Here is a 57,671-nt window from a genome sequence, read left to right on the forward strand (position 1 = left end):
ACACCCACCCACCGGGGGATGGTGCGATTGGATGAGGCGCGCCTTGGGGTATGCAGAGCACATGGTGTGGGTGTGATGTGTTTAAACAGCAAGCGGGTCCTCCGAGAGCCGTGCTGATCGTAGCTGGCCGCTAGACTGTCTGGTGCGCCCACAGCGCAAGTTTCTGTTCGTCAAACCTCTCGTGAGGACTGGTTGATGCATTCGCTGCTGGTATCCCTGCCTGATCTGGATCAGGGTCTTGCTGGTTTCCTCTCCGAACGCCTTGACCGTGTGGAAGAACGGCTGCGTCAGTCGGTTCACACCTCAGATTCTTTGACCCGTTGGACTTCCACCTATCTGATGGAAGCAGGCGGCAAGCGGGTCAGGCCGGTTTTGACTCTTCTGGCCGCTGCATTTGGCGATGGCATGAGGGCGGAAGTTCTCGATGCGGCCGTGGCTGTGGAGCTCACGCACCTCGCTTCTCTCTATCACGACGACGTGATGGATTCAGCCCCAACCAGGCGCGGGCGAACCAGTGCTCACGAGGTTTGGGGAAATTCGGTTGCGATCTTAACGGGCGATTTTTTGTTCGCGAGGGCTTCGCGAATCTCCGCTGGTTTAGGCCCGGAAGCTGTTCGTATTCAGGCAGAAACCTTTGAGCGTCTGTGCATCGGCCAATTACATGAAACTGTGGGCCCCGCGGACGATGACGATCCCTACGCGCATTATTTGCGGGTCCTGTCCGATAAAACGGCGTCGCTGATTGCAACCGCAGGCCGCTTTGGAGCCATGTTTTCCGGCTGTGATGCCACCGTCGTCAACGCCTTGGAGGAATACGGTGAAAAAGCCGGTGTGGCGTTCCAGCTCGTCGACGATGTGATTGATCTTCGCTCCGATGGTGCACGCACCGGGAAGACTCCTGGCACTGACTTGCGTGAAGGTATTCCAACCATGCCATCCTTATTAGTCAGGGCGCGCTATGCCGCCGGAGATCGCAATCCTGAAACGGTTGCCGTGGTCGAAGCGTTGGATTCCGATCTCAGCGACGATGAGCACCTCGCTCAGGCTGTAGCCCTGCTGCGCGAAGACCCGGCGACCGACGAGACCGAAAAATTGGCGACCAGCTGGGCGAACGATGCGTTAAAGGCGCTGCGGAACGTACCGGATCGTCCCGCCCGCGCTGGGCTCGAAGCGTTCACCGAGCAGCTAGTGAACCGCAGCGCCTGATTGTGCGCCGGTTCGTTCCTTTATGTCGGCTCGGCTCCACTGGTGATTGACATTCGCGCGTCGAGGCACCTCGGTCATCCCTGGTTGAGAACTGCTTCACTTTGAGTATCCGGTTTTACAGCGATAAGTAGCTGTGTGTAGTTCGCGTCCACAGTGTAGGTATAAACCTGCTTCACCATGAGTTATCCACACACCTCCTGAAAACCTCTGCTGGGAACTAACCTGTCATCAGGAGTTCTACTAGGGGCGGAGGTGTGATGCCGGTGTGCCAGGCGCGATACTGCGGATATTGCAGTTCCTTGCTCGCTCCGTCCACGCGATGGTGCGCAGAATGTGGCCGGCCATGCGTTCCTTTGTCCGATCATAGGGTCAAGCGTTCCTCTCGACCGTCAGCGTGGCAATCTGTCTTGCCGCCTGAGCAGGTTATTCCGGGATGTAGCGAGAGCCGACGGATTGCGCTCGTTGATTTCGGCAGCGGTTTGGATATTTCTCGAACGCGCCGGCTGGTGGCGTTTTTTCTTGATGTGGTGGCCTCGTTTGCTGGTTTTGCACCGCTGATCACTGGGATCACTCTGTTGTGTTCTGCTTGGCCGTCGCCCTGGACAGGATTACCGGTCGCTGTCACGGCTTTAGGCGCTGCAATAGCGGTGACGTGTATAGCCGGAGCGATCTGGCTGCACAGGGTCAAAAACACCAGTGTCGGAAAAGCTTGTATGGGCCTTCGTGCTGGGGCAGAGCATGTGAAGTCGAAACCCGACCAAATCCTGTCGCATCAACCGGTTCATGCGGCAACCGCCCTGCGGGTGCCCGCTGGACAGCCATGGCAGGGTGCATTACTGGACCAGGTAGCTCTAACGGACGGGCGTAGAAGTCGGGTTACTGAACGAGCCGAGCCTGGTTTGAATCCGTATCTGACGGCAGGTGAGGTGTTACCAGGGACGCACCGAGAATCCCCTAATCCCGATTCGGGAGTGGCAAGCTCCGATAGTGTAGTCAACGAAAAGTTTATGGCGGGTAACCGTGTAGGCCCTCCCGTGCGGCGTATTGTGCTGACCATGGACGATGGGGCGCGATACGAGTGTCCAGCGGGAACTCTGATCGGAAGATCTCCAGCGGTCGTTCAGGGAACGGGTTCGCTGCTTGCCATTGAGGATTCGACGCGTTCAGTGTCGAAGAGTCACCTGACGTTAAATGTGCGAGGCCAGGAGGTTTTCGTGACCGACCAGGGTTCTGTGAACGGCTCTGCGCTGGTGTCTAAGAGCGGCCTCGAACATGTGTTGATCCCAGGTGTATCCGAGGTGCTTCCTCCTGACTGCACCCTACGCCTGGGAGAGCGCACCCTAACCGTGGAGGTTTGCCCATGACTGACTCACCTGCATCTAGCGCTCCCATTGCGCCGGATATGCCCGCACCCGGTAGCATCCTCACCCGCTGCGCTGCGGCCACTCACGTAGGTAAAGTGCGCACAACAAACGAGGACAGCTTGCTGGCCCAACACCCCATTTTTCTTATCGCTGACGGTGTTGGTGGCCACAACGCTGGAGAAGTTGCCAGTGCATTTGTTGTAGAAGAGTTCCGCCGGTTGGTCGGGCAACCGAATGTCGAGGTCGAACAACTTGCAGGCACGCTACGGGCAGCAGCCGACCGCGTGAATGCCATTGAGCCGGATGATTCCGAAGGCCCAGCGGCGGGAACCACGGTGGCTCTGGTTGCGACCACTGTCGTCGATGGAAACGGGTACTGGGTTGTGCTCAACCTCGGTGATTCCCGGGTGTATCGCTTGACCTCTGGGGGCCTAGAACAGGTCAGTGTGGATCATTCAGTCGTTCAAGAACTGTTGGATCAAGGGCTCATCAGCAGCGAACGCGCACGGCATCACCCGTACCGCCACATGATCACCAGGGCGCTCGGGGCAGGACACGATGCCGAGCCAGACTGTTGGTTGATTCCAGCCCAGGTCGGCGACCGCCTGCTCATCTGTTCGGATGGGCTGACCGATGAGGTGAGGGACGAGGCCTTGGAGGACGTCCTCCAAACCCAGCCTGACCTCGACTCGGCAGCACAAACCTGCGTAGACCTTGCGTTGCAAGCGGGTGGCCACGACAACGTCTCGGTTGTAATCGTCCAAGCCGTCGATATCGTGGGCGCGCAGCATCACAGCGAGGACGGTGAAAGCCAACCCTAGAAAGATAGGCAATCGCATGACCGGGCACCCTGGCGTCATAGGGGGACGCAGCACACTGCCTGGGTACAACGTAAGGGGGAACAATGGCAGGGGAGAACCGAGCCCACGCAGCGCCGCTCAATGATCGAGGCCTGTTTTATGAACCGGGGCCGTGCACGCTCATCCATCGAAACAGACAATTCGCACTACTAGTTCCGGGTATCCGGGCTCAGGTCATTGCAGGGGTATGGGAAGCTCTCGACAAGGTACCTGATCCGGACGATGTCTTGGAGCACATCGTTGCCCATACCGACTACGAGTCAGTGAAAACCTTGGGCCCCATCCTGTATGGGCGATACATCGGGGAATGTAGCGTCATGATTGTGCATGCAGATACTGCCGTTGCGGTGTACTCGCGTGCATCCCACGCACTGCTGTGCGGCTCAGCAACGGCAAAAGCTGAGCCTGTGCGCACAGAGGATACCGTCCGTATCGCATGGGGAGATCTTCCTGAGGAAGGTAACGCAGGCGTTTTGCGTTTGGTGGAAGGAATGGCCCGGGTGCGAGGTTTTGTGCTCACCTGCTGCGACCTTCAATCGCTATCCGGACAGGAACGCACCCGGCTGGTCGCTGCGGTGCATGACCATGGGCGCTCTATATCCGCCCCGCAATCGCCTGAGGTGAGCGCTCCGGAACCTTCGAGCGGCGCCCCACCGGACGACCTCGCTTCCGAGGCGTCCTTAGCTTTGATAACGAATCAGGATTCGTCTTTAGCCGCGAGCCATAATGTGCATTTAACATCCACGCCTACGTCATCGGTGCCACAGAGCGGAGTGCTAGACCAGCTTTTGAACCCGGGGTCGGTGCGGTCAGAGTTTAAGTTGAGATCGGTCGTGGAGCCGGCGCGGCCAGAACTGGGGTTGCTGCCGCTGGAAGGACCTCCGCGCCTGAACCTCCGGCAAGGTCATGCGAGCGGGCATCGCGGCCGCCATGCCCAAAGATCGATGCCAGTCGGTGAGCTCGACGAAATGGATATTTCTGCTGCGTCCACGAGCAATCCAGTATCCGGACACTCCCCAGAACGACTTCCCACTCAGCATGCGGTAGAGGAGATTGGGCCCGACCGGGGTGATACTCCTGCGAACACCTCGATTGACTGCACTGCGTCCTACCACGATGCTTCCCATCGCGCGAGTCCTTCACATCGAGCCACGGTCTGCACGATGAGTGGATCATCGCCCCTGCGCGCACCGGAAAAGGACGGGCACACAGTGCTTGGCCTGGCCTGTTCAGGACAACACATAAACCCGCCGGATATTCGCCGATGTCGAGTGTGTGGTGAGCACCTGAATACAACTGCCTCCAAGATGCCGCGACCAAGGCTTGGAACAGTTGAAATATCGGACGGTACCGTCGTTGAGCTCGACCGCACCGTAATCATTGGACGCAAACCCCGCGCCCCGAGCGACGCTGCGGGTGAGGTGCCACGTATCGTCACCGTGCCCAGTCCATCCCACGATATTTCCCGTAACCACCTCGAAATTCGCCTCGAGGGATGGAACGTGATCGGCCGAGATATGGGGAGCATGAACGGAACCGTGATCACCAGGCCGGGCCAGCCCCCGATGCGCCTGCGAGCTCATGACGGTGTCCTCTTACGAAGCGGTGATGTCATAGAAATTGGCGATGGGCTCACACTGAGGTTAAAAGATGTTCCGTGACCTTGCACCCCGTGCACAACCATCTCTGTCGGATAAAGATATGGATGAAGACGCCGCAGCTGGCGCCGTTGTTAGTGGCTTATCAATAGAGTTTTGCGGAGAGTATGTCAGCGTGCATCCGGGCTGCGAGTTCGTCATCGGGAGAGCGGGTGATCTCATCCTCGACGACGACAACCAGTTTCTACATCGTCGCTTCCTAGTGCTCACTTACGCGGCGTCCCTATGGTGGATTGAGAATATCGGGTCACGTTTATCGGCCACACTCACTGATGCCACCGGGTCGTTGCACTCGTGGCTTGCGCCCGGTGCGAGAACCCCGCTCGTATCTGCGAGGACCAACGTAGTGTTCACCGCCGGTCCCACAACCTACGAGCTGTCCATTCATGTCGATCCACCGGCAACGACCCAGCCTCCGATCAGCATCCCAGAGTCAGGGGAGCATACAGTTGGGGAGGTCCTGCTGACCCCGTCTCAAAAACTATTGATCCTTGCTTTAGCTGAGCCGCTACTCGTAAAGGATGGAGCCGGCCTCAGCTCGGTTCCCTCATCACGGCACGCAGCGCGCAGACTCGGATGGACCCAAACCAGGTTTAACCGCAAGCTGGACAATGTCTGCGACAAGCTTGACCGGCTAGGAATTCGAGGATTGCGGGGTGCTCCCGGTCGTTTAGCGTCGAACCGGAGGGCGCACCTGGTTGAATATGCTGTCTTTTCTCGATTGGTGACCTCTGCGGACCTCCCGCTACTCAATGCTACCGCCGATATCGACAAATAATGGGAGGTGCTCATGCCGGGTGTAGATAGCAAATAATGCATTATTGTCGTTGCTGACTTGGGGGAATGCTTAAAGCGGGGATACAGTTAAAGTGGGGATACGGTTAAAGCAGAGGAATAGTTAAAGTGGGGGATACCTAAAACAGGAGAATAGTTAAAGTGGAGGGATAGTTAGAACAGGAGAATGGCGAAAACGGAGCAATGACCAAAACGGGGGAATGGTTAAAATATTTATGCGGACAGACAGCTTTACGGAAACTACCGCACTATAAAAAGGGGGATACCTATGCGGATATCGCTGACGCTGAGAAGGCCAGACGGCAGCCTCACCGACCTTGAAGTCACGGCCGACGCGACTGTTACGGTGGCCGATTTAGCCACCAGCTTGTTCTTGGCTGATCCGATGCGGAAGTCTGCACGGTTGCCGGACGGTCTTACTATTCAGGTCCAAGACGCAGGGGCTCATCACAGCATGCAGCTCAGAACGCTAAACCCTGAGGATGACCTCATGGCTGCGCAGCTTCGCTCGGGAGCGGTGATTGCCACAACTCATTCCGGGCATGGCATGCTGCCTGGACCTCAGAAAAAAGCTGAGACGTGCGCGCTGTTGCGGGTGATAGACGGCCCAGACAAGGGTCGAGAATTCTATCTACCAGCGGGCGTCAGTATTGTGGGTCAGGGATCTGACTGCGATATCAAACTCAACGACCCGATGCTTGCGATGCAGCATTTTAGAGTCGATATTGCTCACGCTATTGAAATTAGCGACTTACAATCAGAATATGGTATAAGCATTGGCGGGCGCGCCACGCGACACGCGACTTTAAGTCCGTCAGATATTGTGGTCGTTGCTGATACATCATTGTCCGTGACCGCGCTGAAAAAGCCCATCAGAGGCACCTCGGAATCTTTGACGGTGGAGTTTAATCGTGCCCCGAGGATCGTGCCGCGATGCCCCGACACATCAATTAAAGCCCCATCACCTCCAACGCGCCCCACTCCTCAGGCTTTTCCTTATCTGATCATGATTGCCCCCTTACTCCTTGGAGTCGCAATGTTTGCTGTGACCAGGAGTGTGTACTCCATCATGTTTATCGCCATGATGCCGTTGATGGCTGTGGCCACCTATGTGCAGGGCAAAATGCAAGCGGCCAAAATTTTTAAAGAACAGACCCGCCAGTTTCGCGAGGGGATGCAGTCGGTGCGCTGCAAGCTTAACGACGCACACGATATTGAACGAGCGGTGCGACTGGCCGAGGCGCCGAGCGCGGCTGACGCTGTAGATGCGATATATCGTCGTGGGTCCCTGCTGTGGACCCATCGCCCTGAGCATCGGGCCTTTGGGACCGTCCGCTTAGGGATTGGAACAGATAGCTCCCGCGTGCGTCTCGAGCTTCCGGCAGAGCACGACACCATGCCGCAGTTTCGCGACGAATTGGAAAGCCTAGCCGAGGAATATGCGGTGATTACAGGGGTCCCCGTTATCGCTGATCTGCGTTGGTGTGGCGGGGTGGGCCTGGCCGGGGCGGGCGAGGATGCGGATGGCATTGCGCGTGGCATCGTCAGTCAGCTGATCGGCTTGCATTCTCCGGCGGAGCTCGCGCTCGCCGTCATGGCATCCTTTCGCACCAAGGAGCAGTGGGAATGGCTGAAATGGGTGCCGCACACCTGTAGCCCGCATTCCCCTCTCGCGGGTGACCATCTCGCACAAAATGCTGGTGAAGCCGCATCACTGCTAGCCCAACTCGAGGACCTGATACAGCGCCGACACGGAGAGCACCCAGCGACTGGTCACGTTGCGCGTACAGCTGATATGGAGTCGGGCTCAACACCGAATGACAGCTGGTCCTCTCAGCACGCTTCATCCTCCGCCTGCGTTCCCGTTATTCCGGCTGTTGTTCTTATCGTCGACGATGATGCTCCCGCCCAGAGGGCTCACCTGGTGTGGATCGCTGAGCATGGCCCCAAGGTCGGGGTCTATGTCCTTTGGCGAGCAGGGGGAGTCGCAGCACTTCCCGCAGCGTGTCGCACCTATTTAGACATCGACGGTTCCGGGAGTGCGACAGCTGGGCACGTTCAAGGCGGTGAACGCTTTTCCCCCGTCACCTGTGACACCGTGGATCAGCAAGTCGCGCACGGCATTGGGCGATATCTGGCACCCGTTACAGACGCCGGGGTGCCCGTCCGCGATGAATCAGATCTTCCCACGGTCCTGAGCTTTTTAGCGCTCACGGACCATGATCTTCTCCGCAACCCGCAAACCATCATGAAGACCTGGGCTCGGCAGGAGAGTTCCATGTCCCCGGATCCAAGGGCAGTATCGAGTCCATCAGGCGCGCTGGGCTTAGAGGCTCTTGTGGGGCACAGCGGGCTAGAACCATTGTCGTTGGATCTTCGACGCGACGGTCCGCATGCCCTCGTGGGCGGTACCACGGGTTCAGGTAAGTCAGAGTTTTTGCAGACCTGGGTTCTGGCAATGGCTGCTGGCCATAGCCCTGACCGGGTCTGTTTCCTATTTGTGGATTATAAGGGAGGTGCAGCCTTTGCCGACTGCGTCAACCTGCCCCATGCCGTAGGGCTTGTCACCGACCTGTCTGCGCATCTAGTGCACAGGGTGCTGGATTCATTGCGCGCCGAACTGAGACTACGAGAACGTTTGTTCCACCGGAAAAAGGTGAAAGATCTGGCGTCACTTGAACGACGCGGTGATTCAGAATGCCCTCCGAGTTTGGTCATCGTGGTGGATGAGTTCGCGACCCTCGTTCACGACATTCCGGAGTTCATCGACGGGGTGGTCGATATCGCTGCGCGCGGTCGGTCGCTCGGTGTGCATTTGATCTTGGCTACGCAACGCCCTGCCGGGGTCATTAAAGAAAATCTGCGTGCTAACACCAATTTGAGAATTGCCCTGCGCATGGCTGATGAGGACGACTCGAAAGACATTGTGGGAGAGCCAATCGCCGCACATTTTGACCCGACGATCCCTGGTCGAGCTGTCGTTAAAAAGGGGCCTGGGCATCTGGTCATGTTTCAAAGCGGATACGTCGGTGGGTGGACGGCGGATCAACCCGGTCCCGCCCAGATCCAGATTGTCGAGAAGAACTTTGCAACCGGACCCGCCTGGCAGCTACCCAAACCCTGCGAGAGCGCACAGAATCAGGGTCCTGAAGACGTGATCCGGATCGTTCACGCCCTTCGGCAAGCAGCTGGCATCGCGGGTGTATCACCGCCTCGCCGACCGTGGCTTGCGGAACTGGCTGAACACTATGACCTCGCTAAACTGGCCCATACGGGCGGTGATGATGACCTGGTGCTGGGGATCAGCGACGTTCCTGACCAGCAGCGGCAACCGATTCTCGGCTATAAGCCGGATCGGGACGGAAACCTGGCTATTTACGGAGCTAGTGGGGCGGGTAAATCCACGACACTGCGCAGCATTGCGCTTTCTGCCGCGATAGCACTGCGTCAGGGGCCCGTGCAGATCTACGGGCTCGACTTCGCTGGTTCCAGCCTCACCATGCTCGAGGCGCTCCCGCAGGTTGGCTCGGTGATCTCTGGCGAGGACGAGGAGCGAGTCATTCGCTTACTGAGGAGAATGCATGCTCTGGTCGATGAGCGAACCAAAGAGTTTGCGAGCGTCCACGCCGGAACCATAGCCGAGTACCGACAGATAACCTCACGGTCTAAAACTCCACGTATGTTCCTTCTCGTGGATGGGATCGGGAATTTCCGCGAGACCTATGACTGCGGTGAGCTGAGCAACTGGTTTTCGACGTTCATGCACATTGCGGCGAACGGGCGCTCAGTCGGGGTGCATGTGATCGTTACCGCTGACCGACCGGCTGCGATGCCCGGTGCGCTGGGAGCATCCATTCAACGGCGGCTCATACACCGGATGGCAGCTGCTGACGACTACCGAAGTTTAGGTGAGCGGACAGACCTTCTTGCGATGAGTTCCCCGCCTGGGCGCTGTATCGCAGACGGATATGAGGCGCAGATCGCACTCCTGGGAGGGGGAACGAATCTCTGTGACCAGGCTCGAGCTATTGACCAATGTGCTGATGCGATGACGCGCGCCGGTGCGGACAGAGCGCCCCCTATCGAGCGCATGCCCGCACGAATTCCGGTCACCTCGCTATCTCAGAGCGTTTGCGGTCTGCCAACGCTCGGACTGGGTGACGAGACATTGTCGGAAGTGGGTTTTACCCCGCGGGGGTCGTTCATGGTGGCTGGACCCGCAGGCAGCGGTCGCAGCCAGGCGATGCTCACGATGGCGGTTGCCCTTCGGCTTCAGCTACCTGCCGTGCGGCTAGTCCATATCTCGCTCAGGATCACGCAGCTTAGTAATCATCCGGTCTGGGACCTCGATATCAGCACGCTCGCTGAGGCCCAGACCGTGTTGAGTGACCTTCTGCACCGGCTTGACAGTGGAAGTGTCCCGGAGGGCTCCTTGGCAGTGTTTATAGAGGAGGTCACCGAGAGCAGCGAAGCCGGTCTCGACAATGCAATGGCGGCACTGGCCCGGCTCGCCCAGCGAACGGGTCAATTCGTGGTCGGCGAGGGGGAGAGCGCTACGTGGTCGCGCGCCTACACGGTTGCGCAACCGTTTAAAGCGAGCCGCTGTGGTCTTATTCTGCAGCCGTCCGATATGGATGGCGAGATGCTGTTGGGCACCTCGACCGGACACAGCAGGCGTACAGTTTTCCCGCCCGGGCGAGGATTCCTCATCTCATCCGGGTCGGCGGTGTCGTTGCAGGTTGCTCTGGCCGAATAAAACCATGTGCAGCTGGTGGGGGATGAATGTGCATCCGGTGCGACCACGAGGAGCTACCGGTGCGAGAAGGCGCACTTTCAGTGCGAAAACAATTCAAGGGAGAAAACAGTGCGGGAGAGCAAGGGAATGGACGCGGCTGTCGTGAGGCGGTTGGCGGATCAACTCGACCACATGGCTGATGAAGCCCGCCATGTGGAATCACGTCTTATAACCGAGTTTCACGCGATGGAGTGGACAGGGCCGGACGCTGATATTTTTCGCCGAACCTGGGACACAGATATCGTCACACCGCTGCACCAGATGCTGGGAGAGCTCAAGGAGCTTTCCCACACAGCCCGCCGAAACGCACAGGGGCAGGATCGCACGTCTGCTCAATGAGTTCTCTGTGGGCGGGGAGTTGTGCCCATCGCCAGCCGGGGCATCCCTGCATAGGCTCGAATTGATCGAGGCGCAGCATGGGCGTCGCCTTGAGACCATCAGCTTGAGGTTGTCAGCGCGAGGCCTTGAACTCGGGTGTATCACTGCGTGCGACGCTGAAATGAGGTAACTCGACGGTGACCTGAGCTGGCGGTGGCCCGAGCGGGCTATGACCCGAGCGGGCTATGACTCGAGCGGGCTGTGACCCGAATGAGCGTGTGGCCTGAACATGTGAATGTGACGACGATAGAAAGGGGGAATGCAGTGGCGACGAAAAAAGGGATGGTCCCCGCCGAGGTAAGAAACATGGGGGCTCAAATTAAAGAGGCGGGTGATCGGGTGAAAGTACTGGTCGAACAGGCGAAGCACGCTGTCGAAGGGGTCGACTGGACGGGAGCAGATCGCGATCAGTTCATGAAGCATTTTGATGGCGACATCGCGCACAAGGCTGCGGTGATACAAACCAAGTGTCACGAATTTCAAGAACGCGCGGACCGCAATGCCTCTGCTCAAGAGGCCACCTCATCCCATTGATGGCTGGCATCGGGGCACACGGCATGTGAACGCACCTGAATCTGCAACCTTCAGGGTGCAGCTGATAACCCAAAAAGGGGGAGTGACGATATGGCTTTTCAAGGTATGAGTCCGGAGCAAGGCCGAGAAGCCGCTGGGAAACTCAAGCACATCGGGCAGCAGGTTGCTGAATCATTCGATCACCTCAGCGGCGTTGTGAACTCGGTGAACTGGCTCGGTCCTGATGCCGAAGCCTTCAAACAAGACTGGCTCCACGTGAAAGGATCTTCTGTTCACGAGCTGGCAGAGGCACTAAAACAACGCGGAGAGAATCTTGCGGCGCAGGCTGACGATCAGGACGCCACCTCGAATCAGCGCTGAATGCGGGCAGGTCGCCAGGTATCCGATACTCGCGCTCAAATGCGCGAAGTCGGTTCCTGCCAGGGGAATCACAGAGTGGTTCCCCTGGCCCATTGCTTGCGCACCCTTCTAGGATGGGCGAGTATGCATGGGGTGCGAACGCACCCGTCCGCGAGATACCGGGAGGCATTGTGAACGGGCAGAGCTTAATGAATACGGTTCGCACCGCGGCGCTGTTCGGGGTCCTCTGGGGTGTCCTGCTTGCAGTGGGGTGGTTTGTAGGAAACGGGCGGTGGATCTGGCTCTTCGCCCTGGTCGGGTTGATTGGGACCGCGATCTCGTTTTGGAACAGCGACAAAATCGCGCTGCGATCGATGCGTGCCTATCCGGTGAGCCCGGAACAAGCGCCTCGTATGTACGCCATCGTCTCTGAGCTTTCCGCCAAGGCAAATGCGCCCATGCCAAGGCTCTATGTCTCCCCCACCCAGGCTCCCAATGCCTTCGCTACAGGGCGCAGCCCTCGCCATGCGGCGGTGTGCTGCACCGAAGGAATCCTGAGCCTGCTCGACGACCGCGAACTGCGCGGGGTGCTCGGACATGAACTCATGCACGTGTACAACCGCGACATCTTGACCTCATCGGTGGCGGCAGCTATCGGTGGCATCATCACCTCCATCGCCCAGATGCTGATGTTCTTCGGTGGCGGTGGCAACGACCGTGAACGCAACGGCGGAGGTTTCGGCATGCTCGGTGCCCTAGCCGCGATGATTCTCGCTCCCTTGGCGGCGACGCTGATCCAACTCGCGATTTCTCGCACCAGGGAATATTCGGCGGACTCTGACGGTGCGACGCTCACCGAAGACCCGCTGGCTCTCGCCTCAGCACTGCGTAAGTTGCAAAGCGGAACCGCTCAGGCCCCGTTAAAGCCCGAACCCGACTTGATGAACTCCTCGCATTTAATGATTGCGAACCCATTCAAAGCGGGGGAGGGGCTGGCGGGAATGTTCGCCACGCATCCGCCGATGGAGCAGCGCATCGCGCGGCTTGAGCGAATGGCTGAGGATCGCTATCGCAACTAAGCGATGTGCGCCTTCCGACCTCGACTAAGCAATGTGCGACGTAGAGTCGAAAATAGGCGGTGTGCGACTAGACCACCCATCAACGGCTACGTCCTACGTCGCACACCGCCTGATCGCTGCGTATTAGGTGTGAGTTAGGCGTGAGGAAGCGTCTTAGCGGTAGTTGACAAACTGCAGGGCGACGTCCAGATCCTTGCCTTTGAGTAGCGAGATCACGGCTTGGAGGTCGTCGCGGCTCTTAGACGACACCCGCAGCTCATCGCCTTGGATCTGGGCCTTAACTCCTTTGGGGCCCTCGTCTCGAATGATCTTAGAAATCTTCTTGGCCTGATCGGAGGCAATTCCCTCTTTCAGCGAGCCCTCGAGCTTAACGAGCTTGCCGGATTGCCGAGGCTCACCAAACTCCACCGCTTTCAAAGAGACACCTCGACGCAACAGCTTCGTTTGCAATACGTCAAGAACAGCGCGCACTCGATCCTCGGAGTTCGCTGCCATCACCACGGAATCCCCGGACAGCTCAACGGATGCATTGACACCTCGGAAGTCGTAGCGTTGAGCAACTTCTTTGGATGCCTGAATAACTGCGTTGTTGACCTCTTGGCGGTCGAGCTTACTGACAATGTCAAACGACGAATCCGCTGCCATGGCGTCCTCCTAGTCGTGGGGTCGTAATGGCACCACTGTAACCAGTCCCAGGGGGCTGTGAGCGGGATCATGCAGGTAGATGCCGCTGTGGATTCGCGTGATCGCTGCAGGGCCGCTACGATAAGACGGTCGGTTCGCCTGGCGGACCGCAGACCCGGCAGGTTACCCGAGTGGCCAAAGGGGGCTGACTGTAAATCAGCTGGCATTGCCTACGGGGGTTCGAATCCCTCACCTGCCACCAGGAATCACGCTATGTGATTCCGTGCACGGATAGCGAAGCAGAGTTTGCTCCGAAGAGACAGACTGTGTAAAGTTTTCCGAGCTTGCCCTGATAGCTCAGTCGGCAGAGCATCTCCATGGTAAGGAGAAGGTCAAGGGTTCGATTCCCTTTCAGGGCTCGTATCGCAGCGGACGGCCCGGTTCTCTTCGTGAGGCCGGGCCGCCGTGACGATCACGCCGGGGTAGCTCAGACGGTCAGAGCGCACGACTCATAATCGTGAGGTCGCGGGTTCGATCCCCGCCCTCGGTACCACCCCCTCTCGCGGAAACGCGTGAGAGGTGTGCACGTGTCACCTTTGGGTGGCATGCCCCATCGCGCGACCACCGGGCGCGCACGAGACCGGAAGAAGGCGACTCCCATGGCGAGCAAGAGCTCCGACGTGCGGCCCAAGATCACCATGGCCTGCGTCGACTGCAAGGACCGTAACTACATCACAAAGAAGAACCGTCGCAATACCCCTGACCGGCTGGAGCTGTCGAAGTTCTGCCCGCGCTGTGGAAAGCAGACGGTTCACCGCGAGACCCGCTGAGTTAGACCTCAACCCGTCGATATGACGACGGTTTTCTCGAAAGCCACCCAGGATATTCTGCCTGGGTGGCTTTCGTGCGATGAGCCAGTGTCTGATGACGATGCGGTAACCGATGTGGTCGGTATCGCCGTGAAAGCGCCAACCGTTTTCTGCCGTAGGAGTGTGAATTGTCGATGTCGAGTGTGAACCCTGAGTTCGCGGGGAAAACATATCCCCCCGGGCCGGTGCATGTCGTTAGCGCAACAAAAATTGCCGAGTTTGCGCGGGCCACGGGCGCGAGTAGCTCCATCCATACTGATCCGAAAGCGGCAGCCCGCGCCGGATACCGAAACGTTGTGGCACCACCCACGTTCTTAGTCTCTCTCGCGCAGGCCACAGAAGCTCAGTACATCGAAGACCCGCAGGCTGGTATTGATTTTTCCCGTGTGGTGCACGGCGAAGAAGCATTTGTGCTCCATCGGGCGGTCATGGCCAACGACCGGCTCGTCCCGACACTCACCGTGGAACGTATTCGTGAAGCCGGTGGTCACGCCATGATTACGACTCGGGTGGATGTTCGTACGGAAGCGGGTGAGGATGTGGCCACCGTGCGGTCGGGCATCGTTGTCCGGGGCGAAGAATCACCGGAACGAACCACCTCGGAACGTACGGAGGATGCACAGTGAGTACCAACCATGATAAATCCGTCGTCGTTTTAGAAGACCTCGAGGTGGGCGCCGAAATTGGTCGGTGCCAGCAACATATTAGCCGGGCAGATCTGGTCCGGTATGCCGGGGCGTCGGGTGACTTTAACCCAATTCATTACAACGATGCGTTTGCTCAGGACGTTGGCCTGCCCGGAGTTATCGCCCACGGCATGCTGACCATGGGGCGGGCGATTACCCTGGTGCTCGATTGGATTGGAGACCCGGGCGCAATCTGCGAATACGGGGTGCGCTTTACCCGTCCGGTCCCCGTGCCTGCTCTCGGGGAAGCTGTTCTCGACGTGGTGGCGACCATTGGGGCTATCGATCTCGATGCATCCACGGCCCGAGTCGATCTCACGGTTTCGTTAGATGAACGCACCGTCTTAGGGCGGGCACGCACCGTTGTGGCGGTACCTCGCCGTGAACAGACCACGGGGTTGCCGACCTGATGTCCGTTGAGACATCCCAGCAGAATATCGACGGCGAAAGAAGCGGTGTGCACCACAGCAGCGGGGCAAAGCTTAAAGACCTCACCACTCTCCACATTGGCGGACCTGTTGCGGATTATGTGCAGGTTCATGACGAGGAGTCCTTAATTGAAGCCGTTCGGGACGCCGATGCGGCACAACGCCCCCTGCTCGTGCTCGGGGGAGGTTCAAACCTCATCGCCTCAGACGACCCCTTCGATGGCACTGTTGTGCACGTGCGTCCGCCTCTGGAATCGGATGAATCTGGGGTGAGATCAGCCCTCGCCCCGGAATGCGGCGGCATTATGGTTGAGCACTTTGCCGGGGTGTCGTGGGATGCGGCGGTTGCCCATGCGATCCAACACGAGCTGGTCGGTGTGGAGTGCCTTTCGGGGATCCCCGGGACGGTCGGTGCCACCCCGATCCAGAATGTCGGTGCCTATGGCCAGGATGTCTCTCAGAGCATCGCCCGGGTGAGAACATGGGATCGCCACACCGGGACCGTACGTACGTTCTGCGCGGCAGACTGCGAATTCGGATACCGCACGTCGATATTTAAACGCACGCCCTATCGGAACGACGCTGAGGGTTCGCCTTCACAGGTGGCGGGGGTGAGCACAGCCCCGTCGGAGCAGCCCGCTTCTTTTCCTGCTGAGAGTGGTACGGCATCGGCGCATATCGCCCCAACCGGCCGGTACGTGGTGCTGTCGGTCACGTTCCAGCACAGTCAGGGCGATTTATCGCGGCCAATTGAATATCCGGAGCTGGCTAAGGCTTTGAATGTCTCCGTCGGCCAGCGAGTGCCGATGACGCAGGTGCGCGAAGCGGTGTTGAACGTACGCCGGAAAAAAGCCATGGTGGTCGATCCGGGCGATCATGACACCTGGAGCGCAGGCTCGTTCTTCACCAATCCCATCGTGACGCCCGACGAGATGGCCGGTTTGCCGAAGGATGCGCCGCGCTTCCCACTCGCGGACGGTCGAGTTAAGACCAGTGCTGCATGGCTGATATCGCACGCTGGTTTGACCCGAGGCTTCGGTCTCAATGATCGTGCGACGCTGTCTGGACAGCATGTGCTGGCGTTGACGAACCGAGGCGGAGCATCGTCGGAGGATATCCGCGAGCTAGCGCTGTATGTCCGAGGCAAGGTGAGTGAATCCTTCGGAATCCACCTAGAAGTAGAACCAGTTCGACTGGGGATGCAGCTGTAGTCCAGAGCGCACCTCGGATGGCCTGTTGCCACCGAACGCGGCAAGCGTTCACATACCGGGGTTCGCGCACTCGAGACTCCACGCCGGCCTAGGATGGTGGGTGCACGGATCACCCCGCTAAGCACCCGCCAAGGAGCCCCTGTGAACGATGCCCTGTCCATCCTCGACCGCTCGCTTCCGCAGATTGATCCGGAGATCGCTGCGGTTCTCGACGCTGAGCTTGCCCGTCAGCAGGGCACGCTGGAGATGATCGCGAGTGAGAACTTCGTGCCGCGCGCTGTGCTGGAGGCACAAGGTTCAGTCCTTACCAATAAATACGCAGAGGGTTACCCGGGCAAGCGTTACTACGGGGGATGCGAAGAAGTCGATATCGCAGAGTCGCTGGCCATTAGCCGCGCTAAGGATCTGTTTGGTGCTGAGCATGCCAATGTTCAGCCCCATTCGGGTGCGACCGCTAATGCTGCTGTGATGCACGCGCTGGCGCGCGCGGGCGACACTCTCATGGGGCTTTCATTAGCTCATGGTGGACATCTCACCCACGGGATGAAAATTAACTTTTCCGGACGCCTCTACGACATCGTTGCGTACGAGGTCGATCCCGCGACCGGTCGTATCGATATGGACCGTGTGCGTGAGCAGGCGCTCGCCGCACGTCCGCAGGTGATTTGCGCCGGGTGGTCAGCGTATCCGCGGCAGCTGGACTTCCCAGCGTTCCGCGCTATTGCCGACGAAGTGGGCGCAAAACTGTGGGTGGATATGGCTCACTTCGCAGGTTTGGTCGCAGCGGGTTTGCATCCCAGCCCGGTGCCGTACGCGGATGTGGTCTCCACGACCGTGCATAAGACGCTAGCGGGGCCCCGGTCTGGCTTGATCCTGAGCACGCAAGAGTGGGCTAAGAAGATTGACTCCGCGGTTTTCCCTGGTCAACAGGGTGGTCCGCTCATGCATGTGATCGCTGCGAAGGCTGTGGCGTTGAAGATTGCCGCGGGCGAAGAATTCGCTGAACGGCAGCGCCGTACGCTTGAGGGTGCGCGTCTGTTGGCAGACCGTCTTCAGGCTTCAGATACCCGGACGGCTGGGATTTCAGTGCTGTCAGGTGGTACCGATGTGCACCTGGTTCTGGTTGACCTGCGCAATTCGCATCTGGACGGGCAGATGGCTGAAGACCTTCTGCATGAGGTAGGTATCACCGTCAACCGCAACGCGGTGCCGAACGATCCCCGCCCGCCACGGGTTACGTCCGGGTTGCGGATCGGTACTCCTGCACTGGCTACCCGCGGATTTGATGCGAAGGATTTTGAGGAGATCGCGGACATCATTGCTCTTGCGCTACTGCCGGGCGCCGACCTCCCGGCTCTGCGCGCTCGTGCCAGCCGTTTGGCCGAAAGTCGTCCGCTGTACCCGGGTCTGCGGCAATACTGACGAGTACACTCCGGTCTGCCCGGTGTGGTGAGCTGGGATAAGGCGAACACACCGGGCTAAGCCTTGGATAGAACGTGGCAGCACAGCAGAACGCGGCAATAACGGTTGACGAAGGAGACCCGGCCATGAGTGCACGTATTCTCGACGGTAAAGCGACAGCAGCCGAGATCAAACGAGATCTCGCTGAACGAGTGGACATTCTTAAGCAGCGAGGCGTGGTGCCGGGGCTTGGCACTGTGCTGGTGGGGGAGGATCCCGGAAGCCAGTGGTACGTCGCGGGAAAGCATAGGGATTGCGCGGAGGTGGGGATTTCCTCCATCCGCAAAGAACTGCCCGAGACCGTCACCCAGGCGGAGCTGGAAGCAGTGATCGATGAACTCAACGCCGACCCGGCGTGCACGGGGTATATCGTCCAGCTTCCGCTGCCAAAGCACCTGGATACAGACGCGATTCTCGAACGAATCGATCCGGCTAAGGACGCAGACGGATTACACCCCACCAATCTCGGGCGCCTCATCTTGAATGTGAACAGGCCAATTACCACCCCGCTGCCCTGCACTCCGCGCGGCGCGATCGACCTCATGCTGCGACACGGGATTGATCTGAACGGCGCCCATGTGGTGGTGATCGGACGGGGGGTCACTGTTGGACGCTCCATTGGGGCATTGCTGACGCGCCGAAATCTGAACGCCACGGTGACCCTCACTCATACCGGCACGAAAGACCTTCCCTCCCTGTTGCGTCAGGCCGACGTGATTGTGGCGGCTGCGGGGTCGGCCCGGCTGGTTGGGCCAGGCGATGTGAAGCCCGGTGCGGTGGTGCTCGATGTTGGTGTCTCCCGTGAGATTGACCCGGAGACTGGGAAGAAGAAAGTCGTGGGCGATGTGGATGTAGCGGTTCGTGAGGTTGCGGGCTGGATCTCTCCAAATCCCGGTGGGGTTGGGCCCATGACCCGGGCGCTGCTCCTAGCAAACGTGGTGGAAGCGGCGGAGCGGTCATTGACCGAGTCTGGTGATGCGGGATACTTGAGCGCATGAGTTTCACCGTCGCTACCGTTAACGTCAATGGCCTGCGCGCTGCGATGCGCAAAGGCATGTCTGAATGGCTCGCCAGCTGCGGAGCCGATGTCGTCACTATGCAGGAGGTTCGAGCGCCAGATGCACTGGTGGCGGGGCTTATCGGCGAGGACTGGCATGTGGTTCATTCCGAATCGGAAGCAAAGGGCCGCGCTGGGGTAGCCATTGCAACCCGTGAGCCCTATATGGCGACGCGTATAGGCGTGGGGCCTGAGCGGTTCGCAGCGACCGGTCGCTGGATTGAAGTTGATCTCGATAATCCGCTAGGTGATGGCAGCATGCTGACGGTGATCTCGGCCTACGTTCACACCGGTAATGCTGATGATCAGCAGAAAATGGATGACAAATACGCGTTCATGGACGCGATGGTTGACCGGATTGGTGCCCTGAGGGCAGACGGTCGGCATGTTCTGCTCACCGGTGATCTCAATGTCGCCCACCGCGAAGTTGATATTAAGAACTGGAAGGGCAATCTCAAAAAGGCCGGTTTCCTTCCGCAGGAACGCGCCTATTTTGATCGTCTTTTCGGCGACTTGGGGTGGGTGGATGTTCATCGCACGCTTGCGGGTGAAGGTCCTGGGCCGTATACCTGGTGGTCTAATCGGGGCCAGGCGTTTGATAATGACGCAGGCTGGCGGATTGACTATCACGTGGCGTCCTCTGAGCTGGCGGCAAAAGCTGTTGCTGCTCGGGTTGACCGTGCCCCCAGCTATGACACGCGTTGGTCAGACCACGCGCCCTTGGTGGTGACGTACAGCTGAAAGGCGCGCGGCTAATAGTGGGCTGTCCGAGGGTATTTCATACATGACATGGGCTTTCTCGCGTGAGTGCCGAGATATATAAGGTGTGCCCCTGAACACATTCGATGCTCAGGGGGCACGCCTTATGGAGTATTCATGATGTAGTAGCAGTAGCAGCTAATGGGGAGTAACTGCTCTTGGCGGCAGCAACTATTGTCAGTTGCGCTAAAGCTAGTAGCTGTAGCCACGTTAGAGGCCGGTATCCGTGAGAGTGCACAGCGTAATGTGTATGGACTGCTGCATTATCCGTGCGGGCGGGTCAGGAATCTTGGCGACCTTCTTTTATCATTCGTTCCGTCATCTCGACGGTTTCCTTCATCGCTTTCCGAACCTCACCGCTGGTCATCCCTGGTCGCCAAGGTGTTAACCACAGGATGAATGCAATTTCAGCGATAACGGCGGCGGCAACAGTTACGTACGCGGCCGGAGTGTTTCCTAGAGTGATAAGCGAGATTGGCACATAGGCGATGAGGCAGCTGACCAGGTTCATGATGGGAACTGGCCATCCGCCTGGTTGCGGATGCTCGTTCTTGTTAGCCCACCAATGATCAAAGAGTGCCGAAAAGGTCTCTTTGATGGCGAAACTTGCTGCCACAGTCAGGAAAACTAGTGAGTACTGTGGCGCATCAACGAAGAGCCAGCATGCAAGCATCGCGAGGACAAGCGCAAGAAAACCTATGAGCAAACCTGTGAAAAGATGCCCGAATATCAGTACCCAAAAGAAATGGGCTTCCATTCTGGATCTCGGGGCATGGTACCTCCTTAGCTAAAACATGCTGTAATGACACTATCGAATCCAAGAAGCATTTCGATGAGTTTGACTGCCTCCTCGCCAATGTCAACGATCGCATTGCCGTTATGGATAGCGCGTAAAATCCCCCGGACACTACCCCAAAGTTTTCGGGCATCTTTGATCCACTTGATCACCTTGGCTATAGGCACTCCATACTGAATGATGATCTTTGCGACCTCAATGCCGCAATGAATCCACGACACTCGGTTGGCAATGTCGGAACTGCGTGCAAGCCTTAGGCCATTAAGAGCCTTGGAAAGGTTGCGCTCGTAGTCAGGGGTGGTCTTTGGATCGGCGTTTTTAAGGTCCTCGGGAACGTTGTCCAGCGCCTTAATCAAACGGTCGAAGTCGGAATCCGCCATAACGGACTCAGGAAGACTTGCCGCTCGAGGCTGGGAAAGACCGCTATGGCTCACAGGAGAAGCGAACGCGGCTCCCGTGCCGCCGGAGACTGTGGCGGCGGTGAGGAGTGTTGCGCCTGTTATAAAGTTTCGGCGCTTCATGTTCCCTCGTTTCACCATTGTCGATATGGGGGACAGGTCACCGGTGTGTGGATATGGTAACTGTGCGCATGTCGTCTCGTCAACGGCCTTAGATGGCTATTTAGTTGTTTTGGTCAGGGCTGGTTGCGGTCCAGTGTGGTGAGGCAACTTTGCTGGCCGGCAAGGTCGAAATAGAAAGCTTAATCGCGAGCGGACACGGGTTCTCGCAGGTCAGTCGGCTAGAGAGGCCGAGTGATGAAGGTGCGTGCGTGAACGCAGGGAACTGCTTTCAACCGCTACCTTCGTATCTCGCCAGCTGCGCTGTATTTTACGAGTGGCTCAGCTCCGACGCGGCATGTGCACGCAGCTCACACAGAAACGTCTATGTAGAGACGCCGCGCTGGCGGCACACGGTTAGTGCCTCGCCAACACGGCGTCGCTACACGCAAGGTGTCACCGCATCCTCTCCATGACGCGAGGTTTTACACGCGTTCTTTAGATGCGTCCGCGGATAACGGCCTGCTTGACTTCCGCAATAGCCTGAGTGACCTGGATACCTCGCGGGCACGCCTCCGAACAGTTGAAGGTGGTCCGGCAACGCCAAACACCCTCGCGACTGTTGAGGATTTCAAGCCTTTGCTCAGCGGCATCGTCGCGCGAATCAAAGATGAACCGGTGGGCGTTAACGATTGCTGCCGGGCCGAAATACTGGCCGTCGGTCCAAAATACAGGGCACGATGAGGTGCAGGCGGCGCACAGAATGCATTTGGTGGTGTCATCAAATCGGGCGCGGTCTTCAGGGGACTGCAAGCGTTCCTGAGAAGGTTCCTGCCCGTGAGCGACCAGGAACGGCATGACCTCGCGGTAGGCATCGAAGAACGGTTCCATATCTACGATGAGGTCTTTGAGGACCGGGAGCCCCTTGATGGGTTCGATGACCACGGGCTTCTTCAGGTTCAGATCCTTCAAAAGCGTTTTGCAAGCTAAACGGTTGCGGCCGTTAATGCGCATCGCGTCTGAACCACACACCCCGTGGGCACAGGAACGCCGAAATGATAAGGAGCCATCGAGGCGCCACTTCACTTCGTGTAGCGCATCCAGAACGCGGTCGGTGCCGTACATCGTCAGAGTGTGTTCATCCCAGTAGTGACCGCGGTCGGACTCTGGGTCAAAACGTGCGATCCGCAGTGTGACCGAGAACGAGGGGATTTCTCCGGCGCCGCCCGACGAGGCGGTCGTAGCAGTCTGGGTGGGTGCGCTCATCAGAAGGTCCGCTCCTTCGGCTCGTATCGGGTGATGACGACGTCCTTGCGTCCGAGGCGGACGGAGGTGCCATCCTGGCCGTTACCGTCGAGGGTCTTATACGCCATGGTGTGCCACAGGAAGTTCACATCGTCGCGAGCGGTGAAGTCTTCCCTGAAGTGTCCGCCGCGTGACTCCTTGCGTTCCAGCGCGCCCAGGGCGATCACCTCGGCGAGGTCGAGCAAAAAGCCGAGCTCAATCCCTTCGAGGAGATCGAGGTTGAAACACTTGCCTTTGTCCTGGACGCTAACGGCCCGGTAGCGCTCGCGCAGGGCCTGAATGTCGCGCAGCGCCTTACGGCAGGTTTCATCAGTTCGGAAAACCTGGACGTTCGCATCCATGGTTTCTTGCAGATCGCGCCGGATATCAGCCACCCGATCGGTGGAGGTGCTGTGTGATCGCAGCTCGTCTAGGAGGTCAGCGGTGGGTTTCCATGCGTCATCGGGAAGGGCTGGAAGCTCAGCGGACATCGCGTATTCGGCGGCGGCAATGCCTGCGCGGCGCCCGAAGACGTTGATATCCAGCAGCGAGTTAGTTCCAAGCCGGTTCGCGCCGTGAACGGAGACGCAGGCAACCTCCCCGGCGGCATACAGGCCCGGGATCACGTCGTGTTCGTTGCGCAGCACCTCAGCGCTGATATTGGTGGGGATACCGCCCATCGTGTAATGCGCGGTGGGGTAGACGGGCACGGGTTCGGTGTAGGGCTCCACGCCTAAATATGTGCGGGCGAACTCGGTGATATCAGGAAGCTTCGCGTCAATATGTGCGGGCTCCAGGTGTGTGAGATCGAGGTACACATAGTCTTTATTGGGGCCGCAACCCCGCCCTTCGCGGACCTCGTTGGCCATAGCTCGCGCCACCACATCGCGTGGGGCGAGATCTTTAAGCGTGGGGGCGTACCGCTCCATGAACCGTTCCATCTCGCAGTTGCGCAAGATGGCGCCTTCTCCGCGCGCCGCCTCAGAGAGCAGGATTCCCAGACCGGCAAGACCGGTGGGATGGAACTGGTAGAACTCCATGTCTTCGAGCGGGATACCTCGGCGAAGAGCGATGGCTTGTCCGTCACCGGTTAAGGTGTGCGCGTTGGAGGTTGTCTTGTACACCTTGCCGGCACCGCCGGTCGCAAAAACAATCGATTTTGCCCGGAATATATGGAGTTCACCGGTTGCTAGCTCATAGGCGACCACACCCGCTGCACGGACATCGTCGTCGGTACGTGGATCTCCGGTGAGCACAATGTCCAGCACGTAGTACTCGTTGAAGAACTCCACGTGCTGCTTCACGCAGTTTTGGTAGAGGGTCTGCAAAATCATGTGGCCGGTGCGGTCAGCCGCATAGCATGCGCGCCGGACAGGGGCCTCGCCGTGCTCGCGGGTATGCCCGCCGAACCGCCGCTGATCGATGCGCCCTTCCGGGGTGCGGTTAAATGGCAGCCCCATCTTCTCTAGATCTAAAACGGCGTCGATAGCTTCTTTGGCCATGACTTCCGCGGCGTCCTGATCAACCAGGTAGTCGCCGCCCTTAACGGTGTCGTAGGTGTGCCACTCCCAGTTGTCTTCTTCGACGTTGGCCAGTGCGGCACACATACCGCCTTGGGCCGCTCCCGTATGGGAACGGGTCGGATACAGCTTGGTTAAAACCGCGGTGCGGGCACGGGTCGAAGATTCCAGTGCGGCGCGCATCCCAGCTCCGCCGGCACCGACGATCACGACATCGTACTTATGGGTCTGCATGGTGGTGAGCTCTCCCAGCTACTTAGCTTGTCGAGGTGGCCAGCGCGCAGGTGCGCGGCCGTCAGATTATGGCGTGGCGGTTACTTACAGATTGTCGGCAGCAGGCTCGGGTCGGCGCCGGATGGGCAGGGATCGAACGTGAAAATCACGAGGGTTCCCAGCACGACGGTGATAATGGCCGCTGCGTAAGTGATGAACTTCAGAACCTGCCGGGTTCCAGGACGCTCGGCGTAATCGTTAATGATGGTGCGCACGCCGTTGGTGCCGTGGATAAGGCCAAGCCACAGCATGAGCAGGTCCCACACCTGCCAGAAGGGGTTAGCCCACTTTCCGGCGACGAACGCGAAATCGATTGCTTTAACCCCTTGGCCGAGCCAGAGATTTACAAACAGGTGGCCGAACACCAAGATCACCAGCACCACACCGGAAATGCGCATAAACAACCATGAAAGCATCTCCATGTTGCCGGGGCCGCGCCCCGTCCGGCGGTAACGGCTCTTGGGGGCAGGAATCGTTGTTGTCACGGGTCAGCCTCCGAAGATGTGCATCAGGTGGCGGGGCAGGAATCCGGCCATCACGAGCGCCCAGGCGCCAAGCACAATCCACAGCATGAGCCGCTGGTGCTTGGGGCCGCGGGACCAGAAGTCCACGAGAATGATGCGCAGGCCGTTAAATGCGTGGAAGACGATGGCTGCAACCAGACCAGCTTCCCCCAGGCCGAAAATGACAGTTTTGTAATGGCCGATCACCTCGTTGTAGGCCACTGGTGACACTCTGACGAGTGCGGTGTCCAGAACGTGCACGAGGAGGAACAGGAAGATCAGCATCCCCGTGATGCGGTGAGCGACCCAGGACCACATCCCCTCGCGTCCGCGATAGAGCGTCCCGGCTTTGGCTGAAGCCACGAAAACAAGCCTCCCGGTAGATCCGACTCGGCGATGAGTGGACATCACGACGGCGAGGCCGCCATAGGTCCGCATCGGTGCCCGAGAGTCTTAATGATTCGCGGGCGAATCGCCGCGACCCCCGCACAACCCTGTGACCTGGACAACCGCCCTATGTGCAGTGTGCCGGGCGAACCGGCTTTCCGCGGCCTGGGAAATGACGGGGTGTCATGACGAATTCATCCTACTCCTGATGATGAGCGTGCGTGACCATGACGACTGTATTCTTTACCCATGGCACCCGTGGAGCGACCTGATCAAATTCGTGACCAGCAACGTCATACGTCTTCGCTCAACGTGACGCCGTCTGATCCGGATGCGTTGCAGGCGTTGCGCGACCGTCTAACCCCGGTGGTTCCAGCAGGCGGCGCCGGTACCCGGCTGTGGCCGTTATCTCGCCGTGAGCGTCCCAAGTTCTTGCTCGACCTCCTTGGAAGTGGACGGTCGTTACTGCAAGAGACGCTGGACCGGCTCACGCCTATCGCTGGTGATCGCACCATCGTGGTGACGGGTCATCACCATGCTGAACAGGTGCGCCACCAGGTTGGCTCGAGCGCCACCGTGCTCGCAGAGCCCTCCCCGCGTAACTCGATGCCTGCCATCGCGTTAGGGGCTGCGCTCGCCGCACGCCGAGATCCAGATGCGATTGTGGGATCGTTTGCCGCAGACCACTTGATTAGGGATGTTCCGGCATTTCACCGGGTTCTTGATCGGACCCTCATCGCCGCCGATGGGGGAGCGCTAGCGACGATCGGCATCACTCCGACACGTCCATCCACCGGCTTCGGATACATCGAGGTGCCCGCCGGAGCTGAGCCAGTCATCGCCGGCGATATCCCGGTGCTGCCGGTAGCCCGCTTCGTCGAAAAGCCCGACGCCGAGACCGCCGAGTGTTTCCTCGCATTTGGTACATTCCAATGGAACGCCGGCATGTTTGTGTGCCGAGCCGATGTGCTTCTGGCTGACCTCGATGACCTGATCCCGGGGCTCGCGCGCGGTGCGCGTCTCATCGCTGAGGCTATCGGCACCGAATGTGAAGCGGACACCTACGCTGAACAATGGCCCCAGATGATGTCCATCGCCATTGATCACGCGCTGGCTGAGCCATTAGCGGCCCGCGGGCGAGTGGTGGTAATCCCCGGAGAATTCGGATGGGACGATATCGGTGATTTTTCCTCGCTCGGGCGCCAACTGCGGAGCTTGAGCCGCGGGCGTGCGGTCACCCCCTCAGATTCCGATGACAACCTAGACGTGGTGGTGATCGGAGACGCAGATGTCGACGCGGTTGCCTCTCGCGCCACTGTCTACAGCGATACCGGTCAACGATTCGCCCTGGTAGGCCTGGACGGGGTCAGCGTTGTGCACACGGACGAGGTTCTGCTCGTCCTCGCGGACGCCCATGCGCAGAAACTCAGTGACCTCGTGAAGCAGCTGAGCGATCCGTCACTGCGATGAGCGTGTCGCTGCGGTTGCCCACCCCTCTGCGCAGTCGAAGTGCCCATAAAGAGCGCCGGTGACCAGGCAAAGAGCTTCGGTTTCATAACGGTTGCTTTCGGCCCGTTTTAGTCCCACGGAATGGCCCTTGGCGGACGGTAGCCTATTGCGTGTCCAGAAATCGGGTGCTGTCGCCCGGCCTGGAATCCCTGACCGGAGCCTAGACCTGGGGCAACCGGCCCGTTCACCCTGGAGGATGCACGTGAAAAACCTGACTCGCACCGCGGCGATCACCGGTGCCATGGCCCTTTTGCTTGGAGCGTGTGGCGCGCCCCCGAGCTCGTCGAACTCGTCCAGTTCAGGGGCTTCCGACGGCAGCTCAGCGGGCAAATTTAAAGCGTGCATGGTGTCCGACTCTGGCGGTTTTGACGATAAGTCGTTCAACGAATCGGGTAAGCGTGGTCTTGATGCCGCTCAAAAGCAACTGAGCATCGAAACCCAGACAGCGCAGTCCAAGAGCAACTCCGAATTCCTTCCCAACATCAACAACCTGGTGGGTTCCAAGTGTGACCTGGTGTTCACCGTTGGGTACCTTCTGGCTACCGCCACGGGTGATGCGGCGAAGGCAAACCCCAATGTCGAGTTCGCCATTATTGACTCCACTGCGCAGGATAAGAGCGGAAAGTCGATTGCGCTAAAGAACGTCAAGCCGATTGCTTTTGACACCGCACAAGCCGCGTTCCTCGCCGGATACCTTTCAGCCGGGATGTCCAAGACCGGCAAAGTCGCGACCTACGGCGGCATGAAGATCCCGTCGGTCACCGTATTCATGGATGGCTTCGCCGACGGGGTCAAGAAGTACAACGAGGTGCACGGCAAAGACGTGCACCTGCTCGGCTGGGAAAAAGCGAAGCAGGACGGCTCCTTCGTCGGCAGCTTTGAAGACCAGACCAAGGGCAAGGCTTTGACCGAAGGGTTCTACACCCAGGGCGCCGATATCGTGATGCCCGTGGCAGGACCGGTGGGAGCCGGAACGCTTGCCGCAGCTAAAGAAGCTCCGGGCCGCATGGTGGTCTGGGTCGACGCGGACGGTGTGCTGACCAACCCGGATGCGACGGGCGTTATTCTCACCTCGGTGATGAAAGGTATTTCACCCGCGGTCGAAGATGTCGCCAAGCAAGCCAAGGACAACAAGTTCGACAGCAAGGACTATGTTGGAACGCTGAAGAACGGCGGGGTCGATCTCTCGCCTTACCACGACTTCGACAGCAAAGTTCCGCAGGAGCTCAAGGACGAAGTTAAGCAGCTCAAGCAGGACATCATCGACGGAAAGATCAAGGTCGAGTCCGTCAGTTCCCCCAAGGCATAAGGCGAACCATCCTTAGCCTTATAGAGCCAACGCGCCCGTGGGTTTGGATATCCACGGGCGCGTTCGCTGGAAAGGTGAGCCATTGCCTGACGCTTAGGTTAGCTATACCTCTCCTTAGTGTTGTTGTGGCGCACGCGATACCGATGACCGGGTCCTGCGCTGGACCTGGTAATCTCCGGTCGTCACTAATCGCCCGTTGCATGAGAGTTTCATGAAATGGGTATCAGGCCAGCGGACCATCCGGTCGCCCGCACGAGGCGCATAGACGCCCCCGTGCACCGACGAGAAATGAGCGAGACGCGAGACCATGGAGCTCGAACTCAAAGGCATTACGAAGATCTTCGGATCGCTCGTAGCCAACGATCACATCGACTTAACGGTGAAGGCCGGTGAAATCCACTGCCTCCTTGGCGAGAACGGCGCCGGTAAGTCCACGCTAATGAACGTCCTCTACGGGCTGTACCAACCCGATGAAGGCGAGATCTTGCTGGACGGCAAACCCGTGTCCTTCTCAGGCCCGGGTGAAGCGATGGCTGCGGGGATCGGTATGGTGCACCAGCACTTCATGCTGATCCCGGTGTTCACCGTCGCCGAAAACGTCGTGCTCGGTCATGAACCGTTGAAAAAAGGTTTCCTCGACCTCGACGCAGCGCGCAAGCTCGTGCGGGAAATCTCCGACCGGTTCGGCTTCGATATTGACCCCGACGCCAAGGTTGAAGATCTACCGGTCGGTGCACAGCAGCGCGTCGAAATCATTAAGGCGCTGTCCCGGCGGGCTGAGGTGCTGGTCCTGGACGAGCCCACTGCGGTTCTCACCCCGCAGGAAACCGATGAACTGATGTCGATCATGTGCCAGCTGCGCGACGCCGGCACGTCGATCGTGTTCATCACCCACAAATTGCGTGAGGTGAGGGCCGTTGCCGACCGAATCACCGTCATCCGCCGGGGCGCCGTGGTTGGGACCGCAGATCCTTCCTCTGACCAGTCTGAACTCGCCTGTCTGATGGTGGGGCGTGCCGTCCGACTCGATGTTGAAAAAGCCCCGGCCGAGCCCGGAGAAGCCGCGCTGGTGGTTGAAGACCTCACCGTGCGCGAGGCCAGCGGAACCGTGGCGGTTGATCAGGCTAGCTTCAGTGTTCACCGGGGAGAAATCCTCGGCATTGCCGGTGTCCAAGGCAACGGTCAAACCGAACTCACCGAGGCTCTGCTCGGTCTCGCCGACGATGTCGTCGGATCCATTCGCCTGGATGGACAGGAACTCGTTGGACGCAGCACCCGCCAGATCCTGAACGCCGGGGTCGGTTTCGTGCCCGAAGACCGCACCCACGACGCCCTGGTGCCCACCTTCTCCGTCGCCGAAAATCTTGTGCTCGACCAGCACGACCGGCAGCCGTTCGGTGACGCGGTCAGCTTGCACCCGCGCGCCATCCGTGCAAATGCTCACGATCGGGTCAAGGAATACGACATCCGCACGTCGGGTATCGACCATGCGGTGACCACTCTGTCAGGCGGTAACCAGCAAAAGGTTGTGATGGCACGGGCATTGGGACGCAATCTCAGCCTGTTCATCGCAGCTCAGCCGACCCGCGGTGTTGACGTGGGATCCATCGAATTCCTGCACGGACGCATCGTTACCGAACGCGACAAAGGCACGCCCGTCATTATCGTCTCCACCGAATTAGACGAGATCTGCCAGTTGTCTGATCGGATCGCGGTCATGTATCGCGGCGCGATCCTCGGCATCGTGCCGGGTCACGAAAGCCGAGATGTGCTCGGGCTCATGATGGCGGGATACACCGCCGACGCGGCTCGAGAGGCTGTGGCGGCCGGCGCCCGCACCGCCGACTCGAAGCTTGCCGAAGAAGGAGAAATCGCGTGAAGTCCTCGCCGACACCACTGGCCCAGAAAATAGGGCGCAGCAACGTCCTGGTGGTGATCGCCTCGTTCATCGTGGCATTTCTTATCGGGTCGATTCTGATCCTGGTTGTCAACCCCCAGGTTCAAAGCAGCGTGCAGTATTTCTTTGCGCGCCCCACCGACACCTTTGTGGCGGGCTGGAACGCGATCGCTGACGCCTACTCCGCAATGTTCCGCGGAGCGATCTTCGATTATCACGCTCCGGATCCCATCGCCCAGTGGCGCCCCTTAACCGAGACCTTGGTTGTGGCAACGCCCCTGATCATTGCCTCCATCGGTATCGGGATCGGTTTCCGCGCCGGTCTGTTTAACATCGGTGGAACCGGTCAGCTGATCGTCGGCGCGATCGCCTCCGCGTGGGTTGGTTTCGCCCTGCACATGCCGCCCGTTATCCACCTGCTGGTGGCGCTGCTCGCGGGCGTGGTCGCGGGCGGTATCTGGGGCGGTATCGCTGGGTTCCTAAAAGCGCGCTTTGGTTCCAATGAGGTCATCACGACCATCATGCTGAACTGGGTCGCCACCTACTTGCTGGCATATCTGCTGACCACCAAGGCATTTACTGGTGAAAATATTGCCCAGCCGACATCCCCCGCGGTCGACAACACCGCGACCCTGCCGCTGATGTTCCCGAGCCTCGGCTACCGCCTGCACTGGGGGCTTGTGATCGTGGCCTTGGCGGCTGTGTTCCTGTGGTGGCTGATGAACCGCTCTGTTCTCGGTTTCCGTTTCCGGGCAGTTGGCTCCAACCCGCGGGCCTGTGAGGTCGCCGGTGTCAACGTCGGCAGGACTTCTTTCTACGTGATGATGGTCGCCGGTGCCGTGGTCGGTCTCGCGGGTGCAGTGCACCTGCTGGGCACGGAACAACGGCTCGATGACGGAGTCGCCGGAAGCGTCGGCTTCGATGCGATCACGGTGGCGCTACTCGGGCGGTCCGGACCGGTGGGCATTGTGCTGGCGGGTCTGCTGTTCGCGGCATTGGGCGTGGGTGGACGCTACATGGAAACCACCCAGGGTGTCCCCATCGACCTGGTCCAGGTGATCCAGGCATTGGTCGTGCTGTTTATTGCGGCACCTCCGCTGGTTCGCACGATGACCGGCCTTGGATGGCTGTCCCGGCGAGGACAATCAACCTCAGCTGAGGAATCCGTAGACACCAGCAAAACCACTATTGCCGATACGGAGAAGTCCGGAAACGGCTCCGGGGTGACCGGTACAGACAAAGCACAGGCTGCCGACCAACAGCCCGGTACGACGGGAGAGACGCGATGAGCACCACCTCCATAACCAATGGGCCGCTGCCCGACGCCGATGCCCCGATTCAGCCGGTGATCGCACAAGAACGCCTGAAATCGTGGTGGCACACGCCAACCACACTGACGGTGTTCGGTCTGATTGCGCTGATTGGATTCGGTATTCTCGCCCCCGGCGGCAGCTGGGATTCAACCCTGCATATCGCGACAGACCGCGACCTGCTGGCCGTGCCCGACATCGCTGTGCCAGCGCAGCTCACCTCGGTGATTCTGGCCGTGGTCTGCTTGGTGATTGCAGGTGTGACCTGGTGGCTCGCCTTCCGCTATCCGGTGGTGCGCCCCGCCCTGCGGGCAACCCTGCTGGTTCTCTTCGGGATTTTCTGGGTGTTGTCATTCCTGGTTTGGATCGTGGTAGGGCAAACCCTCGATCTCACCGCACTGTTGCAGTCCACACTGGCACTCGCAGTGCCGCTGGTGTTCGGCTCACTCTCGGGTGTTCTGAGTGAACGAGCAGGCGTGGTGAATATTGCGATTGAAGGGCAGCTGCTGTTCGGAGCATTTGGAGCCGCGATCCTCGCCTCGATGACTGGTAACCCATGGCTTGGAATCATCGCCGCACCGATTATGGCGCTGGTCATTGGCGTGCTGCTGGCCCTGTTCGCAGTTGGCTACCACGTGCAGCAGATCATTGTCGGCGTCGTTCTCAACGTGCTGGCGATTGGTCTGACCAGCTTCTTCTTCAGCACGGTGATGAAGGCTCATCCCGAGATGCTCAACACCCCGACGCGTCTGCCAAATCTTCCAATCCCGGGTCTTTCGCACATCCCCCTGATTGGGCCGGTGCTGTTTAACCAGAACATCCTCGTGTATCTGATGTACGTGATCGTGGTGGTTTTGACCGTCGCGCTCTACCGCACCCGCTGGGGTCTGCGCGTTCGAGCCGTGGGCGAGCATCCTCTGGCTGCCGATACCGTTGGTATTAATGTGAGCCGGACCCGCTGGTCAAACGTGCTTTTGGGCTCTGCTGTGGCAGGTCTTGGCGGCGCTACCCTGACTATCGGCACCGGTGTCGCCTTCGGTGAGGAAATGTCAGCGGGTAAGGGCTATATTGCGCTGGCTGCCATGATTCTTGGCCGCTACAACCCGATTGGTGCAGTGTGCGCGGCGCTGTTCTTCGCGTTCGCCGACGCCTTACAGCTGCGGCTTGGGATTTTGAAGACGGTGGCGGTTCCCGACGGGCTAGACAAGTTCACGTTGCCGGGTGAGTTCCTGCTGATGCTGCCGTACATCGTGACGCTGTTTGCGGTCGCCGGATTCGTCGGCCGTGTGCGGGTGCCCGCAGCCGACGGAGAGCCCTACATTAAGCAGTGACGGTTGCTGCCGACGCTGATGACTGCCGTGCGCGGTGACATTTGCGACCGCATGTCACCGCGCGTCGGCACGAGGCGATATTTCGCGTGCCTCGACGGCGGGGGACGCAGCGATGACCGGGAAAGTTGATTACATGGATAATGCGGGCTTAAATGCTCATCCACATTGCACCTCTGACCAGGGGCGGAACCGCGACGCCGATGCTCAGCGCACCGAGTGGGATGGGCTCCTTCACCACGCACGAACGATGCGTCAGCGTGCCTATGCGCCATATTCACGATTCCAGGTGGGTGCTGCTGCGCTCACAGATGACGGCCGACTGATCGGTGGCTGCAACGTTGAAAACGCTGGGTATGGCGTGACTCTCTGCGCCGAATGCGGTTTAATCTCAGATCTCATCGCTGGCGGAGGGGGCAAACTCACCGCGTTCGTGTGCGTTGGCGCGAATGAAAATCACGATGGCCCAGCTCCCATTGTGATGCCATGCGGACGATGCCGTCAGCTGCTCTCCGAGCATTCTGCCCCCAGTTTGGTGGTGCTAACTCCCAAAGGGGAGCGCACCATGGCAGAAGTCCTGCCCGAGGCCTTCGGACCGGACTCTCTGTAGCGATAAATTGGTTCGTCTACGGCTTTGGTGCAGACACACTTTGCGTGCCACCGCCTAACACCTCTAGTCAATCCCGTTGTCCACTAAAAGCTCCCGGCTATTTCACCGATCACGGAGGATCTAATGACCGAAAATCAGCACGTTGCTGAGCCCACGTCCACTACCGATGCCGGGACATCTGCGCCACACACAGCTGAGGCTTTTGACGCGGTTGACATTATCCGCACTAAACGTGACGGGGGTGAGCTCACTCCCGAACAAATTGACTGGGTTATTGATGCCTTTACCCGCGGAGTGGTGGCTGATTACCAGATGTCAGCATTGGGGATGGCAATTCTCCTGCGGGGGATGAACCGCGGTGAAATTGCGCGCTGGACCCACGCCATGATCGCCTCCGGCGAGCGTATGGATTTCTCCTCCCTCAGCCGCACTACCGTAGATAAGCACTCCACGGGCGGGGTCGGTGACAAAATCACCTTGCCGCTGGCACCGTTGGTTGCCTGCTACGGCGTTGCGGTGCCACAGCTGTCGGGTCGAGGGCTCGGCCACACCGGCGGTACCTTAGACAAACTTGAATCCATTCCCGGTTGGCGGGCGCTGCTGTCCAACGAGGAAATGATGCGGCAGCTGGAGGATGTCGGCGCGGTGATTTGCGGGGCGGGAAGCGGCCTAGCGCCAGCAGACAAAAAGCTTTACGCCCTGCGCGATGTCACCGCGACGGTCGAGGCGATTCCGCTGATTGCTTCGTCCATCATGAGCAAGAAGATTGCCGAAGGCACCGCGAGCCTGGTGCTTGACGTCAAAGTTGGCTCGGGTGCCTTTATGAAGACCGAGGATAGCGCGCGTGAGCTCGCCCGCACCATGGTCGATCTCGGCACCGATGCCGGGGTCAAGACAATCGCTTTACTCACGGACATGTCGACCCCACTTGGTTTGACCGCTGGTAATGCGCTGGAGGTGCGCGAGAGCCTTGAGGTCTTGGCCGGAGGTGGTCCCAAGGACGTGGTTGATCTGACGGTGGCGCTGGCCTGCGAGATGCTTGGAGCAGCGGGAGTCACGGGTGTTGATCCGGCCGAGGCGCTCGCTGACGGCCGGGCTATGGATGTGTGGCGTCGGATGATTACCGCTCAGGGTGGGGATCCCGATGCGCCGCTACCGGTTGCCTCCCACACCCATGAGGTGCGGGCTGATGCCGACGGTATGGTGACCGCTGTGGACGCGATGCCGGTGGCATTGGCTGCATGGAGGCTGGGCGCTGGGCGCGAACGGCAAGGTGAGCCGGTGCAGTTCGGGGCCGGGGTGGAGCTACACAAGACCGTTGGAGACAGCGTGCGGGCTGGCGACGTGCTGGCGACCCTGCACACCGACACTCCGGAACGGTTCGATCGTGCGCTGTCCTCACTTGAGGGTGCGTGGAGCATCGATGACGTTCCGTCGGTGCCAGAACGCACCATCGTGCTGGACCGGATTTCTTAAACGTGTAGGTACCCCGACCCGCGATGATCGGTTCCTCTCGTCGGGTCGGGGTTTTCCTGCGCACCGGGGATGGGGAGTGGTCTCATGTGAGTCGTCACCGTGTGGGCACGTCTGGCGCAGACAGGATCCGGGGCCTGGACCTGGGTCTAAGTGCCTAAATCGCTGACCGTCTCACGCCTCAAATTCAGGTGTAAAGTCGCAGGTAAAAGCCGTATTCACCGATATCTTGATGGTAATTCCCAGGTATTTTTGAGGATTACTGTGACATAGTCGGCCCTCGTGACCGTTATCGCCTCAGGGAAGAGCGCTATATGACAATGCCGCCACACTCCACACAAGGCCAGTCGTCCAGCGCAGCGAAGGATACTCAGGACCAGACCGACCGCGGTCGGGCTGATATGTCCAACCATGTGCTCCACGCAGAAGACTCGGGATATCACAAATCCCTGCGCCCTCGCCAGATCCAGATGATTGCCATTGGCGGGGCCATTGGCACAGGTCTGTTTCTGGGTGCGGGAGAGCGGCTTGCCAAAGCTGGACCCGCGGTTGCCATTGCCTACGCTATTTGCGGGTTTTTCGCGTTTCTGATTCTGCGTGCGCTCGGTGAGCTCGTATTGCACCGTCCATCCTCGGGCTCATTCGTCTCGTATGCTCGCGAGTTCTACGGTGAGAAAGCCGCCTTTATCTCGGGCTGGTTTTACTGGGTCAACTGGGCGATGACCACCGTGGTGGATACGACCGCGGCAGCTGTCTACATGGCATTTTTTGGCCGCTACGTCCATTGGATCGGGAATATTCCGCAATGGGCCTGGGCTTTGATAGCCCTCGCCCTCGTCCTGTGCCTGAACCTCGTTTCCGTTCGGGTGTTCGGCGAACTAGAGTTCTGGTTTGCTTTGATTAAGGTCGCCGCCTTGGTGATCTTCCTCGTCGTTGGCGTGTACTTCGTGATCTTTGGGACGCCGACCGGAAGTCACGTTGGATTCAGTATGGTCCCGGACAACGGTGGCTTCTTCCCCAACGGCTTCCTCCCGCTCATTGTGCTGATGCAGGGTGTGGTCTTTGCCTATGCTTCCATCGAACTCGTCGGCACCGCTGCCGGTGAGACCGAGAACCCTGCCAAGATCATGCCCAAGGCCATTAACTCGGTGATCTTCCGCATCGCGGTCTTCTACGTGGGATCAGTCGTTCTGCTCTCGCTGCTGCTTCCATACACGGCCTATTCCGCAACGGAAAGCCCCTTCGTAACGTTCTTTAGCTCTATCGGTGTCAACGGCGTCGGCGCGATTATGAATATGGTGGTGCTGACGGCGGCTTTGTCCTCACTCAATGCTGGTCTCTATTCAACAGGGCGTATTCTCCGGTCCATGGCGGCGGCTGGATCCGCTCCAAAATTCGCTCTGCGCATGAATCGGGCGGGAGTGCCGTATGGTGGTATCGCTTTGACTGCACTAGTTTCTCTGGTCGGCGTCCCGCTCAATTACCTTATTCCGAGTGAGGCATTTGAATTCGTCCTCAATATTGCGTCGGTCGGTATCATCGGCTCCTGGGCCACGATCGTGCTGTGCCAGCTGCGACTGTTCTCCTGGTCCCGTAAAGGACTAGTCCGCCGCCCCTCATTCCGGCTCTTCGGCGCGCCCTATACGGGGTATGCAACACTACTCTTCTTGCTGACCGTGTTGGTCATGATCTTCTTGGACTCGCCGTGGACGCTCGCAGTTACCTTCATCTTCTGCCTCGGCATGGTGATCCTGTGGTTCTGCTACCGGGGGCGAATCCGGGAGATAGCGGCGGTACGCAGTGGTTACACGGGTGCACATCCGGTGGTAGCAAATCGTCCGCTGGATGACCCTGAAAAGATCTAGAGCAAAGGCTTGGCATACGTAGCTGTGTTCGCATACCCCGGGCACCTGGGAAGGTTAACAAGGGTCCAGCCAAGCCGCTCCAGGTAGTAGCAAAAAGACCACCAACAGTGACGTTTAGCAGCCTACAAGAGGGAGCGCATGCCTGTAGCAGGAGACGTTAGCTTCTAATGAGGCCTTAATCAGACCGCGATAGGGGCTTTAATCGTCGGGTGCGGGTCGTATCCATCGACGCAGATATCGTCAATCGCGTAATCGAATAGCGATGCGGGTTTACGAGCAAAACACAGTGTCGGATACGGGCGGGCAGTGCGAGATAACTGTTCGCGCACCTGCTCGAGGTGATTGTCGTAAATATGGATGTCGCCGCCCGTCCAAATAAATTCGCCCGGTGCATAGCCCAATTGGTCTGCCATCATGCAGGTCAGCAGCGAATAACTTGCGATATTGAACGGAACCCCAAGAAAGAGATCGGCACTACGCTGATACAGCTGACACGATAAAGATGGCCGGTCACCGGTATCGGATGCTGGACGCACATAGAACTGCACAAAGGCGTGGCACGGCGGCAGCGCCATGTTCTCCAGCTCGCCGACATTCCACGCCGACACAATGTGGCGGCGTGAATGAGGGTTCGTGCGCAAGGAATTCAAAACAGCGCTGATCTGGTCCACCGTGCGTCCATCCGCGGTGGGCCACGCCCGCCATTGCACGCCGTAGATAGGGCCGAGTTCACCCTCCTCATCGGCCCATTCGTTCCAAATTCGCACACCTTGCTCTTGGAGCCAGCGCACATTTGAATCGCCCCGCAAGAACCACAGCAGCTCTGCCACCACGCTGCGAAGATGCACTTTCTTCGTGGTGATGAGAGGGAACGAGTCCGACAGGTCAAAACGCATCTGCCGCCCAAAGACCGACCGAGTACCGGTTCCGGTGCGATCGGGCACAGCAACTCCATCGGCGAGGACTTCCGCGAGGAGATCCTCATAGGGCGTAGGCACCGTCATCTAAACCTCCTGGCAAGCTCGGGCATCACATGGTCGGTCGATAACGGCGCAAGGCGAATGCCCTCCAGCGGCTGATGCAGAGGGAACCACAGATGCTCAGCCAATTCTGCGCGCACAATCACAGCCGAATTAGCGGTGAGAATACCTTCCGGAGCGAGGAAGACGTGGGACCGCACCCGAGTGTTGGGCTCATTGGCGGCCTCCGCTTCAAAATCACCGAGATGCTCAATGCTCTCAGGATCGACGGTAATCCCGAGTTCTTCGTGAATCTCACGGACCGCGCACGCTTCGCCGCTTTCACCAGGCTCCAGTTTTCCACCCGGCAACATGAACGCGGACGTATTGCGTTTTCGGACCATTAGGACCTCAGGACCATTCTCACCGCGACGCACGAAACACAGGGCCGCGATTCGCAGGACCTGAGCAGGAGGACTTGCGGCAGGGCTAGGGGCTGAGGGCTGGAGACAGGAAGGGTCCGTATTGCCGCGACCGGCAGCTGCGCCTACACGCTGGGCAGCTGTGCTTGCGCGCTGGGATGCAGCGCTCGTGTGGTCCTGTTCGATGCACTTGCACAGCTCCCGTTCCGCAGCGCGTAAACCAAACGGCCGCATTCCCGCATCTCGCCACCGGCGCACTAGCGACGCCTCCTGAAGCAGCAGACCCAGGCCCCGACGCACCAGAGTCAGCGGAGGTTTCCGTCGCTGTCGAAAATCCCGGATCAAACGCAAAGTAAACGTGAGCAACCGGGGACGATGCAACACCACAGCGTCGGCGAGAAGTTTTCGTTCCCGCAGCGGCGCAATGAGCTCCGCGGCAAAAATTCCCTCGGCCAGCACAATCGGGTGATCTCCGAGGCACAGACGCTTGGTTCCAACCCTTTGTGAACGAGGAATGGAATAAACCGGCGTGTCGAGCTCATCGACAGAGCACGCTGACTCTAGAGCCTTAAGCGCGTACTCGGCATTCCACGACGCCGGATCATCCCAGTCCACAATGCCAAACCGGTGCGGCAAACCCGGTTCATCGTGATCGCGATAAAAATCGTCGAGCTCTATCACCGGGATACCCAAGCGACGCCCCAATAGACCTTTACCGCTGCCCGATGGGCCGGCAAGCAACACAATGCGCCGACGGGGGCGTATATCTACCCCACGAGATTCACAGAACACAGAAACTTCTACGGAGTTGCCAGTCAGTGGTTTTCTTCGGCAAGGCGGGTGGTGACCTCCGCGAGCAGATGCGAGATCCGCGGCGCCGCCTCCTGACCAGCCTCAATCACTTCCTGATGGGATAGCGGAGAATCGCTGATACCCGCGGCTAGGTTTGTGACCAGCGATATCCCCAGCACACACAGACCAGCTTCACGTGCCGCAATGGCTTCGAGTGCGGTGGACATCCCCACAAGCGTTGCCCCCACGGTTTGCGCCATACGCACCTCGGCAGGGGTCTCGTAGTTAGGCCCGCTGAACTGCATGTACACGCCCTCAGGAAGGTTCGGATCGACCTCGTGGGCGATCTCCCGCCAGCGCGGGGTGTATAGGTCGGTCATATCAATGAACGTGGCACCGGACAGCGGAGTGGCTCCGGTGTGGTTGATCTGGTCTGCGATCAACACCGGTGAACCGGCCCCAATCGACGGATCGACACCGCCGCAACCGTTAGTAAGCACGATGCCCCGGCACCCGAGCGCAGCAGCGGTGCGCACACCGTGTACGACCGGCGCAACCCCGTGACCTTCGTAAAAATGAGTGCGTGCGCCAATGACCAGAACATGCGCTCCGCCGCGGGTGCGGACCGCGCGCAGGGTCCCGACGTGCCCCTCCAAAGCGGGCCGACGGAAACCCGGAATGCTGGGAGCTTCGTCCTGCCACATCGTCTCACCGAGAAGATCTGCCGCGGCGGACCATCCCGATCCGAGAACGACGGCGATGTCGAACGAGGAGACATTGCTGCGTTGGGCGATAGTCGCGGCGGCATCGCGAGCGAGATCATATGGCGAAGAAGGCTCAGTGCTCATAGTCATGAATCTACCTGACACAGAAGGGACGGCAGATCCCAAGTTGACGTGATTCTCTCGCTCGCACCCTTTAACGCGCGGTGTGGGCCACAATAGTGGATGTGACCGACCCGAGTATTGCACTGCCCCCGGAATCTGACCGTGTTCGACTGAGCGGCGATCAGCCCCATGTGGCGGTGATCGGAGGTGGACCAGGCGGCTATGAAGCGGCGCTGACCGCCGCGCGCCTGGGAGCTGACGTCACGCTGGTCGAGAGCCAGGGAGTAGGTGGAGCCGCCGTTCTCACCGACGTAGTGCCGTCTAAAACCCTGATTGCCACCGCTGAAGTTCTCGATCTCGTGGCCGATTCTCATGCGTTGGGTATCCGCGGTGAGGGAGGCCGCGATCTTGTGGCGGGTGCGAGCCTGTGCGTGGACCTCGATAAGGTCAATGAGCGCGTGCGGGAACTGGCAGCCGCCCAGTCGCGGGACATCACTGCGTCCTTGACGGCGGCAGGGGTGCGGATCGTGTGTGGGCGCGGTGCCCTAGCAGGACCCCGTCAGATCCGGGTTGAGCTCAGTGACGGCGGTGAAGAAGTCCTCACCGCCGATGTTGGACTGCTAGCGGTAGGGGCACGACCGCGTCAGCTTCCTACGGCACCAATCGACGGTGAACGCATCCTCACCTGGACCCAGCTCTACAACCTGACAGAGCTTCCCGCGCACCTGGTGGTGGTTGGATCGGGCGTCACCGGAGCCGAGTTTGCCAGTGCTTACCGGGCGCTTGGTAGCCAGGTCACGTTGGTGTCCTCGCGCGATCAAGTGCTGCCAGGGGCCGACCGCGATGCGGCAGCGGTTTTGGAAAATGCCTTCGTCCGACGTGGAATCACAGTGCGTTCACGTACGCGCGCGATCGCGGTGCGCCGTGACGGTGACGGTGTTCAGGTTGAACTCTCAGACGGTGACATTGTGCAGGCTAGCCATGCGTTGATGGCGGTCGGTGCCGTCCCGGCAACTGACGGGCTGGGCTTAGAACAGGCGCATGTGCGGTGTTCGGCCAGCGGTCATATCCAGGTTGATAGGGTATCCCGCACGAACGTGCGCGGACTGTACGCGGCGGGCGACTGCACCGGCATCTATCCACTGGCATCGGTAGCGGCTATGCAGGGACGCATCGCGATGTATCACGCCCTCGGGGATGCGGTTTCGCCGCTAATCGCCCGACAGGTTGCCTCGGCCACGTTCACCGCACCGGAAGTGGCGACCGTCGGCTATACGGAACAGGACATCGAGGACGGTCTGATTCCCGGTGAGGTGCGGTTGTTCCCACTTTCCACCAACCCCAGGGCCAAGATGCAGGGGGTGTCCGAAGGTTTCGTAAAACTGATTGCCCGCCCAGGTTCGGGGACGGTGATCGGGGGTGTTGTGGTGGCCCCGCGCGCCAGCGAACTTATTCACCCCATTTCATTGGCGGTCAGTCACCGCATGACCGTGGATGAGCTGGCAGCGGCGTTTACGGTCTATCCCTCGCTGTCTGGCTCCCTTGCCGAGGCAGCTCGGAGTCTCCACCTCAGCGTGTGATCACTGGCGGTGGGACTTTTCATCTCGGATGAACCTAGCCACGGCGGCAGGTCCAGCGACCCGGTAGCCGGCTGTGCCGCAGTGTCGGCGCGTGTGTCACCGCATCATCGGCGCATGCCGCCGCAGATGTGGAGCGTTTAGTCCTCGATCCGACAGAGCACAGCGCCGGCGGACACCGTCGCTCCCACCTCGGCGTCCAGACCGCGCACAACACCGGCACGGTGTGCGGTGAGGGGTTGTTCCATCTTCATGGCTTCAAGCACGAGGATGGTGTCTCCGTCAGAGACTGTCTGGCCCTCCTGCGCGATGACCTTCACGATCGTGCCCTGCATCGGCGCGGTGAGTGAATCCGAGGACGCCGTGGCAGCAGCGGCCTTGTGCGAACGTTTGCGACGCGCTTTGACCGGCTGACGAGGGGCCCTGAGGCTTGCAGGCAGACTGATCTCCACCCGCCGGCCATTGACCTCGACCGTCACCGACTCGCGATCCTCAGGGCTTTCAGGCGCTGAGGGGAGGGAGGCCGGGGGAATCTCGCCGGTGAACTCGGTTTCAATCCAGCGGGTATGCACGGTGAACGGCTGCTCGGGGTCGGCCGGAGCGAACGCGGGATCGGTGACCACCACACGGTGGAAGGGGATCACCGTCGGGATCCCTTCGATCTGGAACTCTGCCAATGCCCGGCGCGACCGTTCAAGGGCTTCGGCCCGGTCTTTACCCGTGACGATGAGCTTGGCGAGCATGGAGTCAAAAGCACCGGAGACCTGGTCGCCTTGCCGCACGCCGGAATCGACTCGGACCCCGGGGCCGCTGGGCACATCGAACACCCGGATCGGACCGGGAGCGGGCAAGAAGCCTCGGCCCGGGTCTTCGCCGTTGATTCGGAACTCAAAGGAGTGGCCGCGCGGGAGTGGATCCTGGTCACTGATCCGTTCCCCTGCGGCAATGCGCAGCTGCTCACGCACCAGGTCAATTCCGGTGACTTCCTCGGTCACCGGATGTTCGACTTGAAGGCGCGTGTTTACTTCGAGGAAAGAAACTGTGCCGTCGACGCCGATCAGGAACTCGCAGGTGCCGGCGCCCACATAGCCAGCCTCTTTCAAAATAGCTTTGGAGGCGCGGGTCAGCTCGGCTGTCTGGCTCTCGGTCAGGAACGGGGCTGGTGCTTCTTCCACCAGTTTTTGGTGACGCCGCTGCAAAGAACAGTCACGGGTTGACACCACTTGGACCGTTCCGTGGATATCGGCCAGACACTGCGTTTCCACATGCCGCGGAGAATCTAGATACCGCTCGACGAAACACTCGCCGCGTCCGAATGCTGCGGTTGCTTCCCGCACCGCAGAATCAAACAGCTCACGAACTTCGGATTCCTGGCGTGCCACCTTGAGGCCGCGGCCGCCACCGCCGAATGCGGCTTTAATCGCGATGGGCAGGCCGTGTTCGCGCGCGAACGTCACCACATCATCACTGCTGGCCACCGGATCTTTTGTGCCTGCCACCAACGGGGCGCCAACTTTTTGCGCTACATGGCGGGCGGAAACTTTGTCGCCGAGCACCTCGATGGCCGCCGGCGGTGGACCGATCCACACCAACCCCGCATCGAGCACTGCCTGCGCAAAATCGGCGCGTTCAGAAAGGAAGCCGTAACCGGGATGGATAGCATCCGCGCCGGAGCGGTCAGCAATATCGAGAATCTTGTCAACAACCAGGTAGGAACTGGCTGCGGTGGTGCCCCCGAGCGAATAGGCCTCATCCGCGACCTTGGTGTGCATCGCATCCCGGTCGGGGTCCGCATAGACGGCAACCGACCGTAAACCAGCGTCACGACACGCCCGGGCGATCCTCACAGCGATTTCTCCGCGGTTAGCGATCAAAACCGTCCGGAAAGGCCGATGATGCGGGGAACGCGACGCCATAGAGGGGGCCTTCCTTCTTTTTACTTGCAATCGGGGACGGTGAAGTCCGTTCAACGGGATGCGACAGGGTAATTGCGACGCGCGGTCTCAATCCGGCGTGGCAGCGACGAAAACGCGTAACCGCCTCGGCCAATCTGTCGATCAACCGCCCAGCATAGCGCGAGAAGTCCAGAGATCTGTGACGGGCACTCCGATCTCGGTCAGAAGGTCCCGTAAAACTGGTAAGGACAGGCCGATAACGCCGTGAGGATCACCTTCTATACCGGTGATGAAGGGGCCGCCGAGCCCGTCGATCGTGAACGCTCCCGCCACCTGAAGCGGTTCACCGGTGGCGACGTAGGCGTCGATCTCGTCATCGCTGAGGTTTGCGAAATGCAACGCGGTGGAGGAGACCCGGCCCAGGGTGGCACCGGTTCCCTCCTCACGGTCATCTATCAGCCAGTGTCCCGAATGCAAGATGCCGGTGCCGCCGCGCAGAGCACGCCAACGCTGAATGGCGCGCTCTGCGGTCAGGGGTTTGCCCACCACCTGTCCATCAAACTCCAGCATGGAATCGCAGCCGAGTACGATATGGCCCCGCTCCTGGCCTAACTCGCCACTATCGCCGCAGTCATTGACGTCACCAGACTCGGTGCTGGCGCGGGACATGGAAGCTCCGCCGGTGTCGGCAGCACTGAACGGATTATCTAGCTCTGCCAGCATGTGCACGGCGGCCTGGGCCTTTGCCTGGGCTAACAGCAGCACCTGGTCCTCCGGGGCGAGGTCACCAAACCGCTGCGTGGCATCACGCAGAGCCGCCTCTTCATCAACATCGGTGGCAAGGGCATCGTGCGCAATACCGGCGCGGGTCAGCAGTGCACGACGCCCCGGAGACGCAGACGCCAGCACCAGCACATGCCCGCCCCAGCCGGACGAGACGGCGTCAAGGGTCACTGCATGGCTCCGACGAGAACCGACAGTGGCACCGACCCCAAAGCCAGTGCCCGGGCGTGGAATGTCGGTGCATCCTCACCGCGCGCAGCTGACGTACGGCGCAAAGACTCCCAGATGCGTTGTCCGATTTTGTACGACGGGGCCTGCCCCGCCCATCCGAGATAACGGTGCAGTTCAAAGCGCTGGTGAGCCTCTTCTAATCCCCAGTGACGGCTCATGAAGTCCCAGGCTTTCTCGTACGTCCATTCGCCACCGCCGATTTCTTGGGGCGCGGGAAGCTCACAGTGCAGGCCGATGTCGAGGACCACTCGGCCGGCGCGCATTCGCTGAGCATCTAGCATGCCGAAGCGGTCCCCGTCATCGCTGAGGTAGCCCAGTTGTTCCATGAGGCGTTCGGCGTACAGTGCCCATCCCTCACCGTGCCCGGCGACCCAGCAATCCAGTGCGCGCCAGCGATTGACCGTCTTAGCGCCGAGCACCTGCGTGGACAGTTGCAGGTGATGGCCGGGCACACCCTCGTGGTAGACGGTCGTGGCCTCTGCCCAGGTCTGGAAGGTATCCACTCCCTTGGGGACGTCCCACCACATGCGGCCCGGGCGAGAGAAGTCCTCGCTCGGACCGGTGTAGTAAATGCCTCCCGAGCCGGTCTCGGCAATGCAACACTCCAGCTTCATCAGTGGATCCGGAATGTCGAAGTGCACACCCCGCAGATCAGCAAGAGCCTTATCCGATAGGTCCTGCATCCAACGCTGCAGGGCGTGTGTTCCGTGCAAGGTTCGTGAGGCATCAGCCATCAGCACTCGCCGTGCGGCGGCAATGGGATCCTGGTCGGCGTCAAGATCTTCCCCAGCGGCAGACAGAATCCTCCGGGCGACGTCCTCTTGTTCGGCGACGATCTGCGCAAGCTCGTTCATGCCCCACGCATAGGTTTCGTCCAGGTCAACCTGCATTCCAAGATGCTGCCTAGAGAACAGGGAGTAAAGTTCCCGCCCCACCGCGTCCTTGGCGTGGCCGCGGGGAACCAAGGTGTCAAAAACTTTAGCGAGGTGGTCGTAAGCCTTGCGGGCAATGGTTACCGCCTCGGTGAGGTCAGCACGAAGGCTCTCATCAAGGCCCTCGACCGACTCAGCGTTACGTGGGAGCGTTGCGAATTTACTGGGGAGCGTTGCGAAAAACCCATCCTTCGCGGCGTAGGAACGGCACTGTTCAGCTGCCAGCGTGAGTTGCCGCTGAGAAGAGATCACACCGCGATCAGCTGCATAGTTCAGCGAGGCTTCCAGGGATTCGGTCGCCTCACCAGTACGGCTCAGGCGCTTGGCGATGACCGCCCAGTCCTTGGCCGTCGCCTGCGGCATCAGATCGTAGACCTGCCGAATATCCTGGATAGGAGAGGCAATATTGTTGATCTGCGAATGTGGAATAAGGGCCTCGGCCATTTCAATCTCAAGACCTAAACGCTCTGACATGGCCGCACGGGTGACCCGGTCGACGTCATCGGCATCCTCGACGTCATCCAGCCGGCGCAGAAAGTCGCGGCTTAAGTCTGTTCGGGTCTCGATGGCTTCTGGAGAGAAAAGCGTGATGTCCTCGTCATATCCCGGGATCCCGGACGAGGTAGCGAAATATGGATTAAGACGCGCCTTCGCGTCGAGATAGTCATTGGCCAGGGCATCGAGCGCGGATTGTTCACGTGGCGGGGCAGAAGCGCTATCGGTGGTCATACGCGAAGTCTACGAAAAGAAGCGCGGCCAGTGCAGGCGTGACCGAAGTCAGATCCGACCATGCCCCGAAGGTTTAGAGCCGATGAGGTTTTAGCCGACTGCCCCGGGACTAAAAGTGCGCAGAGAACTGCCAGGTTGCGGGGCCCGGGATTAAGGCGAGATGCCTAGCCCCGCGCATCCCGTATGCGCTCACACCCCATGCGGTGAGCGGGCCATCGGTGCGTTCGATGAGCTCCCGGGTTACGGCTTCTTCCCGCGAGATGGTCGAGAGTGCAGAGATAGCGACGGTGACAGCGACAAGCTCCTCGTCGGACATGGACCCTGACACCAGCTGGACAGCGGGGCTGACAGGATCGTGACCTGCCGCGTCATCCTTCGTTGAGACGGTCACAGCGGAATGTTCCCGTGCTTCTTGGGCGGAAGTGTCTCGCGTTTTGTGCGCAGTGCGCGCAGCGCTTTTGCGATTTCCACTCGTGTGGCGCGAGGGGAGATGACACCGTCTAGCCATCCTCGTTCAGCAGCGGTGTAGGGGGTCGCAAACTGTTCTTCGTACTCCGTCACTAACCGAGTGCGTTCTGCCTCCACATCCTCACCGTGCTCAGCCGCCGCCTTCAACGTCTGGCGGTGCAAAATATTGACGGCACCCTGGGCGCCCATCACCGCGAGCTGAGCGGTGGGCCACGCTAAGTTAATGTCGGCGCCCAGTTCCTTGGAGCCCATCACAATGTATGCGCCACCGTACGCTTTGCGGGTGATCAGTGTGATCAGTGGGACGGTTGCTTCCGCATAGGCGTAAATCAGCTTTGCTCCGCGACGAATAATGCCATCCCATTCCTGGTCGGTGCCCGGTAAGAATCCGGGGACATCCACCAAAGTCAGCACCGGAATGTTAAACGAGTCGCACAGTCGCACAAAGCGGGCGGCTTTCTCCGAGGCATCAATGTCGAGGGTTCCGGCAAAGTGGGCTGGTTGATTGGCGATAATGCCGACGCTGTGTCCCTCAATCCGGCCAAATCCGACGACTACATTCTGGGCGAAAAGCGGGTGAACTTCTAAGAACTCTTGATCGTCAACAATGGTATGGATCAACGTCTTCATGTCGTACGGCTGATTTGCCGAATCGGGGATTAGTGTGTCCAGTGCAATGTCGTCGGGCGTGAGTTCTTCGCTCAAAGCCACCGGATAGGACGGAGGGGTCGACAGGTTATTGGGGGGAAAGTAACTGAGCAGGTCTTTCACGTACTCGATGGCTTCGTCCTCGTCGGGTGCCATGTAGTGTGCGACTCCGGACCGGGTGGAATGCGTTTGTGCCCCGCCGAGTTCTTCAAAGCCGACGTCTTCGCCGGTCACCGTTCGGATCACGTCCGGGCCAGTGATGAACATGTGGGAGGTTTTCTCCACCATGACCACGACGTCTGTGATGGCGGGGGAGTATACGGCGCCACCGGCGGATGGACCCATGATCAGTGAAATCTGTGGGATCACCCCGGACGCACGGGTGTTGCGGCGGAAAATTCCGGCGAAGGCAGCTAAGGAGGCGACGCCTTCTTGGATACGTGCTCCGCCGCCGTCGAGGATGCCGATGATTGGAACCCCGGTGCGCATCGCGAGGTCTTGGATTTTTTGTACTTTCAACCCGTGGGCTTCACCCAGGGACCCACCAAAAACGGTGAAATCCTGAGAATATACACAGACTTGGCGACCATCAATGGTGCCGTAGCCGGTGACGAGTCCGTCGCCATATGGTCTGCGTCGATCCATACCGAATCCGCTGGCCTGGTGTCGAACGAACCGGTCGGTCTCGACAAATGAGCCCTCGTCGAGCAGATCATGAATGCGTTCGCGAGCGGTTTTCTTTCCGCGGGCATGCTGTTTTTCCACCGCGATAGCACTGGCTGCATGGACGGCTTCTTCTTCCCGGGTATGCAGGTCGGTGAGCCGGTCGGCTGTGCTGAGCGGTCGGGGTGCGTCGCTCACGATTGCTCCTGACTGGTCGTGCTCCCTCACGGGAGGGTGATAAAACGGGCCGGTCGGCACGCCGTGGGCTGGAAGTCCCGCGCTGTGCGGACGTGGCCCGCGACACGGAGATACTACGCTACGTCAGGTGCAGTGACCTGGTGCTCACCGCAGAATATCGCGATTATGGCTGTTCTTTTCGCAGGTGAGTATCAGCTTTTGGCAGATCAGTGTCAGCATCGCGGGGGATAGTAGGCCAACGGCGATAACTGCGACCAGAACAACCGTGGTAAGCAACGCCGGCAAAACGTCGGCACAGAGGAGAAATGTAGTGGTCGAGAGCGAGGCGAGCGCAGTGGCTAAAGGTTTGTTTTCTGATGGATGCGCGTCGGGGTATGAGGCGGCGGATCAGGTCTCACGGGATGGGACTGTTCAGGATGGTGTGATCATGTTGCCGTCGGCGCGCTCGACTATGGATGAGGCGTTTGAACACTGCGCGGAGCGTGCTGGGAACGTCGGCGATGCGATCACGGTCGCGACCTGGAATCAGACCCATGGGCGCGGGCGTGCGGGACGGGCGTGGATGAGTCGTCCTGGCGACATGCTGGCCTTGACGAGGGCGTGGCGTTCGTCAATAGATCGTGCCCACTGGGGTTGGTATCCGCTGATCGGAGCGCTTGCAGTGTGTGAGGCGCTGTCGGGAGATGAGGGATTGTTGGCGGCGTCGGCATCGGCTGGGGCAGCTAGGGGCGAGGCCTGTCCGGGGACGCCGAAAACGGTGGCGGTGAAGTGGCCCAATGATGTTCTGGTTGAGGATTCCACCCCTGCGGGCCCGGTGCCCGGGTTCGGCAAGATTGCCGGGGTTCTCGCCGAGGTACGCGATGGGGTGCTCGCTCTCGGGATTGGAATCAATATGAACGATGCGCCGGTGGCTGGTTCAACCAGTCTTGCGCGGGCGAGCGGTTTGTCGAGCTGTGCGGGCGGAGATCAATTGAGGGCTGAGGTTCTTACCCGGATTACCTCTGCGCTTAATTCCAATATTGCGACGTACGAACGCTATGCGGGCGATCCCTCGCGGTCGGGACACCTCACCCGCTATGGTGAGAGGTGCATCACAATAGGAATGGAAGTGGTGATTGTGCTGGACGACCACGGAATAGGTGTATCAGGTAGTGAAGCCCTTGAAGGGCGTGCAGTGGGGATAGATCTCAGCGGGGCCCTCCTGGTGGAAACCTCCGAAGGATGCCAGGTCATTACGGCGGGGGATGTTGCGCGAGTGCGCCCCGTGGGGTGTGAGCGCTGATATGGACGTTGCTCTGAGCGATAAGCGGCTAGTGTCATCGACAGTAGATAATCCGTTAGCGGAAAATAACTCATCAACCGGTAATTCGTCGGGAGATCATACGTCAAGCGATAATTTCCCAACCGCCCATCAGTCGCCTGACAAGTCGCTTGATAAGTTGCCCGATCGGTTGCCACAGGCAGACAATGCCGCACCAGCAGAGCTGGCAGCGGCGGTCAACGACGACGTGGAGATTGATAAGGCGGATGATTTAAACTCCTCATCAGATTCCCAGGATGTTTCGGACGGGGATAGCGACACCGATACCAGCGGTTTTAATAAACGTTTTATGCGGGTTCGGCGAGCAGTGAGTGCAGTCGAGCGTTTGCTTCTGCACGGATCGCGCGAATACTCGCGGGGGGAACTCGCGCATCGCCGGGGGATTCCAGAAAAACTGTCAAAAATCTATTGGCGCTCGATGGGCTTTACCAATGTCGATGACGATGTTGCGGTCTTTACCGACGAAGACGCCGACGCTATCGCCGAACTCGCCGAGCTGGTTGCCGACGGCACGGTGACTGAGCGAACCTTTGCAAACCTCACCCGCGGTCTCGGTTTTCATATGGGCCGTCTGGCCATGTGGGAAACCGAAGCACTGGTCGAGGAATACAAACGAGAGGGCATGCCCGATGCTGAAGCCCGCCTGCGCATGCTCGATGCGATGCCCGACATGATCGACCTGATGGAAGCCCAGGCACTATATGTGTTCAGGCGGCAACTGGCCGCCTACACGGCGCGCGCCGGAGCCGAAATCTTGCAAGCCGGGGAAGGGGACAACGACGACGCGATGCCGCTTCTGCGGGCAGTCGGGTTCGCAGACCTCGTCTCGTTTACCCGCTTGGCACAGTCCCTCTCCGGCCATGAGCTAGCGGATGTGATCGGTGACTTCGAGTCTACGTGCCGCGACATTGTGTCTATCGGCGGCGGACGTGTGGTGAAAACAGTCGGCGACGAAATCATGTTCCTCGCCGATGCCCCAGAAGACGGGGTGCAAATTGCGTTATCTATTGCAGAAGCCCTCACCGCAGACGATGACATGCCCGATGTGAGAGTCGGACTGTCCTGGGGCAGCATGTTCTCCCGGTTTGGTGACGTGTTCGGCCCGACCGTTAATCTCGCCGCCCGGCTCGAAGGCATTGCGATGCCGGGAACGGTGCTTATAGACCAGGCGGCGGCCACCGCCGTTGAAGAAGCCCTACCAGGGGCATTTGTGTTGGAAAGGCTTGGTGAACGCGAATTGCAAGGCATCGGCGCTGTCCATCCGTATCTAGTCCGACGGGGTGCTTCCCGCGGTATCGACCTCGACGCGTGAGGCGGGACGTATCATGGTCGCTGTGACTCGCTTACTTCTCGTTGAGGACGATTCAGCTATCGCCGAACCGTTGTCCCGCGCACTCGACCGCGAGGGGTATGCGGTAACGCGCGCGTCTCGCGGTATCGATGCCCTGACCATTGCCGCGGACGAGGAACCCATCGACTTTGTGATCCTCGATCTCGGTCTACCCGATATTGACGGGCTGGAAGTATGCCGCCGTCTACGCAAAGGCGGGCTCGAAGTTCCCATCCTGGTGCTCACGGCACGAGCCGATGAAGTGGACGCCGTGGTCGGGCTGGACGCCGGAGCCGATGACTACGTCACCAAGCCATTTCGACTCGGTGAACTGCAAGCGCGCATCCGGGCCCTGCTGCGTCGGGCTCAGGTCGCGGAAGATTCCAGCAGCGGTCTGAGCGTTAACGGGGTGGAACTCGACGTGGCTGCCCGCCGGGCTTTTGTGGACAACGAAGAGATTTCGTTATCTGCCAAGGAGTACGATCTGCTCACCGTGCTGGTGCGAGAAGCGGGCAGTGTGGTGACCCGCGAAGACTTAATGCGTGAAGTGTGGGGCGCTGAATGGTGGGGCTCCACCAAAACGCTCGACATGCACGTGTCCTGGCTGCGCAGAAAACTGGGTGACGACGCTACGTCGCCGCGTCGCATCACGACGGTGCGCGGCGTGGGATTCCGGTTCGAGCAGAGCTCCTCCGAAAGCTGAGCCGCCCCCGTGCGTCAACGGGTCCTCCAAGCGACCATCGTCACCGTCATGCTCGCGGTTTTAATGCTTGGCATACCGCTGGGGTTTTCGTGGCTCAGAATTGTGGAAACGAACCTCAATGAGCAGGTTCGCAATATCAACACCCAGGTTCTGACCGATGTGGATCGTGCAATCACGAACGGGCGCCCGATTGACCGGACCATGCTCCAGCGCTACGTCGATAACGAGCAAGATCTCAGCATCTACGTAGAAGTGACCTACGGCGACAATGTGATGAGCGCCGGAAACCCGTCTGGTGATAACCCCGTGACCACCACCGGCCTTGGCACCCAAGGCGAGCGGGTGAAAGTTTCGGTTCCTCGCTCCGATGTGAACGGGCATGTGGCCAGCGCGTGGGTGCTCATTATCGTGGCGGGCCTGTCGGCGATCTCGGTGGGCGTGTCGGTTGCGCTCTGGCAGGCCCAGCGGCTGTCGGCGCCGTTGTCGATGCTCACCAGGAGGGCAGAAGAACTCGGATCGGGTAGGGCGCGCGACTCGTGGACCCCGAGCGGGGTCGTCGAAATTGACACCGTGGCCGATGAACTGGCCAAGGCTGGGGCGCAGTTGGCTGAACGGCTTGCAGCTGAGAGTGCGCTCGCCTCCGATGCCTCCCATCAGCTACGCACCCCGCTCACCGCGCTCTCTATGCGGCTCGACGAAATTTTGGCGACCAGTTCCGAGGAATGGGTGCGCGAAGAAGCCCGGATCGCTCTGGAACAAATTGACCGTTTGACCACGGTGGTTCACGACCTGATTAACGCTCCTCGGTCCTCGCAGCGCAGGACCCCAGGCGTGGTTGAGCTTAATTCTGTGCTCACTCAGCAGAGCGAAGAGTGGTCCCCTGCATTTAAGGCGGCTCGCCGTGAGCTTCGCGTCCAAGTCCCGCACAGCGCTGCGGTGTGGGCGAGCGTTGGACCGCTCACCCAAGTCATCGCAACCCTGATCGAAAATTCACTGGTCCACGGTGATGGTCGCACCCTGGTGAAAGTCCGTCGCAATGAACGCTCGACGGTGGTTGAGGTCTCCGACGAAGGGGCGGGCATCGAACCTGGGCTCGGCAAACGCATCTTCGAGCGTTCGGTCTCGGGTCGTTCCTCTTCTGGCACCGGCGTGGGCTTGGCGCTGGCCAAAACTTTGGTGGAGGACGACGGTGGCCGTCTGGAGCTGCTCACCGAACGCCCGGCCACGTTTGGTGTCTTTTTGATTTCTGCTCCCGATGATGATCACAGCGACGGGATGGACGATGAGATTCTAGGGACCTCGCCAGGGTCTTTAGCTCCTGAAGATCTTCCTGCTCGAGGTCGAGTGAGCCCCAGGAAATCGCGTGGGGGTGCAGGCTCTCGCGGGAATAACGCAGGCAGTGATAAATCGGGTGCCCACAGCGGGCGAGATCATTCGCAATAGCCGCCGGATAGCCGCTGGGACTGGCGCGGAGAGCTCGGTCCGTATTCGCGCGGGGTTGTGGTCCGCGCGGCGGAGATCACGGCGGATCTGGGCTTGTCAGCGTCTGATGCGCGCAGCCTCTAGGATTATCGCCGTGAGCCATACCCCTGCGGATGATCTAAACAGCCCTGAACGCCCTGTTAAGGCGCAGTCGGCAGTTGAGCCCACGGTGCTGGGTGGGGTCGCAGTCCGTCGTAAGCGCCCGGTGGTCGGTGTTGTGGGCGGTGGGCAGCTAGCCCGCATGTGCGTCGGTCCTGCGGCTGAACTCGGTATTGAACTGCGGATTCTTGCCACTGATCCGGCAGAGTCAGCCGCCCAGGTCGCCGCTAAAGTCAGTATTGGGCGGCATGACGATGCGCAAGCCCTCACCCGCTTCAGCGAGGGTCTGGACGTGTTGACGTTCGATCATGAACACGTTCCCACCGACATCCTGCACGCTCTTCACAAGCGCGGGGTTGCGGTGCATCCCGGCCCAAATGCCCTCATCCATGCGCAAGACAAACTCGTCATGCGTCGACGTCTCACCGAACTGGGCTACCCTTGCCCACGGTGGTGGGAGGCGCGCGAAGAGGCGGATATTCGCCGGGCTTTAGCGCAGTGTCCGCAGGGCGTGGTGGTGAAAACTCCGCGCGGCGGTTACGACGGACACGGTGTGCGGGTCATTCAGCATCCCGACGCCATCGCAGAGCTGAGGGCTTGGTGGGATAAGCACGACAGTCTTCTGGTCGAAGAAAAAGTGTCGTTTACGCGTGAACTTGCGGCCCAGGTGGCCCGGCGGCCACACGGAGACTGCCTGGCCTACCCGGTTGTGGAGACTGTTCAGCGCAATGGCGTGTGCTTTCAAGTCATAGCGCCTGCCCCCAAGCTGGAGACCGCTGTACATCAGCGGATCGCCGATCTGGCTCGGGCACTCGCCGATGATCTCGGCGTGGAGGGCATGCTCGCGGTGGAACTTTTTGAGCTTCCCGACGGGCGCGTGGTCATTGTGGAACTGGCGATGCGACCCCATAACTCAGGGCATTGGTCCATGGACGGGGCCGTGACCGGGCAGTTTGAACAACATCTGCGGGCGGTGCTCGATCTGCCTTTGGGGGATACCTCTTTGCGCTCGGACGTGAACGTCATGGTGAACCTGCTCGGCGATGAGGGAACGGATGTGGTGGCCGGGAGACAGCGCGCGATGCAGACCGATCCCGGTGTGAAGATTCACCTGTACGGTAAAGAGGTTCGGCCAGGACGCAAACTCGGCCATGTCACCGTGAGCGGATCTGACCTGGACGACGCGCTGCACCGAGCCCATGCTGCAGAACGCGCGCTGATCGCTCCAGCTTTCGGACACAGCTCATGACTTTGCTAGGCGGGCCCATCGGACACTGCGTAGCCGACGTACGCATCCCTGCTCTAGTTTTTGCCCTATCTCACCCCTGTTGACCTCACTGATTGCGTGCTCACGCCGAAGGAGACTGTCATGACCGTGACCGACCCCCAAAACCCTTCCCTCGCCCCGACTGTCGGGATCGTGATGGGCTCTGACTCAGACTTCGCGGTCATGCGTGAAGCCGCAGATATCCTCGCTGAGTTCGGTGTCCCGATCGAAATCGACGTGGTGTCAGCGCATCGGATGCCCGAAGACATGATCACGTGGGGCCGGGAAGCCGCTCAGAGGGGGCTGCGTGTGATCATCGCCGGAGCGGGGGGAGCAGCGCATCTGCCGGGAATGCTCGCGGCTTTGACGCCGCTGCCTGTGATCGGGGTGCCGGTGCCGCTCAAGCATCTCGACGGGATGGATTCACTGCTGTCTATAGTGCAGATGCCAGCGGGCGTGCCGGTGGCGACGGTTTCGATCGGTGGCGCCCGCAATGCGGGCCTGCTCGCTGTGCGCATTCTGGCTTCTGGGGTCGACGATGACGCGCTGGTTCTGCGTGAGCGCATGACGCGGTATCAGACGCAGCTGCGGGCGCTGGCGCGTCGTAAAGGGGAAACGCTGCGCGCATCCCTTTAGGTCACGGCCCTGTAGGCCACAGCCTTGCAGGTCACAGCCTTGCAGGTCACAGCCTTGCAGGTCACAGCCTTGCAGGTCACAGCCTTGCAGGTCACGGCCTTTAGACGATGGGTGGGCGGGAAGCTAGTGGTGGGTTTGAGACCCCGCTGAGCGCTAGAGGTCGCTGCGACCTGAACGTCGAAATTCCCTAGACGTCACAGATCACCTCGAGCATCCGCGAATGTGGCGTAGTGAAAACCACGCGACCGATGCTCGGTGGAACATGCTTGAGGGCGTCGTAGCGGCGGTCGTGCTGATACGGCAAATTGTCCTGATAGATATAGCGAATGCCCTGGCGGCGCAGCGCCAGACACTTACGCGGCGATGTGTCTGCCTCCTCGGCATCCCGAAGCAGCGCGGCGTCCTCCTCTGTCACCTGGGTGCCGGCGACCGGAAAGTGCACTTGCTGCCCGAACAGAATGTACAGGTATGGGGCCCCTGAGAATGGGCTCGCTAACACAACCCCTTCATGGTTCATCTCGGGCCCATACCGGGTGAAGGCTTCCAGCTCGGCCTCGCGCACAAAACGCGGCCGGTCGGGGTAGGACAGGTCAGCGTTTTTCGCCGTGTTGTCGAGCCGAACCGGAATAGTCGCAAGCGTGGCGAGCGCGCACAGCACCGCGCAGGCGATACCAACCAGCTTCGGTACCCGGATGGCAACATCACCCGTCCCGGACCGGGCACTAGCCCGAGCGCTGAGGCGCGTACTCCACACGGACACGCGCCGAGCCCACCAGGCGAGCCCGCCCGGCATGAGAATCACTAGCACCGCCGTCAGGAGCACCGAGATCCGGTCCTGGCCGCGGTAGAAGAGTGCCGACAGGCCCAGTGGCGAGTCCACTGAGGCATCGATGTACAACGCGGCCATCACAATCCACCATGCGGCTAGCCATCGCGGTGCCCGGCCTGCGCAGGATGCCACCAAAGCGGGAAGAGCGACCAGCATAAAGACGGGGCCGAGAACCATCGGCCACACTGTGTAGAGCCCGCTCGCCACCTCGCCGAGACTTTGCGGGAGTGACACTTTCAGGCCGCCTTGAAACCCCGTCACCCGGTTAGCGAGCGGGGTTGCCATGAGAATCACAATCGGCGTGAAAGCAATGAGCGGGACGAGACCAGCGAGGGGCCGCTGCCGCCGACCTGGCCACCAGCTCACCGCAGTCCCCACCCCTGCGAAAAACAACGCTGCCACCGCCGAAATGGGGTGAGCAATCGCCAGACTGCTTAAAAAGAGGGCCGACAGGATGACGATGCCGACGAGTTCGCGCCATTGCGCCCCGGGTGCACTAAGCACGCGCCGCCAGCACAATAGGGCAAACGCGAGCACGCCCGGCAGAGCCGAGAACGCGGCGAGGTTCGGAATCGGCGAAAGATGGACCCACTCCGATAACGGGGCGGATGGGGCCAGCACCGCTGCCAGCGCGGCAACAGTTCCCGCGTAGCGAACCTTCGGCCAGGCAAGATGCGCCAGCACAGTCAGACCGACCGTCCAAGGAACGAGCAAGAGCACACTGACAGAAGCGTTGAGCAGAATCGGCAGGGGGACACCCGGCACCAGCGAGGTCAGGTCGTGGAAACCCGCCGGATAGAACGAGGGCACGTGGGCACTGGACGCGATCTCGCCCAGGTGCAGCGCTGAACCGTCGGCACCCTCATGGATCCACCGCAGTGCCACCAAGTGAAAAATGGTGTCCCAGCGCTGCAAAATAGCTGTCGGTGAACCGAATCCGATGGCGATGGGGATAAGTACCACGGCGATGGAGAAGGCCAGGCAGATTCCCGGACCGATGAGCTGCTTTGCTGGTCCCGGTCGGCCGCACAGCACGTGGACGGGGCTGCGTTCAGGAAGCCCCCGGACGACGAACCCTCCGGCGGACAGCAAAGCAGCGCTCAGAGCCGCCACCAGAGCCAGCGCGAAGAACGGGACCAGGCCCCACGGCACACCAATAAATGCTGCGATGATGGCGCTGAACCCAGCGAGTCCGAGCGATGCAGCGGGTGCCACCGCGACAGCCAGATACCACGGGATGCCCAGAAGTCTCAGCGCCGGAAGCGGCGGGACGAATGCGAGAAAGAAAATACCCGCCGCCGCATAGGCGAGGACCAGGATGTCGTTCACGAAGCGGTGGGGGAGCTCCCGGGTTCGTCCGTGCGAGGCGAGGGACGATCGGCAAGGCACCGTGTGCGAGCAACGTCAGGCTGTTCGGCTTCATCCAGCGCAATATGGCGGGCTAGGTAGGTGGTGCGTTTTTCAGCGTTCTTGGTTCGCGCTTCCTGGAGGGCAAGGAACCCGAGTAAAACCACCACGGTGGCGTACAAGAGAAGATCGGTGCCGCGCCCAACGCCGACAAACTTAGCTACCGCTGAGGTGAGGCCCGGGAAAATGACGGCGAGAACAGCAAAGCATGCGAACGCGATGATCAGCAGACGGCGGATAGCCAGCTGTTTTGCGCCGCGGTTGATCAGCATCCAGGCGGTAATCGCCACAATGCCGATGACCAGCAGGATTTGGGTGATGATCACCCTGGTTGGGTATTCCGCGAACGGACCCCCGAGGGCGAGTAGCTGGTCGGCAAGTGTGCTTGTCATAGTGTCCTCAGATCGTCGCGTTCGACCGCTGACAGCGACCGAACGGGAGGTCTTCTCGTCCTAGTGACGACGTGTGGTGCATGAACAGAGTATCGTTCAAGAAGGCCTTGGCGCTGTTTCGTGGCGCACAGGTTCCATCTGACGATGTCCGTTGCGGTGATATGCCGTATTCTGACATGCCGTATTCAGTTGCGTTGAAAACTCGCGCAACCAGTTTGATTTGTCCGCCGCATAAGCGTCAGCCAGGAGGTTGTCGATGCCCGACCTGACCGGGGAATTCACCACCTGGTTCGTGATCCCGCTCTACAACGAAGCCAGTGTGATCGGTGACGTGATTCGCCAGGTGCGGACACGATTCCCATTTGTGGTGTGCGTGGATGACGGTTCTACCGACGGCTCTGCGCAAGCAGCGCGTGA

The 57,671-nt window shown here is 59.9% G+C and carries 50 protein-coding genes, 3 tRNA genes and 1 pseudogene (1 of these 54 running past the window's edge); 36 read left to right on the forward strand and 18 right to left on the reverse strand.

What is annotated here, in order from left to right:
- Positions 1 to 195: 195 nt before the first annotated feature.
- From BN1724_RS00005 to htpX, 10 genes are all read left to right on the forward strand, one after another.
- The gene (locus tag BN1724_RS00005; RefSeq protein ID WP_058233732.1) at positions 196 to 1,206 is read left to right on the forward strand and encodes a polyprenyl synthetase family protein; all 1,011 of its coding nucleotides are present in this window, start codon (positions 196 to 198) and stop codon (positions 1,204 to 1,206) included.
- A 1,007-nt stretch (positions 1,207 to 2,213) separates the two neighbouring features.
- Positions 2,214 to 2,570 carry an FHA domain-containing protein gene (locus BN1724_RS13215; protein ID WP_231928098.1) on the forward strand — a complete coding sequence of 119 codons (357 nt, stop codon included), beginning with the start codon at positions 2,214 to 2,216 and terminating at the stop codon, positions 2,568 to 2,570.
- Complete coding sequence (locus tag BN1724_RS00015) at positions 2,567 to 3,391, forward strand: PP2C family protein-serine/threonine phosphatase (protein WP_084252580.1); 825 nt, start codon at positions 2,567 to 2,569, stop codon at positions 3,389 to 3,391. The genes BN1724_RS13215 and BN1724_RS00015 overlap by 4 nt, the downstream gene beginning before the upstream one ends.
- Before the next feature lie 83 nt (positions 3,392 to 3,474).
- Positions 3,475 to 5,091 (forward strand): FHA domain-containing protein, encoded by a 1,617-nt coding sequence (locus BN1724_RS00020; RefSeq protein WP_058233734.1) that lies wholly within the window; start codon positions 3,475 to 3,477, stop codon positions 5,089 to 5,091.
- 40 nt (positions 5,092 to 5,131) lie between these two features.
- Complete coding sequence (locus BN1724_RS00025; protein ID WP_058235609.1) at positions 5,132 to 5,866, forward strand: hypothetical protein; 735 nt, start codon at positions 5,132 to 5,134, stop codon at positions 5,864 to 5,866.
- 285 nt (positions 5,867 to 6,151) lie between these two features.
- On the forward strand, positions 6,152 to 10,639 hold the full coding sequence (locus tag BN1724_RS00030; protein WP_058233735.1) for an FtsK/SpoIIIE domain-containing protein: 4,488 nt from the start codon (positions 6,152 to 6,154) through the stop codon (positions 10,637 to 10,639).
- Between the two features lie 108 nt (positions 10,640 to 10,747).
- Positions 10,748 to 11,017, forward strand: a complete 270-nt coding sequence (locus BN1724_RS00035; RefSeq protein ID WP_157085687.1) for a hypothetical protein — start codon at positions 10,748 to 10,750, stop codon at positions 11,015 to 11,017.
- A 270-nt stretch (positions 11,018 to 11,287) separates the two neighbouring features.
- A complete protein-coding gene (locus BN1724_RS00040) occupies positions 11,288 to 11,590 on the forward strand; it encodes a hypothetical protein (RefSeq protein ID WP_157085688.1) in 303 nt (100 codons plus the stop codon).
- A 90-nt stretch (positions 11,591 to 11,680) separates the two neighbouring features.
- On the forward strand, positions 11,681 to 11,950 hold the full coding sequence (locus tag BN1724_RS00045) for a hypothetical protein (RefSeq protein WP_058233738.1): 270 nt from the start codon (positions 11,681 to 11,683) through the stop codon (positions 11,948 to 11,950).
- A 188-nt stretch (positions 11,951 to 12,138) separates the two neighbouring features.
- Complete coding sequence (htpX, locus tag BN1724_RS00050; protein ID WP_058233739.1) at positions 12,139 to 13,008, forward strand: zinc metalloprotease HtpX; 870 nt, start codon at positions 12,139 to 12,141, stop codon at positions 13,006 to 13,008.
- A 153-nt stretch (positions 13,009 to 13,161) separates the two neighbouring features.
- Here htpX and BN1724_RS00055 read toward each other — a convergent pair whose 3' ends face one another.
- A complete protein-coding gene (locus BN1724_RS00055) occupies positions 13,162 to 13,653 on the reverse strand; it encodes a YajQ family cyclic di-GMP-binding protein (RefSeq protein WP_058233740.1) in 492 nt (163 codons plus the stop codon).
- A 156-nt stretch (positions 13,654 to 13,809) separates the two neighbouring features.
- Here BN1724_RS00055 and BN1724_RS00060 point away from each other — a divergent pair.
- From BN1724_RS00060 to BN1724_RS00105, 10 genes are all read left to right on the forward strand, one after another.
- Positions 13,810 to 13,894 (forward strand) — tRNA-Tyr (locus BN1724_RS00060).
- An 84-nt stretch (positions 13,895 to 13,978) separates the two neighbouring features.
- Positions 13,979 to 14,051 (forward strand) — tRNA-Thr (locus BN1724_RS00065).
- 57 nt (positions 14,052 to 14,108) lie between these two features.
- Positions 14,109 to 14,185: transfer RNA gene (locus tag BN1724_RS00070), tRNA-Met, on the forward strand.
- A 106-nt stretch (positions 14,186 to 14,291) separates the two neighbouring features.
- The gene (gene rpmG, locus BN1724_RS00075; RefSeq protein WP_058235610.1) at positions 14,292 to 14,462 is read left to right on the forward strand and encodes a 50S ribosomal protein L33; all 171 of its coding nucleotides are present in this window, start codon (positions 14,292 to 14,294) and stop codon (positions 14,460 to 14,462) included.
- Between the two features lie 173 nt (positions 14,463 to 14,635).
- Positions 14,636 to 15,127, forward strand: a complete 492-nt coding sequence (locus BN1724_RS00080; protein WP_058233741.1) for an FAS1-like dehydratase domain-containing protein — start codon at positions 14,636 to 14,638, stop codon at positions 15,125 to 15,127.
- Positions 15,124 to 15,597: a MaoC family dehydratase gene (locus BN1724_RS00085; protein ID WP_058233742.1), complete on the forward strand. Its 474-nt coding sequence runs from the start codon at positions 15,124 to 15,126 to the stop codon at positions 15,595 to 15,597. The genes BN1724_RS00080 and BN1724_RS00085 overlap by 4 nt, the downstream gene beginning before the upstream one ends.
- Positions 15,597 to 16,826: a UDP-N-acetylmuramate dehydrogenase gene (locus BN1724_RS00090; RefSeq protein ID WP_084252582.1), complete on the forward strand. Its 1,230-nt coding sequence runs from the start codon at positions 15,597 to 15,599 to the stop codon at positions 16,824 to 16,826. The genes BN1724_RS00085 and BN1724_RS00090 overlap by 1 nt, the downstream gene beginning before the upstream one ends.
- Before the next feature lie 153 nt (positions 16,827 to 16,979).
- Entirely contained in the window at positions 16,980 to 18,248 is a 1,269-nt protein-coding gene (gene glyA, locus BN1724_RS00095) for a serine hydroxymethyltransferase (protein WP_058235612.1), read from the forward strand.
- 125 nt (positions 18,249 to 18,373) lie between these two features.
- On the forward strand, positions 18,374 to 19,285 hold the full coding sequence (locus BN1724_RS00100) for a bifunctional methylenetetrahydrofolate dehydrogenase/methenyltetrahydrofolate cyclohydrolase (protein ID WP_058233743.1): 912 nt from the start codon (positions 18,374 to 18,376) through the stop codon (positions 19,283 to 19,285).
- The gene (locus tag BN1724_RS00105) at positions 19,282 to 20,085 is read left to right on the forward strand and encodes an exodeoxyribonuclease III (protein ID WP_058233744.1); all 804 of its coding nucleotides are present in this window, start codon (positions 19,282 to 19,284) and stop codon (positions 20,083 to 20,085) included. The genes BN1724_RS00100 and BN1724_RS00105 overlap by 4 nt, the downstream gene beginning before the upstream one ends.
- Before the next feature lie 298 nt (positions 20,086 to 20,383).
- On the opposite strand, the gene BN1724_RS00110 is transcribed toward BN1724_RS00105, so the two are convergent.
- From BN1724_RS00110 to sdhC, 6 genes are all read right to left on the reverse strand, one after another.
- Positions 20,384 to 20,860: a hypothetical protein gene (locus tag BN1724_RS00110; RefSeq protein WP_058233745.1), complete on the reverse strand. Its 477-nt coding sequence runs from the start codon at positions 20,858 to 20,860 to the stop codon at positions 20,384 to 20,386.
- Between the two features lie 26 nt (positions 20,861 to 20,886).
- Positions 20,887 to 21,420 carry a hypothetical protein gene (locus BN1724_RS00115; protein ID WP_157085689.1) on the reverse strand — a complete coding sequence of 178 codons (534 nt, stop codon included), beginning with the start codon at positions 21,418 to 21,420 and terminating at the stop codon, positions 20,887 to 20,889.
- A 474-nt stretch (positions 21,421 to 21,894) separates the two neighbouring features.
- Positions 21,895 to 22,662 (reverse strand): succinate dehydrogenase iron-sulfur subunit, encoded by a 768-nt coding sequence (locus BN1724_RS00120; RefSeq protein ID WP_058233747.1) that lies wholly within the window; start codon positions 22,660 to 22,662, stop codon positions 21,895 to 21,897.
- Positions 22,662 to 24,434, reverse strand: a complete 1,773-nt coding sequence (gene sdhA / locus BN1724_RS00125) for a succinate dehydrogenase flavoprotein subunit (RefSeq protein ID WP_058233748.1) — start codon at positions 24,432 to 24,434, stop codon at positions 22,662 to 22,664. The genes BN1724_RS00120 and sdhA overlap by 1 nt, the downstream gene beginning before the upstream one ends.
- Before the next feature lie 80 nt (positions 24,435 to 24,514).
- The gene (locus tag BN1724_RS00130; RefSeq protein ID WP_058233749.1) at positions 24,515 to 24,958 is read right to left on the reverse strand and encodes a succinate dehydrogenase hydrophobic membrane anchor subunit; all 444 of its coding nucleotides are present in this window, start codon (positions 24,956 to 24,958) and stop codon (positions 24,515 to 24,517) included.
- Positions 24,959 to 24,961: 3 nt separating this feature from the next.
- Entirely contained in the window at positions 24,962 to 25,339 is a 378-nt protein-coding gene (gene sdhC / locus BN1724_RS00135) for a succinate dehydrogenase, cytochrome b556 subunit (protein WP_084253052.1), read from the reverse strand.
- Between the two features lie 273 nt (positions 25,340 to 25,612).
- Here sdhC and BN1724_RS00140 point away from each other — a divergent pair, with 273 nt between their 5' ends.
- From BN1724_RS00140 to BN1724_RS00175, 8 genes are all read left to right on the forward strand, one after another.
- Positions 25,613 to 26,833: a mannose-1-phosphate guanylyltransferase gene (locus tag BN1724_RS00140; RefSeq protein ID WP_084252586.1), complete on the forward strand. Its 1,221-nt coding sequence runs from the start codon at positions 25,613 to 25,615 to the stop codon at positions 26,831 to 26,833.
- A gap of 241 nt (positions 26,834 to 27,074) precedes the next feature.
- Positions 27,075 to 28,181, forward strand: a complete 1,107-nt coding sequence (locus BN1724_RS00145; protein WP_058233750.1) for a BMP family lipoprotein — start codon at positions 27,075 to 27,077, stop codon at positions 28,179 to 28,181.
- Between the two features lie 307 nt (positions 28,182 to 28,488).
- A complete protein-coding gene (locus BN1724_RS00150) occupies positions 28,489 to 30,060 on the forward strand; it encodes an ABC transporter ATP-binding protein (protein WP_058233751.1) in 1,572 nt (523 codons plus the stop codon).
- The gene (locus tag BN1724_RS00155) at positions 30,057 to 31,367 is read left to right on the forward strand and encodes an ABC transporter permease (protein WP_058233752.1); all 1,311 of its coding nucleotides are present in this window, start codon (positions 30,057 to 30,059) and stop codon (positions 31,365 to 31,367) included. Before BN1724_RS00150 ends, BN1724_RS00155 begins: the two co-directional genes overlap by 4 nt.
- Positions 31,364 to 32,719, forward strand: coding sequence for an ABC transporter permease (locus BN1724_RS00160; RefSeq protein ID WP_058233753.1), 1,356 nt, complete (start codon positions 31,364 to 31,366; stop codon positions 32,717 to 32,719). The genes BN1724_RS00155 and BN1724_RS00160 overlap by 4 nt, the downstream gene beginning before the upstream one ends.
- Positions 32,720 to 32,966: 247 nt before the next feature.
- The gene (locus tag BN1724_RS00165) at positions 32,967 to 33,326 is read left to right on the forward strand and encodes a cytidine deaminase (RefSeq protein WP_058235615.1); all 360 of its coding nucleotides are present in this window, start codon (positions 32,967 to 32,969) and stop codon (positions 33,324 to 33,326) included.
- Between the two features lie 123 nt (positions 33,327 to 33,449).
- The gene (locus BN1724_RS00170) at positions 33,450 to 34,802 is read left to right on the forward strand and encodes a thymidine phosphorylase (RefSeq protein WP_058233754.1); all 1,353 of its coding nucleotides are present in this window, start codon (positions 33,450 to 33,452) and stop codon (positions 34,800 to 34,802) included.
- A 398-nt stretch (positions 34,803 to 35,200) separates the two neighbouring features.
- A complete protein-coding gene (locus BN1724_RS00175; protein ID WP_058233755.1) occupies positions 35,201 to 36,664 on the forward strand; it encodes an amino acid permease in 1,464 nt (487 codons plus the stop codon).
- Positions 36,665 to 36,843: 179 nt separating this feature from the next.
- Here BN1724_RS00175 and BN1724_RS00180 read toward each other — a convergent pair whose 3' ends face one another.
- The 3 genes from BN1724_RS00180 to BN1724_RS00190 are packed head-to-tail and all read right to left on the reverse strand — an operon-like array spanning position 36,844 to position 39,685.
- Positions 36,844 to 37,668: a thymidylate synthase gene (locus BN1724_RS00180; protein WP_058233756.1), complete on the reverse strand. Its 825-nt coding sequence runs from the start codon at positions 37,666 to 37,668 to the stop codon at positions 36,844 to 36,846.
- Positions 37,665 to 38,837, reverse strand: coding sequence for an NUDIX domain-containing protein (locus BN1724_RS00185; protein ID WP_058233757.1), 1,173 nt, complete (start codon positions 38,835 to 38,837; stop codon positions 37,665 to 37,667). Before BN1724_RS00185 ends, BN1724_RS00180 begins: the two co-directional genes overlap by 4 nt.
- A 23-nt stretch (positions 38,838 to 38,860) precedes the next feature.
- Positions 38,861 to 39,685: a purine-nucleoside phosphorylase gene (locus BN1724_RS00190; protein ID WP_058235616.1), complete on the reverse strand. Its 825-nt coding sequence runs from the start codon at positions 39,683 to 39,685 to the stop codon at positions 38,861 to 38,863.
- A gap of 101 nt (positions 39,686 to 39,786) precedes the next feature.
- Between BN1724_RS00190 and BN1724_RS00195 the strand changes: the two genes are divergently transcribed.
- On the forward strand, positions 39,787 to 41,244 hold the full coding sequence (locus tag BN1724_RS00195) for an NAD(P)H-quinone dehydrogenase (protein ID WP_084253055.1): 1,458 nt from the start codon (positions 39,787 to 39,789) through the stop codon (positions 41,242 to 41,244).
- Positions 41,245 to 41,381: 137 nt separating this feature from the next.
- On the opposite strand, the gene BN1724_RS00200 is transcribed toward BN1724_RS00195, so the two are convergent.
- From BN1724_RS00200 to BN1724_RS00220, 5 genes are all read right to left on the reverse strand, one after another.
- Positions 41,382 to 43,157: an acetyl/propionyl/methylcrotonyl-CoA carboxylase subunit alpha gene (locus tag BN1724_RS00200; protein ID WP_058233758.1), complete on the reverse strand. Its 1,776-nt coding sequence runs from the start codon at positions 43,155 to 43,157 to the stop codon at positions 41,382 to 41,384.
- A gap of 141 nt (positions 43,158 to 43,298) precedes the next feature.
- Positions 43,299 to 44,090 (reverse strand): Maf family protein, encoded by a 792-nt coding sequence (locus tag BN1724_RS00205; RefSeq protein ID WP_231928099.1) that lies wholly within the window; start codon positions 44,088 to 44,090, stop codon positions 43,299 to 43,301.
- Entirely contained in the window at positions 44,087 to 45,811 is a 1,725-nt protein-coding gene (locus BN1724_RS00210; protein WP_058233759.1) for a DUF885 domain-containing protein, read from the reverse strand. Before BN1724_RS00210 ends, BN1724_RS00205 begins: the two co-directional genes overlap by 4 nt.
- A gap of 109 nt (positions 45,812 to 45,920) precedes the next feature.
- Entirely contained in the window at positions 45,921 to 46,202 is a 282-nt protein-coding gene (locus BN1724_RS00215; RefSeq protein WP_058233760.1) for a hypothetical protein, read from the reverse strand.
- Positions 46,199 to 47,788, reverse strand: coding sequence for an acyl-CoA carboxylase subunit beta (locus tag BN1724_RS00220; protein WP_058233761.1), 1,590 nt, complete (start codon positions 47,786 to 47,788; stop codon positions 46,199 to 46,201). The genes BN1724_RS00215 and BN1724_RS00220 overlap by 4 nt, the downstream gene beginning before the upstream one ends.
- Before the next feature lie 310 nt (positions 47,789 to 48,098).
- On the opposite strand from BN1724_RS00220, the gene BN1724_RS00225 reads away from it, so the two are divergent.
- From BN1724_RS00225 to purE, 6 genes are all read left to right on the forward strand, one after another.
- Positions 48,099 to 49,070, forward strand: coding sequence for a biotin--[acetyl-CoA-carboxylase] ligase (locus BN1724_RS00225; protein ID WP_058233762.1), 972 nt, complete (start codon positions 48,099 to 48,101; stop codon positions 49,068 to 49,070).
- A 157-nt stretch (positions 49,071 to 49,227) separates the two neighbouring features.
- Complete coding sequence (locus tag BN1724_RS00230) at positions 49,228 to 50,421, forward strand: adenylate/guanylate cyclase domain-containing protein (RefSeq protein ID WP_058235619.1); 1,194 nt, start codon at positions 49,228 to 49,230, stop codon at positions 50,419 to 50,421.
- Positions 50,422 to 50,443: 22 nt separating this feature from the next.
- The gene (locus BN1724_RS00235) at positions 50,444 to 51,142 is read left to right on the forward strand and encodes a response regulator transcription factor (RefSeq protein ID WP_058235620.1); all 699 of its coding nucleotides are present in this window, start codon (positions 50,444 to 50,446) and stop codon (positions 51,140 to 51,142) included.
- 9 nt (positions 51,143 to 51,151) lie between these two features.
- A complete protein-coding gene (locus BN1724_RS00240) occupies positions 51,152 to 52,585 on the forward strand; it encodes an ATP-binding protein (RefSeq protein ID WP_084252590.1) in 1,434 nt (477 codons plus the stop codon).
- Between the two features lie 133 nt (positions 52,586 to 52,718).
- Entirely contained in the window at positions 52,719 to 53,972 is a 1,254-nt protein-coding gene (locus BN1724_RS00245) for a 5-(carboxyamino)imidazole ribonucleotide synthase (protein ID WP_231928100.1), read from the forward strand.
- A gap of 120 nt (positions 53,973 to 54,092) precedes the next feature.
- Positions 54,093 to 54,626 carry a 5-(carboxyamino)imidazole ribonucleotide mutase gene (gene purE, locus BN1724_RS00250; protein WP_058233763.1) on the forward strand — a complete coding sequence of 178 codons (534 nt, stop codon included), beginning with the start codon at positions 54,093 to 54,095 and terminating at the stop codon, positions 54,624 to 54,626.
- A 36-nt stretch (positions 54,627 to 54,662) separates the two neighbouring features.
- On the opposite strand, the pseudogene BN1724_RS13515 reads toward purE, so the two are convergent.
- From BN1724_RS13515 to BN1724_RS00260, 3 genes and pseudogenes are all read right to left on the reverse strand, one after another.
- Positions 54,663 to 54,716, reverse strand: a pseudogene (locus BN1724_RS13515) (pentapeptide repeat-containing protein); the annotation flags it as partial.
- A gap of 97 nt (positions 54,717 to 54,813) precedes the next feature.
- Positions 54,814 to 56,784, reverse strand: coding sequence for a DUF6541 family protein (locus BN1724_RS00255; protein ID WP_058233764.1), 1,971 nt, complete (start codon positions 56,782 to 56,784; stop codon positions 54,814 to 54,816).
- Complete coding sequence (locus BN1724_RS00260) at positions 56,781 to 57,254, reverse strand: DUF2304 domain-containing protein (protein WP_058233765.1); 474 nt, start codon at positions 57,252 to 57,254, stop codon at positions 56,781 to 56,783. Before BN1724_RS00260 ends, BN1724_RS00255 begins: the two co-directional genes overlap by 4 nt.
- A 256-nt stretch (positions 57,255 to 57,510) precedes the next feature.
- Between BN1724_RS00260 and BN1724_RS00265 the strand changes: the two genes are divergently transcribed.
- Positions 57,511 to 57,671, forward strand: partial view of a glycosyltransferase family 2 protein gene (locus tag BN1724_RS00265; protein ID WP_058233766.1) — the 5' portion only. 523 nt of this gene lie beyond the right edge of the window; 161 of the gene's 684 nt are visible here — the first part of the coding sequence; its start codon is at positions 57,511 to 57,513; its stop codon lies beyond the right edge, outside the window.

It is taken from the genome of Devriesea agamarum (assembly GCF_900070355.1).
GTDB lineage: Bacteria > Actinomycetota > Actinomycetes > Actinomycetales > Dermabacteraceae > Devriesea > Devriesea agamarum.

Bases quoted from the DNA above. Each gene is read 5' to 3' on its own strand.
- BN1724_RS00090 (WP_084252582.1), top strand. From the start codon at position 15,597: ATGTCCGTTGAGACATCCCAGCAGAATATCGACGGCGAAAGAAGCGGT.
- BN1724_RS00120 (WP_058233747.1), bottom strand. From the start codon at position 22,662: ATGAGCGCACCCACCCAGACTGCTACGACCGCCTCGTCGGGCGGCGCC.
- BN1724_RS00190 (WP_058235616.1), bottom strand. From the start codon at position 39,685: ATGAGCACTGAGCCTTCTTCGCCATATGATCTCGCTCGCGATGCCGCC.
- sdhA (WP_058233748.1), bottom strand. From the start codon at position 24,434: ATGCAGACCCATAAGTACGATGTCGTGATCGTCGGTGCCGGCGGAGCT.
- BN1724_RS00140 (WP_084252586.1), top strand. From the start codon at position 25,613: ATGGCACCCGTGGAGCGACCTGATCAAATTCGTGACCAGCAACGTCAT.
- purE (WP_058233763.1), top strand. From the start codon at position 54,093: ATGACCGTGACCGACCCCCAAAACCCTTCCCTCGCCCCGACTGTCGGG.
- BN1724_RS00015 (WP_084252580.1), top strand. From the start codon at position 2,567: ATGACTGACTCACCTGCATCTAGCGCTCCCATTGCGCCGGATATGCCC.
- BN1724_RS00200 (WP_058233758.1), bottom strand. From the start codon at position 43,157: ATGGCGTCGCGTTCCCCGCATCATCGGCCTTTCCGGACGGTTTTGATC.
- BN1724_RS00110 (WP_058233745.1), bottom strand. From the start codon at position 20,860: ATGGAAGCCCATTTCTTTTGGGTACTGATATTCGGGCATCTTTTCACA.
- BN1724_RS00080 (WP_058233741.1), top strand. From the start codon at position 14,636: ATGTCGAGTGTGAACCCTGAGTTCGCGGGGAAAACATATCCCCCCGGG.
- BN1724_RS00025 (WP_058235609.1), top strand. From the start codon at position 5,132: ATGGATGAAGACGCCGCAGCTGGCGCCGTTGTTAGTGGCTTATCAATA.
- BN1724_RS00180 (WP_058233756.1), bottom strand. From the start codon at position 37,668: ATGACGGTGCCTACGCCCTATGAGGATCTCCTCGCGGAAGTCCTCGCC.
- BN1724_RS00260 (WP_058233765.1), bottom strand. From the start codon at position 57,254: ATGACAAGCACACTTGCCGACCAGCTACTCGCCCTCGGGGGTCCGTTC.
- BN1724_RS00175 (WP_058233755.1), top strand. From the start codon at position 35,201: ATGTCCAACCATGTGCTCCACGCAGAAGACTCGGGATATCACAAATCC.
- BN1724_RS00170 (WP_058233754.1), top strand. From the start codon at position 33,450: ATGACCGAAAATCAGCACGTTGCTGAGCCCACGTCCACTACCGATGCC.
- htpX (WP_058233739.1), top strand. From the start codon at position 12,139: ATGAATACGGTTCGCACCGCGGCGCTGTTCGGGGTCCTCTGGGGTGTC.
- BN1724_RS00045 (WP_058233738.1), top strand. From the start codon at position 11,681: ATGGCTTTTCAAGGTATGAGTCCGGAGCAAGGCCGAGAAGCCGCTGGG.
- BN1724_RS00210 (WP_058233759.1), bottom strand. From the start codon at position 45,811: ATGACCACCGATAGCGCTTCTGCCCCGCCACGTGAACAATCCGCGCTC.
- BN1724_RS00150 (WP_058233751.1), top strand. From the start codon at position 28,489: ATGGAGCTCGAACTCAAAGGCATTACGAAGATCTTCGGATCGCTCGTA.
- BN1724_RS00165 (WP_058235615.1), top strand. From the start codon at position 32,967: ATGCGTCAGCGTGCCTATGCGCCATATTCACGATTCCAGGTGGGTGCT.
- BN1724_RS00005 (WP_058233732.1), top strand. From the start codon at position 196: ATGCATTCGCTGCTGGTATCCCTGCCTGATCTGGATCAGGGTCTTGCT.
- BN1724_RS13215 (WP_231928098.1), top strand. From the start codon at position 2,214: ATGGCGGGTAACCGTGTAGGCCCTCCCGTGCGGCGTATTGTGCTGACC.
- BN1724_RS00030 (WP_058233735.1), top strand. From the start codon at position 6,152: ATGCGGATATCGCTGACGCTGAGAAGGCCAGACGGCAGCCTCACCGAC.
- BN1724_RS00160 (WP_058233753.1), top strand. From the start codon at position 31,364: ATGAGCACCACCTCCATAACCAATGGGCCGCTGCCCGACGCCGATGCC.
- BN1724_RS00100 (WP_058233743.1), top strand. From the start codon at position 18,374: ATGAGTGCACGTATTCTCGACGGTAAAGCGACAGCAGCCGAGATCAAA.
- BN1724_RS00055 (WP_058233740.1), bottom strand. From the start codon at position 13,653: ATGGCAGCGGATTCGTCGTTTGACATTGTCAGTAAGCTCGACCGCCAA.
- rpmG (WP_058235610.1), top strand. From the start codon at position 14,292: ATGGCGAGCAAGAGCTCCGACGTGCGGCCCAAGATCACCATGGCCTGC.
- BN1724_RS00115 (WP_157085689.1), bottom strand. From the start codon at position 21,420: ATGAAGCGCCGAAACTTTATAACAGGCGCAACACTCCTCACCGCCGCC.
- BN1724_RS00105 (WP_058233744.1), top strand. From the start codon at position 19,282: ATGAGTTTCACCGTCGCTACCGTTAACGTCAATGGCCTGCGCGCTGCG.
- BN1724_RS00020 (WP_058233734.1), top strand. From the start codon at position 3,475: ATGGCAGGGGAGAACCGAGCCCACGCAGCGCCGCTCAATGATCGAGGC.